The organism is Pseudoalteromonas sp. T1lg48 (assembly GCF_002964785.1).
In the GTDB taxonomy this organism is placed as follows: domain Bacteria; phylum Pseudomonadota; class Gammaproteobacteria; order Enterobacterales; family Alteromonadaceae; genus Pseudoalteromonas.
The window spans coordinates 154290-211960 of record NZ_PQCC01000022.1; the positions used below are offsets into that span (position 1 = coordinate 154290).

Sequence of the window (57671 nt, forward strand, 5' to 3'; positions counted from 1 at the left end):
GTGCTAAGCAGCAAGGCTTCGATGAAGTCATTAAGCTTAGCGCCGGAGCGCAATTCGATTGGCAGGAGCTAGACGCCCATTATCAAAGCATGTCGCTCTTTAGTGCCCGCACCCTGATTGAAGTGGATATGGCGGGCCAAAAACCGGGAAAAACCGGGGCCGAGCACCTGAAAAACTATGTACAATCGCCCAACCCGGATTGTGTTATCGTGCTTCACGGCATGAAGGCATCCCAGGAAATTCAGCGCAGCGCCTGGTTTAAAGCCTTAGATCAGCAGGGTCTGTTTATCCCCTGCTACCCCTTGACGGGCAACCATTTACGACGCTGGCTCGATGGCCATTGCCGCCGCCTGCAGTTAAACCTAGAAGGCGACGCGAAACAGGTCTTGCTCGACACCACAGAAGGCAACCTGCTGGCGTGCTACCAGGAGCTGGAAAAGCTTTCCCTGCTCTATGGGCAGCGCGCTATCAACGGCCGCACTCTGCTGGGCACCTTACTGAATCAAAACAAATTCGATATCTTCGATTTGGCCAATGCCATCTTGCTTGGCGATAGCAATAAAGCCATCCAGGTATTAACTCGATTGCAAAACGACAATACCGAGCCCACCGCCATCGCCTGGGCATTAACCAAAGAAGCGCAGCAGTTACAGAAGCTGCAGACATTGCAACAAACAGGACATGACTTTAACAACGCCTGCAAGCAATTGGCGATTTGGAAAAACCAGCAAGGCTTATACAGCCAGGCTCTGCAGCGCCTGCGCAGCGAGCACGTAAGTGAATTACTGGACCTGCTTGCGGATTTCGATAGCGCCTACAAAAGTGGCAAACTGGGCTCTCCGTATCCCATGCTGGCTCACATCAGCGTCAGCTTTTGCCGTTCACTGCCTTTTGCCGCACCTAGCTTTGTGGAGTAAGCATGTTGTTATTTGGCGGCACCTTTGATCCGGTGCATTTTGCCCATCTGAATATGGCCGAACAATGCCTTGAGCATTTCGGCGGTGACACCTTATTTTTTATGCCCAACCGGGTTCCCGCTCATAAACAGGCAAGCGGTATCGACAATGCCGATAAGCTGGCGATGCTGCAATTAGCCATCGCCGCCGAGCCCCGCTTTGCCATCGATGAGCGAGAGTTGCATCGCAGCGGCCCCTCTTATTCACTGTTGAGCCTGCAGGAATTACGCAGCGAACTTGATGCCAGCGGTCGCGAGCAGGAGCCAATCCTGTTTTTATTGGGCATGGACTCATTTAACGGCTTTGATTCCTGGTATCAATGGCGCGACATTCTTGAACTCTGTCACCTGGTGGTGTACCAACGCCCCGATGAGCGCCTTGATCCCTCACCTCAGTTGCAGGCCTATTTAAACCAGCACCAATGCAACCAAGGCGCTGCATTGGAGTCTAAACATGCGGGACTGGTATACTTTTTGGCCGGGCCGCAACGGGCGGTTTCTTCGACCCAAGTACGTGAGCGTTTGCAACGTGGGGAGCCCTGCGAAGATTTAATCCCCGCTGCCGTTAGCCAATATATCCGCGATAAGCGCCTGTATATGCCCGGTTAAAAATGGTAATATCACCCGCTTGAATGAATTAGATTAAACAGAGAGTGTATTTTGCAAACCAACGAACTCCTTGACTTTGCATTAGACAAAATTGACGACATGAAAGCCCGCGACGTGATCACTTTAGACGTGCGCGAAAGCTCAGACATTACCGACTACATGGTGGTGTGCTCTGGTAACTCCAAACGCCAGGTACAATCTATTGCTCACCATCTTGCCAAAGAAGCCAAAGAACATAATCTCGACGTGATCGGCCAAGAAGGTCAGGACGTTGGCGAGTGGGTCTTGGTCGACCTTGGCGATGTAATCGTCCATGTCATGCAAGATGAAACCCGTGACTTCTATCAGTTAGAAAAGCTCTGGGGTTAGGCGGTGAAAATCCAATTGGTCGCCGTGGGCACCAAGATGCCTGCTTGGGTTGAAGCGGGCTTTAGCGAATATCAGCGCCGCTTTCCTAAAGACATGGCGCTGGAGCTGATAGAGATCCCCGCCGGAAAACGCGGCAAGAATGCCGATATCAAACGTATCTTGCAGCAAGAAGGTGAACGCACCCTGGCCGCTATTCCAAAGGGCAATCGCATCGTCACCCTGGAGGTTACCGGTAAGGCCATGGACACCCATCAATTGGCTAAAGCGATGGAAAAATGGCAACTCGATGGCCGAGATGTCAGTTTATTGATCGGTGGTCCGGAAGGTCTGGCACCCGAGTGTATCGCCCGCTCGGAACAAAAATGGTCATTATCGAATTTGACCTTGCCACACCCCTTGGTCCGCATTATTGTAGCTGAAAGCCTGTACCGAGGCTGGAGCTTAAACAACAACCACCCTTATCATCGAGAATAATAACAAACCATGCTGCGCCAACGCACTCCGATCCGCGACCATTCCGCCGAGGCCAATTTGTTTGCGCGGCGGGCCTTTACCGCCTTTGTTTTTGTGTTGCTTCTGGTCGCGGTATTAATTTCAAATCTTTATAATTTACAAATAGTTGCTCACAAGAGTTATCAAACACGTTCCAACGATAACCGCATTAAGGTGATCCCTATCGCCCCTAACCGAGGTCTGATCTATGATCGTAACGGTAACCTGCTGGCGGAAAACAAGCCGGTGTATAACCTCGAGGTGATCCCCGAAGAAGTTGATGATCTCGATGCCGCACTCAATGACATTGGCAAGCTGATCGACATTAGTGAGCAACAACGTGAAGAATTTTTAGACGACATCCGTCATAACCGCCGCTTTAAGAGCCAGGTACTTAAAAGCCGCCTTGATGAAAAGGAAGTGGCACTCTTTTCCGTTAATCAGCATAAGTTTCCCGGTTTTAGCATAGAGGCCCGCCTAGCCCGCTCTTACCCCTATGGCGATACCCTCACCCATGCGCTCGGCTATGTGGCCAAACTCAATAAAAAAGAGCTGGCTCAGCTAGAGGCTGAAGATCTGGCCACAAACTACCGCGCCACGCGGGATTTCGGTAAATTGGGCTTAGAAAAGTTTTATGAAACCGAATTACACGGCGAAGTGGGTTCACAGTCGGTGGAGATTAACAACCGTGGTCGGGTGCTACGCAGTCTGGATGAAACCGCTCCGGTGCCGGGTAAAGATCTGGTGTTAACAATAGACATTGGTTTACAACAAATCGCCCAATTGAGTTTGGAGGATAAACGCGGCGCGGTGATTGCCCTTGATGCCAAAACCGGCGGCATCCTTGCCCTGTATTCCAACCCCAGCTACGACCCCAACCTGTTTGTCCATGGCATCAGCTCGGCGGATTATAAGGCCTTATTAAATCCCGATAGGCCACTGATCAACCGTGCCACCCAAGGACGTTATGCTCCGGCTTCAACCATCAAACCGCATATGGCAATTTTCGGCATGGAAGAAGGCTTAGTGACCGAGCAGACTAAGATGTACGATCCGGGATTTTTCCAAATTCCCAATGTCGAGCACAAATGGCGAGACTGGCGCCGCTGGGGCCACGGCCATGTTGACGTATACAAGGCCATTGAAGAGTCATGCGACACCTATTTTTACGATATCGCCTATCGCGCCGGCATCACCAAGATCAGTGATTTTATGGCACAATTTGGCTTTGGCGATCTCTCCGGCATTGATATCAAAGAAGAAACCACCGCCATTTTGCCCTCGCGGGAGTGGAAAGAAGGTCGTTTTCGCGAGCCCTGGTGGCGCGGCGACACCATATCTGTGGGCATAGGTCAGGGCTATTGGACCGCAACACCGATTCAAATCGCCAACTCCATCAATATATTGGTTAACAAGGGCAAACACCATCCGCCGCACCTGGTACAACAGTTACGCCGCGATGAGGAAGTGGAAGACATCAATAATGATGAAAAGCCACCGATTGAGTTGAACAACCCAAGGCATTGGCAAATAGCCCTAGACGCCATGCATAATACCGTGACCAAGGTCACAGGTACGGCGCATAAGGCCTTTAAAGGTGCCACCTACGATCCGGCCGGTAAGACCGGGACGGCGCAAGTAGTCAGTATTGCTCAGGGTGAACGCTACGAGGCCGATAAACTCAAAGAGCGCCACCGTGATAACGCCATCTATGTGGGCTTTGCTCCCTTTAACGACCCGCAAATCGTGGTCACCATTATCGTAGAGAATACCGGCGGCGGTGCCTCGGTGGCGGCCCCGATCGCCCGTCAGGTGATGGATTATTATTTCATCGCTAACCCTATTAGCCAAGGCAAGAAGGAGCCGCAGTCATGATGCCGGTAACCAGCAAGGTTTCAATTTGGCAGCGTGTGCATATTGACCTGCCACTCTTTTTAGCACTGCTGGCCATGATGATTGGCAGTCTGGCCATAGTGTACAGCGCCAGTGGTCAGGACACGGGTATGATGATGCGCCACAGTACCCGCATGGGCGGCGCCTTCATTGCCATGATGCTGTGTGCGCAGATCTCGCCGAGCACGCTAAAACGTGTGGTGATCCCCGTCTATCTTGTTGGCACCCTAATGCTGGTTGCCGTGCTCTTTGTCGGTGTCAGCTCCAAAGGCGCGCAACGCTGGCTTAACATAGGTATTCGCTTTCAGCCCTCGGAAATCATGAAATTAGCGGTACCCATGTGCGTCGCCTGGTATATAGGTCGCAACCATTTACCGCCGAAATTAAGCAACCTCTTTATCGGCCTAGTGATAGTCATGGTGCCAACCTTGCTCATTAAGGAGCAGCCGGATTTAGGGACCTCGATTCTAATCGCCAGCTCGGGCATCTTTGTGCTGTTTTTGGCCGGTGTCAGTTGGCGCCTGATCGGCTCTTTGGCGGTGTTGGTCGGTGCCGGTGCGCCGCTGTTTTGGCACTACGGCATGCACGCCTATCAAAAGCAGCGGGTGTTAACCTTCCTCAACCCAGAAAGCGATCCATTAGGGTCCGGTTACCATATTATCCAGTCGAAAATAGCCATAGGCTCCGGTGGTATTGAAGGCAAGGGCTGGCTACAGGGTACCCAGTCACAGCTGGAATTCCTCCCCGAGCGTCATACCGACTTTATTTTCTCGGTACTGAGCGAAGAGTTTGGCCTGATCGGCGTCTTATTCTTGCTCGGTGTCTACCTTTTTATAATCGCCCGCGGTCTCTATATCGCCGTAAACGCTCAAGAGGCCTTCGGAAAACTGCTGGCCGGCGCCCTCACCCTGACTTTCTTTGTCTATGTCTTTGTAAATATCGGCATGGTTTCGGGATTATTGCCCGTGGTAGGTGTACCCCTGCCGCTTATAAGCTACGGAGGCACATCTATGGTGACACTGCTCGCAGGCTTTGGCATCATAATGAGTATCGCCACCGAAAAACGGATGTTGAATAAATAATGGCTTTGCGCGCGCTTTTTCTCGTCTCACTAACTTTATTAATTACCGCCTGTAGTGCTCCTCAGGGAACATCAGGTAAAGGGCAGGCCGGCCGCTACCATATGGAGCATGATGCCGCACCGCTGCGCCACCCTACCGATTTGGAACTGCAAGATGCGGTGGTAACGGATGAAGCAAAAAGTGCCGCTGCCAATCGTCCCTACCAGGTCAGGGGCAAGCACTATGTGCCCATATTTGATGAAACCGGTTTCACTCAAACCGGTATTGCCTCTTGGTACGGACGCAAGTTTCACGGCTATCACACCTCCAACGGCGAGGTATACGATATGTTTGCCATGACCGCAGCCCATAAAACCTTGCCATTGCCCAGCTTTGTGCGCGTCACCAATATCGACAACGGCCAAAGCGTGGTGGTCAGAGTTAACGATCGCGGTCCCTTCCATGAAGACCGCATCATAGATTTATCCTACGCCGCCGCGTATAAACTGGGTTATCACTTAAAGGGTACAGCCAAGGTTAAGCTCGAAGCCGTTACCCTAGCGGACGCTAAGCCTCGCACTAAGTACATTCAGGTTGCTGCAGGGTCAAAATTGGCTAACATTCAGGCGCTGGCACTCCAGCTAGAGCAGGATTATCAGGTGCCGACCCATATTAAACAGCAAAAAGATGGAATTTTTCGCCTCCGCTTAGGTCCAATAAGCGACGAGCAACAGGCTAAAACGTTATTAGAGCAATTAAAAAGTAGTCGGTTCGCCCAAGCTTTCTTGCTTTATGACGACCAAGCCCTTTAAGATAACACCATAATCGCATTTTCACCCAAAACAGATTAAACAAGCATAATGAAATCAATTAAACATTCTCTTCTCAAAGGCTTAAGTGGACTGCTATGTGCTAGCGCCGTTTTTACTGCTAACGCCCAAATTATTCCCGCTCCTCCTGAGGTTAATGCCAAGGGTTATTTCCTGGTTGACTTCACCACCGGCAAGGTGATCGCCGAGGGCGAAGCCGACACTAAACTGGCGCCGGCCAGCTTGACTAAAATGATGACCAGCTATGTGATTGGCACAGAAATCGCCGCCGGTAACATCGCGCCCACCGACATGGTGACGGTAAGTGAAAATGCCTGGGCAAAGAACTTCCCCGAGTCATCGAAAATGTTTATCGAGGTCGGTAAGCAGGTCAGTGTTGAAGACCTAAACCGCGGCATCATTATTCAATCGGGCAACGATGCCTGTGTGGCCATGGCCGAGCACATCGCCGGCAGCGAGTCGGCGTTTGCCGATTTAATGAATGCGCACGCCCAAAAGCTGGGCATGAGCAACAGCCACTTTATCAACAGCCACGGCTTGGATACCAACGAGCACTATACTACCCCGCGCGATATGGCGACCCTGGGTGCCGCGTTAATTCGTGACGTACCAGACGAGTATGCGTTGTATAAAGAGAAAGACTTTACCTATAACGGTATTAAGCAGTTCAACCGTAACAGCTTGCTTTGGGATCAGGGCCTAGACGTTGACGGTATTAAAACCGGTCACACCGATGATGCCGGATACAGCCTGGTGTCTTCTGCGACCAAGGGCGATATGCGTTTGATCGCCGTGGTGATGGGCACCAGCTCTGAGCGTGCGCGTAAGGTAGAAAGCAAAAAGCTACTTAACTACGGCTTCCGCTTTTTTGAAACCATTACCCCGTATCAAGCCGGTGATAAATTTGCCGACCAGCGTATTTGGATGGGCGATAAGGAAACCGTTTCACTGGGTATTTTAGAAGATACACCAATCACTATTCCACGTGGTCAACAAAAGAATCTGGAAGCGAATTTTGAGCTTGATACCACATTGGAAGCACCACTGGCGAAAGGCACTAAGGTTGGTACCTTATACCTACAACTGGCCGGTGAAGACATTGCCAGCTACCCATTGGTAACCCTGGAAGGCGTTGAAGAAGGTGGTTTTTTCAGCAAGATCTACGATTACTTACGCTTGCAAATCATTGAGTAAGTAGAAATATACTTACAGCTGACACAATCCAGACTAAGCGCCCCTATTGAGGGGCGTTTTTTTTGCGCTAAAAAATGCTAGAATATGCCCCATTATGAACTAATGAACCCATTAGTTTGTCTGCGTCCTGTGCTGTAAATGAGGGTCAAGCATTATGGTCAAGCCGGTTAAAAACACCAAGTTTGATGAATTTCTAGAGTTTCCTTGTCCATTTACCTTTAAGGTGATGGGCCTTGCTAACGTAGAATTAACTGAGCAAGTACTTACAGTTATGCAAGAGCATGCTCCTGGCGACTATGCGCCAAGAACCAAGCCCAGTAGTAAGGGTAACTACGAATCGGTCACCTTGATTGCGACCGTAACGTCAAAAGAACACATCGAAATTATCTACACTGAGCTGGGCAGCCTTGAGCATGTCCGCTACGTGCTTTAATGGCACTACCGAGGACACCCAGATAGTGAGTAATCTAATTGTTCGCCAGCTAGGACGCCAAGAATACATGCCCATTTGGCATGCCATGCAGGAATATACCGACCAGCGCGATGAGCAAAGCGCCGATGAAATCTGGCTGGTCGAACACGATCCCGTTTTTACCCAAGGCCAAGCAGGTAAGGAAGAACACCTGCTGATGCCAGGCGACATTCCTGTGGTTCAGGTCGACCGCGGAGGTCAGGTAACCTATCACGGTCCGGGCCAGCAAATGCTTTATGTCCTGTTTAACTTACGTCGTCTAAAAATTGGCGTTCGTGAACTGGTAACCTGGCTGGAAGAAAGCATTATCGATTGCCTGAAAGAATATGGCGTCGAGGCCTACGCCAAAAAAGATGCCCCAGGTGTCTACGTGAATGAAGCAAAAGTTGCCTCGTTAGGCCTGCGCGTACGCCGTGGCTGTTCCTTCCACGGTCTAGCCTTAAATGTCGATATGGACTTAGGTCCATTTTTACGCATCAACCCCTGTGGTTACGCAGGCCTGCAGATGGTGCAATGTAAAGACTTAGGCGGTCCAGAAAACGTAGAGAGCGCCGGACAAGGGCTGGTGCAGCAATTAATTAAACGACTCAACCCGGCACAGGTTGAGTACCAACAAGGTTTAGCGAAATAATGACAAAATCATCTGTACGTATGGAGCCGGGCGTAAAGCTTCGTGACGCGGAAAAAATGGCATTGATCCCGGTAAAGGTCTTGCCGACCGAAAAAGAAGAAATGCTGCGCAAGCCTCAATGGCTAAAGATCCGTTTGCCTAAGTCAAACGAACGCATCGATGGTATTAAGCAAGCCATGCGTAAACATGGCCTTCATTCGGTGTGTGAAGAGGCGAGCTGCCCTAACCTATCCGAGTGCTTTAACCATGGTACGGCGACCTTTATGATCTTGGGTGCCATCTGTACCCGCCGCTGCCCATTTTGCGATGTGGCACACGGCCGCCCGCTTAAGCCCGATGCCGAAGAGCCGGAAAAACTTGCTCTGACCATCAAGGACATGAAACTAAGCTACGTGGTGATCACCTCGGTTGACCGCGACGACTTACGCGATGGCGGTGCACAGCACTTTGCCGATTGTATTCGTGAGATTCGCAAACATAACCCGGGGATTACCATTGAAATCTTGGTTCCCGACTTCCGTGGCCGTATGGAGCGTGCACTTGAGATCTTAAGTGAAACGCCGCCGGACGTATTTAACCACAACTTGGAAACCGCGCCACGCTTGTATAAGCTAGCGCGTCCGGGTGCCGATTATAAATGGTCGCTAGAGCTTCTGCGTCGCTTTAAAGAAGCACACCCAGAAGTACGTACCAAGTCCGGTTTGATGGTTGGCCTGGGCGAAGAAATGAGTGAAATCGAAGAAGTGTTACGTGATTTACGTGAACACAATGTCGATATGTTGACCGTGGGTCAGTATCTGCAGCCTTCGAAGCACCACCTTGCGGTTAAGCGCTACGTGCCACCCGAGGAATTTGATGCCCTGAAAGAATATGCCGACGAGATTGGCTTTTCTCATGCTGCCTGTGGACCGTTTGTTCGCTCCAGCTACCATGCCGACCAGCAAGCGGCGGGTAAAGAAGTTAAGTAATCTATTGCAGCACGGCCTTGTGCAATGCAAGTCCGTGCCTATTATAGATACACGGTTGTCACAATTCCCTCGACCTCCTACACTTATCTCGACTGTGCATTTTCGCACGGCTATATGCTTGTTTAATCTTTAAACATTGGTTCTATTTTGCTACATTGCGCCAGCATTTGCATCTTTTTGTTAACAGTCGTAATCGGTGCGCAGAGGATTATCCATGGAGTTTACGGATCAAGAAGTGGCTTTCTTTCAGCAGTTGTTCAGTGAAAAGCCATTAGATAATGACAACCTAGGCGGGGCCGGCCTGTCTTTGCGTTCCACGCTCCCCGACTACGTAGCGCCCTTATTTGATAATCCGGGCTTGTATATGCTCGCCGAGATCGGCCATTTTGAGCTGTGGTTTCCTCTAAGCCTCAGCCTTACCGAAAGTAACGATATTCAGCCCCAGCTCGGCGCCCCGGAAATCTTCGAGGCTCAAGGCATCCACCGTAGTTGGCGCTTTGACAACCCCGAAGGCATTTCCCTGCGCGACCAACAGGGGCGACTTTGGCCAGTGCGCTCTTTATCTTCAACCGGTGCCGTGATCGATATCACTTCAGTTAAAAATCCACCTCAAAGTGCGATGGCTAACCTTATTTTGCCCCAGTATGATGCTTTACCGCTAGAGCTTAAAAAGACTCGGCAGCAAGATAACTTTGTTGCCGTCACTTTTATCGCCAATGAGAATAAAAGAGAACTAAGGCGGTACCTTTTTGAGCAACACAAGCTGCATTTTCAGCATATTTATCAATCATTGACCAATGCTTGTTAAATGCCTGTTCAGGCAAGTTTGTTAAGCTCGAAGATACTGCAAACAAAGGGAATCAAAAACTATGAAAAAACTACTACTAGCTACGGCCATTTCCGCAACCTTACTAACCGGTTGTGGTGGTTCGAGTGACGATAACAATGAACCTATGACGGCCCAGTTCACCTTAGGTGTATCGGATGCGCCGGTTAGCAATGTAAAAGCAGTATGGGTTGCTTTCGATAGCATCATCATCAATGCCGCCGACGGCGAGCGCCCAACTTTCGAAACCCGTACCGCAGAAGGTGAACCTGTGATGGTTAACCTTATGGAATTCACTGGTAGCGATGTGTTCGGCCTTATCAACGACGAAGTAGTAGCGCCGGGTGAATACCAGTGGTTGCGTGCCAATATCGTTAACGGTGATGAAGCCAATATCGAAATGACTTCTCACGTTGTTTACAACGACGATACCGTAGCTCCTTTAGTCGTTAACCGTAAAAACAACGATGGCATCGGTGAGATCCAAATCAACGACTTTACCCTGGCAGTAGGCGAAAACGAATTCGTTCTTGAGTTCGACCTGAAAAAGTCACTGGTTGATCCTAGCAACAGCGAAGAGGTTAACCTTAAGCCTACCGGTATCCGTCTTGAAAACCTTGCCGAGGTTGAAGACATCGAAGGCACAGTATCAGAAACCTTGATGGCGAACTGTGAAACCGACAACCTAGACATCGCTCCAGAAACAGGTGCTTTTGGTCACGCGGTTTATCTGTACAGCGGTGACGTTGTTGAGCCTAAAGATCTTTACGTAGACGGTGAAGTTTCACCTGCCGACGCGCCTATTGCAACGGCTAACGTGGTAATGAACGAAGAAACCGGTATGAACGAGTTCGAAATCGGCTTCGTTGCTGCTGGCAGCTACAAGCTTGCCTACACTTGTGCGGCTCACATCGATGATGCGGAAGTACTTGATGAAGCAGTTACCTTGTACTCTATCCAAGACGTAACTGTAGTAGCGGGTGAAGACGCCAACGTTACTTTCGATATCGCTGAATAAGCGGCTGAAATAAAGCGATAAAATTTTTTAAAAATTAGCTTGCGTGGCGCAATAATTTGGCTATTATTGCGCCACTTTTTATTAGATAGCCAATCCTAGTACAGCATTCTTGCCAAGGCGAAAGAGTAACTATCCAAATTAACTTTTGGAGTTATGATGTCGGTTTCTACCTTTGCTCAGCCTTTTGCTACAAACAACGAGCACCTTTCTTTATGCACTGCGCTTGCTAAGCAACACGGCACCCCATTACTGGTGCTTGACCTAAGCCAGGTGCGTGAAAATTATTTACAGCTGGCCAATGCATTGCCCAATGTTGCCTTGCATTACGCACTTAAGCCCTTACCTCATCTTGATGTGGTACATACATTAAATGAGCTCGGTGGCTGTTTTGATTTGGCCACTAATGGCGAGGTGGACCTAGTAGCTCAGGCCGGTGTATCACCTGCACAGGTAATACATACGCATCCGATCAAACGTATTAGTGACATAGAGCATGCCCTTAATTTTGGCTGTACTACCTTCGTGTTTGACAGCGAGAATGAACTGTATAAGTTTGTGCCCTATCGCGACAAGGTTGAGCTATTGCTGCGCTTGAGCTTTCCCAATAAAGATGCGGCCGCCGACTTGTCGAAAAAATTCGGGGTCGCAACCTGTGACGCGTTACCGCTTCTGACACGTGCAAAAGAGTTAGGAATACGGGTACGCGGTTTGTCGTTTCACGTAGGCTCGCAAACCATGAATGCCGGCAAATATGTGCATGCTATTGAACAGTGCAAAATGGTCTTCGAGGCCGCCGTTTCAACAGGTTTAGGAGCCATGAATACCTTGGATATTGGTGGTGGTTTTCCGGTAAGCTACTCGGGACAGCCTGTTGATATTAATGAATTTTGCGCACCAATACGCGAGGCATTGGCAAGCTGGCCAGACACGGTACAGTTTATCGCCGAACCAGGACGTTTTATTGTTGCTTCGGCGATGACTCATGTCATGAGCGTGATGGGCCAAAGTCAACGTGGTGGCACCACCTGGTATTACATGGACGATGGCGTCTATGGCGCCTTTAGTGGTCGTGTTTACGGTGAGCCTGAGCAGCGCTTTTATAGTCTGGATAATGAAGATCTAAAACCTTGTGTGTTAACCGGACCGACCTGTGACAGCATTGATGTGATCAGCGATCACTGTCTGCTACCGGCATTGCAGGATGGGGATTTGGTGTTTACCGATAATATGGGTGCCTATACCTGGACCACCAGCACCGAGTTTAACTTCTTTGCTAAGGCCACCTTGATCAGCCTGCAGCCATCGCACATGGTTGCTCAGGTCGGTTAACCGCTCTCAGCTGAATCTCTGCCGAATTATCGGCAGAGATCCACATGCCATCCGCATACGTATCTATCGGCTCTAACACCTTGTCTGTGATCACTATGCGAATTGGCCTATACCTGTTTACTAACGACCTCCGAGTGGAGGACAATGCCTTATTGCGCTTATTAAGTGCCCGTTGTGGACAGATTATTTTTATCTATTGCCCACTAAGGGCGCTAGCATCATATCCACACACAGGCTACCCACCCCAGCAACAGGGGGAACCCGTGGGTATTTTCACTCAGGCGTCATTAACGGATTTAGCAAAACAACTGGCGGAGTATGATCATTCCCTTCACCGTATTACGCGCATAGAGCAACTCACTCAGCTAGTTAAGGCGTATCGGATCACTGATATAGGCATTGCTTTCCAGCATGGCTGGGAAGAAATAAGCACGGTAAAAACACTCAAACAACGCCTGCCATATATCTGCTTCTGGCATGCCAATAACCACACGTTGTTTACCGCCGAGCAGTTACCTTTTGCTAGATCGGCTACACCGGCGACGTTTAGTCAGTTTCGCAAAAAGACGGAAAAGTCAGTGGCTATCGAGCCAACTCTGCAAAAGCCCATTGCCCTGCCCAAATCTGTGCCCTGCGACTTGCCGAGTTACAGCCTGGAATCTACTGGCGAGTTATTGCCAGAGCCTTGGTTTAACAACAGCGCCATCCAAGCTCTTAAGGGCTATTTCAGCACCCGAGCTGCCAGCTCTTACAAGCAAACCCGCAACGCTCTGCATGGGGAAAAGTTCTCCACCGGGCTCTCTCCCTGGCTGGCAAATGGCTCTTTGAGTGCTCGCCAGGTATATAGCTCCCTACTTGCTTACGAGCGCCGGTGCGGTGCGAATGAATCAACCTACTGGATCTACTTCGAACTACTGTGGCGCGAATATTTTCAATGGTTGGCACTCAAGCAAGGCAAATCTTTGTTTACGTTTAAAGGGCTGAGCGACACGCCACCGCAAACTAGCTTTTACGCACAAAGATATCTAGCATGGTGTAATGGTAACACGTCCTATCCCCTGGTTAATGCACTTATGGCGCAACTCAATAGCAGCGGCTGGATGTCCAACCGGGGCCGCCAGATTGTCGCCAGTTGCTTTGTCAATGAATTGGAACTTGATTGGCGATACGGCGCCGCGTATTTCGAGCATCACTTGATTGATTATGATGTAGCCAGCAACTATGGCAATTGGCAATACATCGCGGGAGTGGGTGCCGATCCTCGAGGTGGCAGGCACTTCAATATATCCAAACAAACTGAGATGTTCGACCCAGACGGTGAGTTCATAAAACATTACAAAGCACGCAGTGTTGATCTCGCAGAATCCGACTACGTGGGCTGGCCAAAAGAATAACCAGGCGCATTTATGACACAGACTCAATACAAAGAATTACGGCTAATTTTGGGTGACCAACTTAACGCCAATCATTCCTGGTTTAAAACCAAGCGAGATGATGTGCTCTACATCATTGCTGAGCTGCATCAAGAAATGCACTACACCAGGCACCATATTCAAAAAATCATGTGCTTTTTTGCGGCGATGGAACGATTTTCCGCAGCCCTTAGCCAAGCTGGGCATCAGGTCCTACACCTGACTCTAGACGACACCCAGCAGTTTAATACACTCGACGCTCTAATAAAGCACTATGTATGTCACTTTCAGGCAGAGCGTTTCAGTTATCAGCTGGCGGATGAATTTAGGCTGCGCGAACAATTTACTGAGCTTGATTTGGGTGATGTTTTAATCACAGGCTACGACAGTGAACATTTTATGTTGGGCTTTGAGGAGTTAAGCGACTATTTCCTGGCGGATACTCACCACACCATGGAGCAGTTTTATCGTAAGATGCGCAAGCGCTTCAATGTGTTGATGGAAAACGGCAAGCCGCTGGGAGAGCAATGGAATTTCGATAAAGACAACCGCAATAAGCTCAAGCCCGAAGACATCGAGCATGTGCCGCCACCACTTTGTTTTCACAATGATGTAAGAGCCATTCGACAACGTATTGAACGCCACCAAATTGCCACCCTAGGTCACGGCGGGGACACCCTACTTTGGCCAGTGACGCGACACCAAGCAATGCAGCTGCTGGCGCACTTTTGCCACCATTTACTGCCTTTGTTTGGCACCTTTCAGGATGCAATGACCTGCCAAACTGATAACAAGTGGTCCCTTTACCATAGTCGGCTTTCTTTTGTACTCAATGCAAAAATCCTCCACCCACTGCAAGTCATCAACGCAGCAATAGAGGCATATCATGACTCTGAAGGAGGGATCACCCTTGCGCAAGTTGAAGGCTTCGTCAGGCAAATTTTAGGTTGGCGTGAATACGTCAGGGGCATCTATTGGCTGAATATGCCAAAGTACGCAAAACAAAATACCCTTGATGCCGATCATGCCCTGCCCGCGTTTTTTTGGACCGGCAAGACAAAAATGAAATGCCTCGAACAGGCCATTGGCCAAAGCTTGGACTATGGTTATGCCCATCATATTCAGCGACTGATGATCACTGGGAACTTCTGTCTGTTGCTGGGCGTTGATCCGGATCAGGTGGATGCCTGGTACCTGGGAATTTATGTCGATGCCATCGAATGGGTAGAAATGCCTAATACCCGGGGCATGAGCCAATTCGCTGACGGCGGTATTATTGCCACCAAGCCTTACTGCGCCGGCGGCAACTACGTCAATAAAATGAGTGATTACTGCCAAAACTGCCATTATAAGGTCAAGGAAAAAACCACTGACCTCGCCTGCCCACTCAATAGTCTCTACTGGCACTTTTTACACAGACACAGAGCGCGCTTTGGCAATAACCACCGCATTGGCATGATATACCGAAACTGGGATAAGCAAGCCGATGAAGCCCGTCAGGCCGTGCTTGATAGAGCGCAGTGGTGTATAGACAATGTTGATGATTTATGAAGACACAAAAAAAGAACCAAAAGTTAACAATTTAGTAACCAAACTGTAAGGCGCGACAATTTAAATACAGGCTGTTTTAACACTAAAATGGAAACAGAATGAAACAGCCCCTTCTTGTCGGCGCTCTTTTTATCGCCGCGCTTTCGACTGATGCGCAGGCATATAGCCAGCAAACCCATAAGCGCATTGTGCTTGATGCCATTGCCTATATGCAGCAAAACCAAAGCAGCACCGCCTATGCAAAATTGCAACAATACGCACAACAGCACAATATGTCGGTGGCTGCCTTGGCCGAACTGCTGGGCCAGGCGGCATACGATGTGGATGATTTCGAAGACACCTTCTTTTGCGGTGCCATGTCGGGTTCGTGTGTCCAGGCTCCAGTCTGGGGAGCCGCCGAAAGCATTGTAAAATATACCAGCTACTGGCACTTTCAAAATCACACCCAAGGTGCGGATGTGCACGGTAATGACTTTGGTGGCTATAACTATGAAAAGCTCACCGTCTGGGGTGATATAGACAACATGGCGGCCACCTGGTTACAAGGCGACTACCTGGATGACGGTCAGGGTGGCGCCAGCGGCTGGTTTGGCGACAGCAGTCAATACAACACCTATGGGGTCACCGAAGCCCACTATCGCATCGACAGCTACTCCACCTACAGCATGTATGATGACTTTGAGGAAATGCCCTTCCAGCCCATTGATAACCTGGGTCAGTACTGGTACCAAAGCTACCTGCAAAGCGGCAACCCTCAAGTATTAGGGTTTGTATTTCACACCACGGATTTACTGCAACCGCATCACACCTGGACCACCTCGGCATTGAATCACTCAAGTTGGGAAAGCTGGGTTAATGACTACTATGATCAAGAGCAACTCAATGACTTTACTTTGGTTTCCAACGCCATGGCCTCATTTTCTGCCCTCGACCCGCAAAGTCAGGATATCCGTCCACTGCTAACCCAGGGTGGGGCATTTAGTTACGCCCAGGGCGGCATAGTGTTGAACTCAGAAGACCATTATGATCGCGTGGCCATAGGTCGTCTGGTGATCCCTCATGCTATCGCCATGGTGGTGCACCTGCTAAATCATGCGATGGAGCAGCATTAATGGGTCTTCGTACCATTATTTTGATAGGCCTTTTAGGCCTATCTTCTTGGGCTTATGCGCAACTGCCCACGCCTGAAGAAATTTCTTTTATGCGTACTCTTTACCAGCAACAAAGCACGGAATTAGCTGTGCAAAGCTCAGAGCGCCTTGTGGAGAATGCATTTTTGTTAGCGCAAGCGCAGCAAACGTTTCCTCATTTGCTCTTGCGCCAGGCCGAGGTGGGGTTTGATAACCAATACCATGTCCGCCGTTATCTGCTTAACGCCTGGCAAGTTCATACCTGGCTTGACCCAAGCACCCTGCCGGAACTGCCCAGCTCCCCTTCTTGGAATGCCGACTGGCTACGCCAAACCCTTGGCAACTACCCTAGCAATGGCCAGCTAAACAATGACAGACTTGAGCAACTGAACGCCATTGAGCTATTACCTGAAAACGAACAATTAAAAGCGCTTAGTCTTGGTGACTTTTATCAAAGTATGTCGATGCAAATTAGATTTCGTCTGCATCGTGGAGATATAGAGGTACTTATGGGTGAACTGTCGCGTTGGCATAGTTATCGAGAGGCAAGCAAGCAACTTGCGGCTAAGTTGAGACAGCACAAGCTAAGCCTGTCACGACTGGAACAAATTGCCTTGGCGGATATTTTACGACCGACCATACAAGGCCAGCTTGGCGTCCAACAGACCTTGCATGGACAAAGCTCCGAGCTCGAACGCCTCAAGGGCGAGGTCAACGATACACAAATCGCCCGCTACTATGAGCGCCATCAGCAAAGCTTTCGCTACATTGAGCGCATGAGCGCGCAAGGCGTGCGTTTTAATGATGCACAAGCGGCACACGCATTCTACGAGCAAGCCAAGAAAGTCGGGTTTACCGCGGCATTGGCCAATCAAGAAGATATCTTTGCCCAACATCAGGGTGAGCTTAGCCGTGATGACAAGGCTAAGGGATTTGCCTATCAATTGGCTTTTACATTACCGGCAAACACAATTTCTCGACCGGTACGCACACCCAATGGCCAGTGGCTGGTTATTCACAGTCGGGATAAGGAATATGGCATTTATCCAGCAAACTCACAGACCGTTCGCTATCAGGCGATAAATGCCATCGCCAAAGAGCAGGCAAAGACACGGTATAAGCTCCAATTCCAAGCCTGGCGTAAGAGCATGGGGTTAAAGTAATGAATAGAACGTTAGTTACCACCTTAATAATTACGGCAGTTATGGCGCTCTATTGGCTGTATCCAGAGAGCCCTATGTCGGCTCCACAGGTTGAAGCTGCAATCGGCTCGCCATCTGATACATCCAAAGGCATACGACAAAACCCCAGCAAGGCAAGAGCACTTATGGAAAAGAAGCCGACAAGGCTGGACAGCAAAGTAGAAGAGGTTAGTGCTCAACACTCGGCGCCCGAGTACCTGCCGCCAATCGTAAAAAATAATACGCAGACACTGCGCTATCAGGGAGATCTTGACGATCATCAAGCCTACCTGCAGCATCAGGGCCAGCAGGAACAGGAGCTTAAACGTGCCTACGTTAGCGCCGCGAAGGACAAGGTGGCGGAATTAAAAAAACTTCTGGCCAGGGGCGAGCGTGAAGGCATCAATCAAGAGCAGCTTGAATTTGCACGAAATAAGATCAATGCCCTGAAGCAGATGCAGCGGCAACTCGAAGCGGAGCTGGCCAGCAACGATTAAGCTTATTAATCACCTCAACAATAAACTGGGATCAATGGCACGAAAATAACTTGCGGCATTTACTAACGATGCCGCCGTAAGCTTTTCGCAGCTATACACTTCTACACGTTTGTTTCTTTCATCACGTAGCTTTTTTGCTAATAGGTCAAAATCGCCATCGCCGGAGAGTAAAATGGTTGTGTCGGTTTGGCTACCATATTCAATGGCATCCAGGGTAATACCCACATCCCAGTCGCCTTTCGCCGAACCATCGGCACGTTGAATAAAAGGCTTAAGCTTCACCTCAAACCCTATGGCACGGAGGATATTTTGAAATTCCCGCTGCTTGTTGTCGCCCCTGTCGATAGCGTAGGCAATGGCCTTTTCAATGCGATATTGGCCGCTAACTTCACGCCAAAAGGCGTTGTAATCGAAGTTGCGCGCAAAGGTTTCGCGACAGGTATAGTAAATATTTTGCACATCGACAAAAATTGCGGCGCTGGGCAGTTCGGTGCTCATACTTTGAGTCCTTGTTATTTTAACCGTTTTGCCCAATTCCCCCGGTGGTGAATCTGGCACTGTTGTTCACTGTCGTATGCTAACTGTTTCGCCTTATTAATCGGGCTCAGCCCTATCGTTTTAAGGGCTCTAACTAGCTCGTCTTCAAGCGTTATGCGGGTCTCACTTGCTAAAAATGTCTCTAGCTCATCGTCCGTTGCAAAAACAAGGGTGAGTGTGAGGCTCTTTTGTGGGCTTTTCCAGTCTATTTTATGAGTTAACCAGCAAAAGCCGGTAATAGCTTTACAACGCCCATCACACATCTCGGTGAGCAGGTCGCGTAATTGTTTGTCACGCTTTTTATCTGTTTTAGTCACATTAGACCCTAACTGGAAATAATAAAAACGCCGCCCAAAAGGGCGGCGTACCAAAGGGAGAATGGCAAGTAATTATTTACTTTCTAGTAACTTACCTGTGCCGATTTCAATTTTTCGCGGTTTCAACGCCTCTGGAATTTCGCGCTGTAAGTCGATAACCAGCAGGCCATTTTCCAAACTTGCGCCCAACACCTTCACATGGTCGCCAAGTTGGAACTTGCGCTCGAAGTTACGCTCGGCAATACCCTGGTGGATAAACTTGCGCTCTTCTTTGGATTCTTTATCGGCCTTTGTCCCGGTTACCTTGAGCGTGTTATTCTCCGACTCAATGGTCAGCTCGCTGTCGCTGAAACCGGCTACGGCCATGGTAATTCTGTACTGATCTTTACCCAGTGCCTCAATGTTATAAGGCGGGTAACTTGGTTGTTTATCGGTGCGTGCCGCCGCATCCATAAGTGATGCCAGGTGATCGAAACCGATAAATGAACGATATAGTGGAGAAAGGTCTACTGTACGCATAATAATATCCTCAATTTAAGCAATATTTGGCGGTTGTTTTTCTGCTGAACAAACAACCTTTATGTATAAATATCAATAAGTTCTATTTGGTTGGGACCCTTTATGGCGTCCTCATAATCAGATGTATGGACCGCGCTTCTAATTTCAAGGTAATAATTTCACATTTTTTATAATAAATTCGGTCTAATATAAGTATCATTATGAAATTTAAGGACTTTAATGAAGAAGTTTTTTTCCCAACTTATCCTGATAGCAGTGGTTTTTTTTGCGGTCAGTGCTTATCAGGAGCGCCACCTTTTATCCGCCGATCACAGCCCGGCGCCTTATTTTTCACTGCCGCAACTTCACGACGATGCGCGCTTTAGTATTAGGGAGCTCCAGGGACAAAAAACCGTGGTTTATTTTTTCGCACCCTGGTGCTCGGTGTGTAAGTTGTCGATGCCGAATTTACAAAAAGCCATGGACAGGGGCGACGTTCATGCCATCGCTATTGCCCTGGATTATCAGTCCAAGGCGCAGGTGCGTGAATTTGTCGATGATTTACAGCTGACAATGCCTATACTTTTAGGTAGCGAATACACCGCACAGCAATATAAAATATCCGCCTTTCCAACCTATTCCGTGATTGATGAGTCTTTATCTATCAGTGCACGGGCAATGGGTTACTCCACCGAGTTGGGTATTAAATTAAGAGGTAAATCAGATGATTAAAATGCTTTGCGCCGCTATGGGTCTGGCCCTAAGTGGCTCCCTGTTCGCCGCAGAGTTACCGGCGCTCCCGGAGCCGGTCAGCAATAACGCGGTCGCCAAGGTGAGCACCGAGCAAGGCAATTACTTCCTCAGTTTTATGGGCCTAGGAGCGGGAAAAACGCACCTTGATGTTCATAACAAGGTATGGGCGTTAAAGCTAGGCAGCCATGCCTGGCAAGCCAAGGCACCCGTTCCGGCGTCGGCTCAGCTATCAGGCCGTCTTGCCGCTACCGCCGTGGGCGTAGGTAAGTATGCCTATGTGTTTGGTGGCTATACCGTGGCCGCCGATCACACCGAGGTCTCGGTGCCGGACGCCTACCGCTATGACGTCGAAAAAGATCAGTATCACCAGTTGGCCAGCATGCCGGTGCCGGTGGATGACAGTGTCGCCTTAAATTACAACGACCAATACATCTATCTGATCAGCGGCTGGCACAACGACGGCAACGTCAACCTGGTACAGGTTTATGATATCGCTGAAGACAGCTGGTCACAGGCCTCCCCCTTTCTTGGTGATGCGGTGTTTGGCCATGCCGGCGCCATTGAAGATAACCTGATGATTGTTTGTGACGGCGTTAAAACCGTCGCCTTTGCCGACAAACGACGTGGTTTTTCCGCCAAGGCACAGTGCCTTAAAGGGATTATCGACCCACAAGACCCCCGCAAGGTTTCCTGGCACAGCATTGCCCACCCCACGGGTAAGGCGCACTATCGCATGGCGGCGGGCACCATCAATGGCAACCTGGTGTTTATCGGCGGTTCGCCGAATCCCTACAACTACAACGGGATAGGGTATAATGGCAAACCTAGCTCGCCCTCAAGCCAGGTCTGGCGCTTTGACGTTCCCAGTAATCGCTGGCAACGGATGGAACATGCTGAAAAAGCGACCATGGATCACAGGGGCCTGCTCGCCCATGAAGGCACCGCGTATCGTATCGGCGGAATTGGCGAGAAACAAAAGGTGTTAGACCAAGTCACACCGTATCGATTTAAATTTTAGGAGTAATATCATGGCCAAAGCTTGTGCCTACCACATTCTGGTGAAGAGCAAAGAAGAGTGCTTAGCAATTAAAGCCAAGCTCGATAAAGGCGGCGACTTCAATAAGCTTGCCAAGCAATACTCAACTTGTCCATCGAAAAAGCGCGGCGGCGATCTCGGAGAATTTGAACGCGGCACCATGGTCAAAGCCTTTGACGATGTGGTTTTTAAAAAACCGTTGTTCGAAGTGCATGGTCCGGTAAAAACCAAGTTTGGCTACCACCTGATTAAAACCGTTTATCGCAGTTAATCGTTTTTAGCGAACGGGTAAATCGGTTTTTGGCATTTTACCCGGGCCCTTAAGCTCGCTACACTGCTCCCTGTACCCTAAAAAAAGCACTGGAGAGATTATGTTAACTGTTATTTTTGGTCGTGATGGTTGTCCTTTTTGCGTACGTGCTAAAGACGTAGCAACTCAACTCGCCGAGCAGCGTGAAGATTTTAAATTCCGCTATGTGGATATCATCAAAGAGGGGATCAGCAAAGCAGATTTGGAGAAATCGGCTGGCAAACCCTGTGAAACGGTGCCACAAATCTTTATCGACCAAAAACACGTTGGCGGCTTTACCGAGTTTGAAGCCTATGCCAAAGCAAATCTGGGGCTATACCAGGAGTAAGTTTCTAGAAAACGCCGCTCACCTGAGTGGCGTTTTTGTTTGCTCACGAAATGAGCTAAAAATTCAAAAAACACGCGTAGCGCAAAACAAACCAATAAAAGCCTTATTTTCATCATTTTTATCCTGCTCTCAAGGCTTCTACAGCGCGCTTAAAAAACCCTTTATTGGCTGGCAGAAAACCCTTTATTTATGCCGTTTACACCGGATCCGGAAAATACCACTGATTAAATTTCATACAAAACCAAACACATAGGAAATAGTTTCAATTTATACAAGCAATTACTGCTTCATTCCTGTACAATGCGCGCTCTTTGAATTCCCGAGGCGTTTTAATGTCAGAACAAGTCACCTTTGAGTCGTTACACCTTTCTCCTGCTATCTTAAAAGCAGTGGAACAGTTGGGTTATGAGACTCCTTCCGAGATCCAAACTCAATGTATTCCCCTTTTACTCGACAAAAAGGATGTCTTGGGAATGGCGCAAACAGGTACAGGTAAAACTGCTGCCTTTGCATTGCCTTTATTGAACAACATTGATGCCGATGCTAAGTATCCACAGATCCTTGTACTTACCCCTACTCGTGAGCTTGCTATCCAGGTAGCGGAAGCGTTCGAGCAATATGCAAAATTTACTAAGGGCGTAGAAGTCCTGGCGCTTTACGGTGGCCAGAGCTACGGTATCCAGCTAAGTGCCTTGCGTCGAGGCGCACAAATCATTGTCGCGACTCCTGGTCGTTTGTTGGATCACATCAGCCGCAAGTCTATCGACCTATCTCGCCTTAGCGCACTAGTGCTAGACGAAGCAGATGAAATGTTGCGCATGGGCTTTATCGACGACGTAGAAAGCATCATGGCGCAAACGCCAGAAGACAAGCAAACCTGTTTGTTCTCTGCGACCATGCCAAAGCAAATTCAGTCAATTTGTAAAACCTATTTGCAAGACGCCGAGCAAGTGCGCATTACGCCACGTAACAGCACGGTATCAACCATTGAGCAGGTTTACTGGCAAGCCCGCGTACACAAGAACAAAGCCATCGTGCGCTTCTTGGAAGCGGAAACGTTTGACGCCGCTATCGTGTTCGTACGTACTCGTAACGACACGGTACAGCTGGCTGAATTGCTAGAGCGCGAAGGTTTCTCTGCGGCACCGCTTAACGGTGACATGAATCAGCAAGCCCGTGAGCGCACCGTAGACCGTCTGAAGAATGGCTTACTCGATATCGTTATCGCTACCGACGTAGCGGCTCGTGGTCTTGATGTTGAACGTATCAGCCTGGTTGTGAACTACGACATTCCACAAGACAGCGAAGCCTATGTACACCGTATCGGCCGTACCGGTCGTGCTGGTCGTCAGGGTAAGGCCATCTTGTTCGTTAAAGGTAACGAGCGTTACCTGCTTAAGAACATTATACGCCACACCAAGAGCGACATCGCTGAAGTACAACTACCAAGTGCTAAAGTGGTTGAGCAAAAGCGTATCGATGCTCTTGAAACCAAGATTGCCGCGGCCCTTGAGCACAAAGACAGCGAGTTCTTTGCCCAGGTAGCCACTTCTATCGGTAACAAGCTGCAACTTAGCCAAGGCGACCTTGCCGCTGCCCTGCTTTGCCTAGCGCAACAGCAGACGCCACTGAAAGTGGAAGAGATCAACACGAAGGAACGTCCTGAGCGCGGTGAGCGTAACGACCGTAATGAGCGCCGTAACGAACGCGGTGACCGCCGTCGCGATGACAACCGCCGTGATGGCGATAAGCCACGCCGTGAGCGTCGTGACTCAAACACGCCTATGGATACCTACCGTATCGAAGTCGGTCGCGAGCACGGTGTTCAGGTGAAGAACATTGTTGGTGCCATTGCTAACGAGGCGGATATCTCGAGCAAGTTCATTGGCGACATTCGCTTATTTGATGCCCACAGTACCGTTGAGCTGCCACAGGGCATGCCGGCTGAAAAAGTGGCTCACTTCCAGAAGGTGTACATCTGTAAGCGCCCAATGAAGCTGACACTAAGCCCATCTGAAGCAAATGCGCCGCGTGAACAACGCGATTCACGTCCACCACGTGAGCGTTCAGAACGCAGTGAAGGCAAAAAGCGCAGCTTCCGTGATCCGAATGCGAAAAGCCGAGCACCACGCAAAGAGCGTCGCGCCGTAAGCTTCCAATAATAAAAAAAACCGCCTAAGGGCGGTTTTTTTATGTCTCGTAATTACGTATCCAGCCGACACTGAATACATATCGCGTGCCTTCTTCCACTCTTGTGACAGCATGAGCGCTAATATCCGGCCTAAAGAGCTTAATACGCCTACTTGCGTAAATAGGTTGCTCACATTCGAACTCTCCGCCTCTATTAGCCGCTTTTAACACAATATTAAGGCGGTAGTGGCGACCAGATTCAACGGTGTCTGTATGGCGTTTGATAAAGCTTCCTTGTTTAAAGCGCAGCAGATAGCAATCAAACTTAATAGGCCACAATGCCCCAGCCAAAAACATCTTATCGTATCCAGACAATTGGCGGCCTACTTGCCACCTTAACCATTGCATAATGCGCCCCCTTCAGCATGTTATGAATAACGGTATCTTCTACCTGTGAGCCGGTTTTGGCAAATCTGCAGGCACAAAAAAACCGCGCGTGAGCGCGGTTTTTTAAACGAGGGTAAGACCTTATAGGTCGCCTTCGTTGTCAGATAGGAACTTAGCAACACCTTCAGGGCTTGCGTCCATACCTTTTTTACCTTCAGTCCAACCAGCAGGACATACTTCGCCGTGCTCGCTGTGGAACGCTAGTGCGTCAACCATACGTAGCATTTCGTCGATGTTACGGCCTAGAGGTAGGTCGTTAACTACCTGGTGACGTACTGTGCCTTCTTCGTCAATTAGGAATGAACCACGGAAAGCAACGCCCGCTTCTGGGTGCTCAACGTCGTATGCTTGACAGATTTCGTGTTTAACATCAGCTACTAGAGCGTATTTAACTTGGCCGATACCACCGTCTGCAACGGCAGTGTTACGCCATGCGTTGTGTGAGAATTGTGAATCGATAGAAACACCGATTACTTCAACGCCACGCTTTTGGAACTCTTCATAACGCTTGTCGAATGCGATTAGCTCAGAAGGACAAACGAAAGTGAAATCGAGTGGGTAGAAAAAGATAACCGCTTTCTTGCCTTTGATTGTCTCGTGTAGGTTGTAGCTATCTACGATTTCGCCATTACCTAGCACTGCTGCAGCTGTAAAGTCTGGTGCCTTGCGGCCTACTAATACACCCATTTTATTCTCCAAAATAGTTTGAGTTTATCGTACTGTGCGGCTTAGACGGCAAGGCCATCTAGCCTGTATTAATTCCTGCACATAGATATAGTGGCGGGCCTATGAAAAACAACCCCGACAACTAAAATACATACATATATTCTTGGACGCTATGTTACTGAGCTAATGCGCAAAAGAACAATCGCATTTAACGATAGCAGTTATCGAAAAAAGTGATTGTTTAATTTTTAACTGCCCAGGCACAAAAAAGCCTGCTTTCGCAGGCTCTTTAATTAATCCATAATGCCTTCGGGCATATCGCCGCGAATTTCCTGCCAGATTTGACCGCTTTGATGACCGTAGCGACGCATCAGGGTGATGGCACCGTCGTGATCCTGCTTCTCGGCCAGCTCAGCCAAATCGGAATAGAATTGACGTGCCAGCTCTCGAGTACGAGGGTCAGAGAAATAGTGACAACCGATCTTAGAGTAGAAGCCTTTAAAGCCGTTGAGGATCAACACATAAATTTTGTTGTTTCCGGCGCTGGCAAGGTGGTGGTGCACTAAATAGTCATAGTCGGCATAGGCTTGGGCCGTGTCTTCAACGCTTTCGCGGTCGGCAACAATTTCCTTTACGCGCTCTGGATCAATTTTAATCGCCGCACGCATATAGATGGCACTGATGTTGGTGCGCGCGGAAAGCAGCTGATCGGTCAGCTCCGGCATTTTATCTTCGTCAAGACGTGCTAACGTCTCCAGAATGTTCAGGCCCGAGGTTTCCCAAAAGTTATTTACCCGTGTTGGCTTACCATGTTGAATAGTTAACCAACCATCACGAGCCAGGCGTTGTAATACTTCACGCAGTGTCGTGCGAGTCACGCCAATGAGTTCCGATAGCTCGCGCTCGGCAGGGAGAATAGAGCCTGGTGGAAACTCACCATTCCAGATGGACTCAACTATGTATTCCTCAGCAAATCCAGCTGGGCTTTTCGCTTTAAAAATTCTCATCTAACGTCCACTTCACTACGGTTTAATATAATTTTAATTATTCCACTGATTGTACCAGATGATTAGCAACTAACAAGAAAACTTCACTGTAAAGCGCACCGAGTAAAACTGGCAATTGCACAAGACAATAATAAAGTATCAGCTTTTCCCGGCGTTTGGCTGGTGCTTGCATAGACCCAGGTGCAGGTACAGAAAACTCGTTTATCTATTCGGCGCTAATATATTTAGTCAAAAACAAAATAGATAACTCATATTGCACCTACCCGTTAACCCTTCTTTAGTGGTGTTTTCTGCTGACGCAGCCAACGAGCTCCCATCAACATGAACACGATTAGATAACCCAAACTACCACCTGAGCTGCTTAAGTCGTCTGAGTCGGCATTTTCCACTTTAATATAAAACTGAACTTGGGCCGTTAGCCCTAAAGGATCAGTTGCCGTAACAGTAACCAGATAATCACCTGCTTTGGTTGGCACACCTGAAATGTAACTGCCGTCAAGCACTAAGCCAGCTGGCAAACCTTCTGTAGTAAAGATAAGATTATCGCCGTCGGGATCACTAACGATATCCCATAACGCTCCCTCATATTCAGTGCCAACAGTCATTCGTTGGTCATATACTTTTTGAAACACAGGCGCCTCGTTTAAATTAAGCAACTGAGTTTTTAGTGGAAATGTGGCTCGCCATGACCCTTGTTCAGTCACTAATTTAAAGGGAAAACTACCGTCATGGGCTAGGGAGTAAGCTTTTTCAATTGTAAAGCGAATATAGTTATCTTTCGGCACCGCATTTTTATTATCTTCGCTACTATAGCCTATCGCCAGCATCCAAGTTTCTTGAAACTCAGGTTCAGAAGTAAACAGCTCATAAATAGGAAGTGTTAACTCCTCGTAGGAATAAATGGTGTCAGGCTCGTTGAAATCCACTGCCACGTTAACAAGAAATGGCGCCTTGATTACTTCAATACCGTTTTTCACATAGGGGTTGTCAAACACCAGTAGGTCAGAACCCAAGTACGCTCTTAAGGAACCCTCTGAGACTTGGGGATACAGGTGATTCATAAACTCAACTTGATAGTAGCTGTCCGTGTTGATGTCATAACCAAATGATCCACTGGTGCTGTAACCCGAACCAAAAGCAAGTTTGGTTGTTTTATTATAAAAATAAGGACGTCTGGCCTGCACGTTCAACTTCTCCACACTACCGTCAGGCAATAATTCCATGTCATCTACAAACAAGCGGTCTGTAACAGGGTTATAAAATACCGTTTCAACACAGCAGCCGTCTTCAAATTTTCCAGCCCACTTATCTTCTACAAGTAACTCGTCGTTATTGTGAGATATGCTGATAAATTTATGCCTGTGAGTTCCCCAATAAACGATTCCGTCCTTGTAAGCACTGATGCGCGGAAAGGTAAGCTTTTCAACATAGATCTGAGCACAGTTATTGAGCGTTGTTAGCTCCTCAATGTCACAGTAGTAAACCTCCTCATTCACCTCAAAATAAACGTGTGCTTTGTCAGGAGAGATCACTGGACGACTGTCAGCTCCATGAATTGGTTGCCCAAAAAAATGCCCGTATTGAAATACTGGATACTCAGACAATAGCTGCTCATCTTTATAAATCTGAGCATAAACAAAGGTATCATTTGGGTTTAAGACAAGGGCAAATACTTTGTTTGATAGCGGCTCTGCCATAATCAACTGTGCCCAACTACCTTGACTTTGCCCCTCAAGTACAGTTTTCGATTGAATCTCCCCTGTTTCATTCAGTGTATATCGAGACAACCCCAAGGATATTTCAGAGCTTATTTGTTGAAAGTCGTTTCCCCATGCTGGTGAGCCTTGGTTGTCTCGTCTATTCACTAGCAGATCATTATTCGATAGGTGAAGAGTACTAAAATAGTCAAACTGATACGTTTCTCCTACCGGTTCAATTTTTAGGGGGCCCAACCAGAGGACATTGTTAATTTGTACAGGGCGGTCTTCAAACCCTTCCTTGTTACCGTATGACCTTTGCCCAGTTATAACTTGATAGCTCTTCAACCAATGTGGGTAGGTGAAGTTACTATTTATCCTTGCCAATGGATCAGTAGGATCAAATAACCATGGGCTAAATGCATTCGGCTTAACTCTTACCCAGTCAGTATGAGAACCAACACCAAGGAATTTGCTCCCATCCCAATTGTTGGCTATTAATTGTGGACTCGAGTCTTCGCTTAGTGGCCAGTTAAAGCGCACCACATTACTGGTATATGATTTTAATACAATAAGTCCATCGTTTTGATCTAAAACCAAAACATCGGGGATCATAAATTCAGCCAATTTAGGAACACTAAATGGAGCAGAATAATTAGAGCCATCCCAAGGATAAACATTGCCTATAAAGTCCAACAAGGTTCCATCAGGGTGAATATGGGTGCTGTAATGGTTAGGTAGTTCGAAATCTTCGTGGGTGTAACGTTGTACTTCCACCGCCTGCTGACCAACGATTTGATACTGCACCATAGCTGTATCTCCGAGTATCAGCACCAAATCTTGGTCTGGCAACAGCTTTATAGAGTAATTACCAATTCCACTTGGCACATCTAACACATGCTGAAACTCACCTGTAGATACACCTTGGTCATCAAATGGTAGGAAATACACATCAAATACGGTGGCAGCTAGTGCTCCCCTGCCATCACTGTATAAAGCCACTTGATTGTCAGCTTCGTAGCGACCCAAATATGTATGGTCCAGCATTTGCCAACCATTCTCATCTGCTTGTAACGTATAAAAATGCCCCTCATTAAAACTATACGCTACCCCCTCTTTACTGGGGTGATTCACCATGTTCGTGAACACATTCGCAAAAACCACTGTTGATGCAGTTGAAAGAGTTAGCAACCATATTAACAACCCGATTCTTATCATCTTATATCCTTATTTTTGTTATTTTTACTTTCAGCTACCCTGTCACAGATACGGTAATAATCTAATTAAGTATTAACATTTAGCTTCTTTTTAAAACCCTGCTCTAGGATGATTTCGACCGAGCCTTTAGCAAAGCATTAAGTTGCTCATACAAAACCCAGGAGAGCACAGAAGAAGAGGTAAGCAGAAAATATAGGATAAGTATTCGTCTGAGTTGCATCGATTAACATCCTTTTTCGCTGCTTATAAATTGTGCCAATTAAAGTACCACTCTAACAAGCCATTTAATAAAAATGAAATTTCCGCTTCGCTTTGTTCTTAAAGCTGCCCTGAGAGGGTTTATGTTAACAAGCTTTGCGGCAGAATTGGATTGGTTTAATGTCAACTTTATAGACTTTAATAGGTGGTCCAAAAATATTGTTAATGTTTCAGATTTGCCTGTAGTAGACATTTATACTAATTGATTGTGTCGTAAAAAAAGCCAATTCACTGTAAAGCGCACCGAGTAAAACTGGCAATTGCACAAGACAATAATAAAGTATCAGCTTTTCGCGGCTTTTGGCTGGTGCTTGCATAGACCCAGGTGCAGGGGCATAATCCTCGCATAGACAATTAGTTGAGTAAGCTATGAGCTGGTTAAGTAAGATTTCGCGCCAACGTGCGCCTTGGTTACTATTAGCGTTAATCGCAACCCTGTTTGAGGCAACGGCGCTGTATTTCCAATACGCCATGGATTTAGCTCCGTGCATCATGTGTATCTACCAACGTACCGCCGTGTTAGGCGTGTTATTGGCTGGCCTTATTGGCGCCATCAACCCTGCCAATCTTTGGCTGCGCCTGAGCGGCTTGGCCACCTGGCTGGTTGCCAGCATTTGGGGTCTGTTATTGGCCCGTGAGCACATTATGATGCAAACCACCACGGATCCCTTTGCCTTCGTCTGTGAATTCGAACCTAACTTCCCCGTGCCCTTGCATGAGTGGATGCCGGGCTTTTTCGCCGCCACCGGTGATTGCGGCAACATCGACTGGCAATTTCTAGGTCTGTCTATGCCGGGTTGGATGCAGGTGATTTTTGCGGCCCTTGCAGCGGCCGCAGTTATCGTAACCTGTGCTAGCTTGTTCTTTAAGCCTGGCAAGTCATGATTTATTTTTTAGCCAGTCACATTCCTAAGTTGCAATCATTCAGCCACCGCCAGCGCTTGCAACTGGTGGCTGAGGCGTTGGAATTATTGAATGCCCAAGAACGTATCACCCTCAATATCATCAAGCTGTTGCTGATCACGCCGCTGTTTTTATTGTTGGTGCGCTTTGAGGGGTGGAGCATGCTGCCCTGGTTATTGCTTGCCGGTCTTGCCTACCCCATTTTGGTGCTGCCGGTGCGCCACTACTTTGCCTGTCGTCATCTGGACCAGGCGATTACAGAGCATAATAAAGGCAGCTAACGCTGCCTTTAGATTATTTCCAATTACAACGACACCTTATCCTTGAGCTCGGCCATTAGCCGCTCACCTATCCCTGGCACATCATCCAGTTGCTCAATACTCTTAAAGCCGCCGTTTTTATCGCGATAGTCGATAATTGCCTTGGCTTTGGCCGGACCTATACCGGGCAAGGCCTGCAATTGCTCGGCCGAGGCCTGGTTCAAGCTGACCTTGGCATGGCTTGAGGCTTCGCTTTTACTGGGTTCGGCTGGTGCCGCAACAACCGGGTCAGTGGTGGCAAGTAAGAGTATTGTGGCAAGGGCGCCTGCAAAGGCACTTGCAGAGGTGTTCAGTAGTTTCATACTTCTCTCCTTAAAGTTATGAATCATCCTTAGGTACTACCGTTATTAAATAAAGAAGACGAGACAAAACTTGTCAACCCAAAGACTCAATCGAGCAGGCTCCGGCTCACCAATTCAGTCCCATCTTCCGACACAAGCTGTGGAAAAATAATAAAAACACCTTGACCTTAGCTCCTTGCCACCCTAATCTAACTGTATAAAAAAACAGTATAGTTAGGAGATCCCATGGCTGTTGTCGTTAAGTACGTAGTTGAAAGAGATGGAGTCGAGCGCATGACCTTTACCAGTAAAAAAGAAGCCGATGCTTATGACAAAATGCTCGATATTGCCGAAAACCTAGAAGGCCTATTGGCAAACGCCGATGTCCCCTTAAGCGAACAACAGGTCGAGGGCCTGGCGCTGCAAATAGCTAAACAAAAAGAAGATTTCATGCAGGTGCTAAAGGGTGTCAAACCGAGCGATAAAAAAGCCGAAAAAAAGCCCAAAGCACAGGACAGCAATGACAAGGTGACCGAGCTGAAGGCCAAAGAAGCCTAACCAACAGCCAGAATTAAAAAAGCCAGCTATTGCTGGCTTTTTTGTTGATAACCTTTAGTTTGGTTATTTAGTAACCTCGGCCACGGCATCGGCAAAGTAATCGATGTTTGCATGGCTGATACCGGCTACATTCACACGGCTCGAACCAACGATGTAAATCGAGTACTCTTTTTGCAAGCGCTCGATCTGCTCTTTATTAATGCCTAAGAAAGAGAACATACCGTGCTGACGCTCGATAAATGAGAAGTCCATGCCGTGACATTTGGCATTTAGCTTCTCTTTTAATAGTGAACGGAACTCGTTAATGCGTGAGCGCATTTCATCCAGCTCATCGTGCCACATGGTGGTCAGCTCTGAGCTAGCTAAAATAGTGCTGACGATATCCGCACCGTGTGCCGGCGGCATAGAGTAAATGCTACGCACCACGCTCAGCAATACCGAGTTAGATACATCGGCGCCGCTGGCATCTTTAGAGATGATAGAGCATGCACCGATACGGTCACGGTATAAGCCGAAGTTCTTCGAACATGAAGAACAGATGATCAACTCTTCAACCTGAGAAGCAAGCAAACGCAGGCCGGCAGCATCTTCGTCCAGGCTAGTACCAAAACCCTGGTACGCGATATCGATAAGCACGGTAAAACCTTGTGCTTTGGCGATGTCGGTTACGGTTTGCCATTGCTCGGCATTTAAGTCCATACCACTTGGGTTATGACAACAAGCGTGGAGCAAGACCACATCGCCAGCCGGGATCTGGCTTAGAGCGTTTACCATTTCATCGAACAATAGACCCTTATTTTCATAGTCGTAGTAAGGGTATTCTTTCACCGTAAGACCAGCCGCTTCGAACAGACTGATATGGTTAGCCCAAGTCGGTGTGGTCACCCACACGGTAGCATCATCGTTACAACGCTTAATAAACTCGGCGGCTACGCGCAATGAGCCGGTACCACCTGGAGTTTGCGCCGTACGAACACGGTCTGCCAGCAAGGCTGGGTGGGCATCGCCTAACAGCAGTTGTTCCATTTTCTGACAATAATCCAAGTTACCGGCCAATCCGATATAAGACTTGGTGGCTTCATTTGCTAAGCGAAACTCTTCAGCTTTTTTTACGGCTCTTAACACAGGGGTGTTGCCCTGCTCGTCTTTGTATACGCCGACACCTAAATCGATTTTATTGGCATTGGTGTCAGCCTTGAACGCAGCCATCAACCCAAGAATGGGATCCGTCGGTAATGGTTTTAACTGTGAGAACATGGGACTCTCTTTTTAATTATCTCAGGGGTTAGCAGTACCCGGCCACATTAAGCTGGCAGATGCGCGACAATTTCTTTGCTTGCGGCAACTAACAGAGCTAAGCGTTCGGGGGTAAAAAAGTCTGTGCTGAATGCTTCCGCATCGACGATACCCACTACTTTACCTTCCTGCGAATAAAGCGGCAAGCAGCTTTCCGCCTTCACTTTTGGGTCACATGTATAGTATTCGCCACCGCTGGCAACATAGTCTTCCACATTGTTGATAATTCTGGCCTTTCCTGAGCTTGCGACCTGTACATTGTTACTGGTGGCGGCAAACTCAGCGGTTATAGGGAATAAGGGCCGGCTAGGCGCACCATAATAGGCCAGTTTTAGCAGTTGCCACTGGCCGTCAATATCACGAGCTTGATAGATACCAAACCAGTCGACACCACTTTGCTCCACGACAAAATCAACGATCGCCTGCAAGGTAGCAAGCCGCTCCTCGGCACCGGTATCAAGGTGCTCACGCAAGCTAAAGGGCTCTTCCTGTAAATGGCCAAACAGGCTACATGCGCCGCCCTCGCCCAATTCTGGAATTAAATATTGCCACTGCACCTGAGCATTGGCTGTCGCCACATATTCTTTTAGTAAAGCCTGATACTGCTCGATAAGCGCCACATCCGCCTCGATGTGCGCCAGTTGGTTATATGAATTCATTTAGCCATCCAAACATCTAAACTTTTAAACGGATGCTAACACAGAGGCAAAAGCACAGGCAATCATTAAATAAGGCGGGCGACCAACCCTCTAGAGCGTATAGGTGATGAGCACCTGGTTACCCTTGTCGTTATAGCTCACCGTCGTCGCGAGTTCATGTAACAAGGCAATTCCACAGCCATAACCTTGATACTGCTTTGGCGGTCGATGGCAGCGGTGATTAAAGCCGGGGCCGGAGTCGGTCACCGTCAGTTGCAATTGACGCTGCGTTGGCCGGTACGCTATGTCCAAGCGAATATGCCCACTTTCAAGCTGGGCCAATGCCCGCTCACGCCGCGCATAATATTCGATAAAGCCGGCGTCGCTGCGTTTAAGCCCCGAGTCCAAGGCCAGTAATCCATGTTCCAGGGCATTGTTATAGGCCTCTGATAACAAAATAAAAAGCGCCGATTTATGGGCCCGAAATCCCGGTATACTGGCCACCTGATCGATAAGCTCGGGCACGGGATCCAAGCTTTTTAATTGTTGCGCATCCAAAGCAAGGCAAAGGCTCAGCGGTAACTGGCTAAGGCGCTCAATGGTGGGCTCTATTGGCCGCTGTGGCTGTGGATCAATCAACACCAGACTGTAATCATCGGTTTGCTTATGACCACCGCTAAAGGCCTGCACCGCAGCTAAAATATCGGCACTGTTGCGCTTGGCGCTGGCGGCCATGGCATTGAGCAAGCCTTGCTCACCAAATTGCTGGTCCTGTTCGTTAACCGCCTCAATAATGCCATCGGTATAAAGCAGCAAACGGGCATTATCCTCCAAGGTGATATGCACCAAATTCCGTTCAAATTCGTCATCTTCGAGTATGCCAAGGGCCATATGCCGAGACTGTAAACGCTGTAATACCCGCCCCTGCTGATCAAGCAAAAAAGCATCGGGCAAGCCGCCCATCCAGAGGGTGGCACTTTGCGCACTGGCGTTAAGCTCACACAGTGTCGCGGCACAAAACATATGTGCCGGCAATAAGTGTTCAAGGGCTTGGTTAATCTCTCGGGCAATGTCGGCCACGGCAAAATTTTTCTCCACCATGGTGTAAAAAATGCGTGCCACCGGCAGAGCGCCGACCGCTGCCACTAGGCCATGACCGGTAAAATCGCCGAGCAAAAAATACTGGATCCCATTGGGGCTTAAGGCACTGAGAAAGACATCGCCGTTAAACATCGCTGCCGCCGACAAATGCCAGTCGACGCCCGTCGGCACCTTCATCTTGCGCTGCAGGGCATTGGCAAAGATATGCTCCACCAGCTCGTATTCACGCTCCGTTTGACGCTGGTAGTAACTAAGCGCTCGCGTCTGCTCCATAGACTGTGCCATCAGCTGACGAATACGCAGGTGTGCGCGCAGTTTGGCTCTAAGAATGTGAGCATCAAAAGGCTTAGGCATAAAGTCATCGCCGCCAACATCCAAACAGCGAGCCAGAGCCTGCTGCTCCTCTAAGGCGGTAATAAAAATGATGGGTAGATAGGCCCCACCGGCCTGGCGCTTTATTTGCGGCGCCGCTTGGTAGCCATCCAGGGTGGGCATCATAATATCGAGCAGCACCACATCCACCGCCATACTGGTCACCAAGGCCACTGCGTCGGCGCCGTTTTCTGCCTCCAGCACACAATAATGCTCGCGCTCCAACAGGGAGCGTAGCAATTGCCGGTTGAGAGGCTGATCATCCACTACCAGCACCACGGGAGGAGGCTGGGTTACGCCAGATGGGCCACCAAGGCGGCCAGCCTCAGTCAATGGCAAACTTCTTATCAAAGCGGGATATCTGGAAGATTTTCTTTAGTTGCGCATTGGCATTGCAAATGGCAAAACGCTCAATCTGTCCCTTCAACGCCTTTTGCATGTTCAACAACATGCCAAGGGCCGAGCTGTCCATGTAACTGGTGGCACGTAAATCTACCTCCACGGTGCGCGCGTCGGGATCAATGCTGGTATAGGCGTTACGGAAGTCCTGTACTAAGTTAAAATCAAATTTATCCTTAATCACTATTACCAACGTATTCTTTTCCTTGTCGTAATGCTGATTCAAACTCATGTTAGCTCCTAAGCCACTGATAATTTGCTTGTTTAAAATATAGGACCTAGCACTAATTTGGCAATAAGCAGCACGCAATTATGATAAACTAGCGACCTGTTTAGGTCGGAGGTAGTGATGAGCGACAATAACCTAGTGTATTCAACTGAAACGGGACGCATCAAAGCGCCTGTTGAGAAAGAACAAGCTGACGTTAAGTTGTTTAAAGATGGGGCGCTGCGCATCGAGCGGCAAACCAAGGGCCGCAAAGGCAAAGGGGTGATGTTGGTTGTTGGTATTGACCCACAAGAACATGATCTGAAGAAACTGGCCAAGCTGTTAAAGTCAAAAATGGGGCAAGGTGGCGCCGTAAAAGAAGGCGTTATCGAGATCCAGGGAGATGACCGCGACAAGCTTAAAGGCCTGCTTGAGGGTCAAGGCTTTAAGGTCAAAATTGCCGGTGGCTAAACGTTACTGCGGGCTATAAAGCGCCCGCCAGTGCCCCCGTAAGGTCTGTGGATCATAATCTATATGAGCCACGCCACAGGTCGGGAAGATAGGCATCTTATCCGGGCACAACTCAGCCACCATGTAGCTGACGATGGGCATGTGGGCGACCACCAGCCAGCAGTCGATGTCGTTATGCACCGCTATCAGGGCGCTTAGGTAATCAACGGCGCGTTTGGCATCGGCGGAGGGGATCACTTCCTCGCTGTCTTCGGTATAAATAAAGTTGCGACAATGGCTCTTCACCTGCATTGCAGTCTGCTGCGCCCGCACATACGGGCTGACAACTAACCCTTGCGGATCAAAGCGCTGGGCTAGCCATTGACCAACATGATCGGCCTGCGCCAAGCCCTTGTCGGTTAACTCACGCAAATTATCTTCTGCTTGCAATGGCTGCGCATCGCCATGACGCATGATTAAAACTGTTTTCATTTCTGTTAAATCAACTAATTAGAGAAAAAGTTTTGCCGCAAAAGCTAGCCATTAAGGCGCGATATTCGCTATAGTTTAGCTTTACCACCCGATATTCAGGTAGGCACTTCGCCGTAACCGCTGGCCCTGAACATCTTGTAACTTTTTTTAGTTTCAGGAGCAATCATTGAATATCAGCCGCAATGATAACAGACTCTATCAAGCGCTAACACTGCCCAATGGTCTTAGGGTGTTGTTAGTTGCCGACAGCGATAGTCAAAAAGCGGCCGCCGCGCTCACGGTAAACGCCGGGCACTTTGATGATCCCTGGCATCGTCAGGGCCTTGCTCATTTTGTCGAACACCTGCTTTTTCTCGGCACCGAAAAATACCCCGAAGCCGGTGAGTTTCATGACTTTATCAGCCGCCATGGCGGCAGCAGCAATGCCTGGACCGGCACCGAACACAGCTGCTATTACTTTGATATCACTAAACAATATTTTCAACCGGCCCTGGAGCGTTTTAGTCAGCTGTTTATTGCGCCGCTGTTCAATGACGCGGAAATAGACAAAGAACGTAACGCCATCGACGCCGAATTTAAACTGAAAATTAAGGACGATGGCCGTCGCATCTACCAGGCGCATAAGGAAACGGTGAATCCCAAGCATCCCTTTGCCAAGTTCTCGGTGGGCAGCCTGGATACCCTGAGCGATGAACAGGGCCCGATAAAAAAGGAGCTGGAGGCGTTTTTTTCCGCACACTACCAGGCCCAATGGATGACCCTGGTGCTGTGTGGTCCCTACTCGCTGGCACAATTACAGCGCTGGGCCGAACATCTATTCACGGAGCTCAACAGCAGCACGTCCAGCAAACCCGAAATTGCCGAGCCTTTGTATCGGGCGCAAGACCTTGGGCTGGAGCTGCATATAGAGCCCCATAAGCATTTGCAAAAGCTGATCATCAGCTTTGCCATGCCGAGCATAGATGAATTTTATCAGCATAAAACGGTTAGCTTTCTTGCCCATTTACTCGGCTATGAGGGCGAGGGCTCACTGCATTCTCTGCTTAAAAGCCAGGGCTGGATCAATGCCTTATCCGCCGGCGGCGGCATTAACGGCAGCAACTTTAAAGACTTTAATATCAGCCTGGCGCTCACCGATGACGGCATTGAATATTATCAGGATATCGTCGAGATGGTGTTTGCCTATATCGCCCTTATCCGCGAAAACACCGGGCAACTGCACGCTCTGTATCGTGATAAGCAAACGCTGTTGCAAATCGCCTTCGATAACCAGGAAAAGGCGCGCTTACTGGATTGGGTCAGTGGCCTGAGCGTGAATATGCACCACTACCCCAGCGAACATTATCTGTATGGCGACTATCTGATGGCCGGTTATGAGCCACAGCAGTTTGCCCAGGTGCTCGACTGGCTGAGCCCCAAGAATATGCGTTTGGTGTTGATCCACCCGGGCGTTAGCGGCGATAAAACCACACAATGGTACAACACCCCCTATTACACCAGGGCCTTGGAACCCCAGTGGCTGGATGCCCTGGCGGCCATAGATACACCGCTGAGCACCATGTCTCTGCCCGAGGTGAACCCTTACTTGCAACGCCCCTGCATACTGCATGAACTGGAGTCGCCCGGTGCCACGCCAGAAAAGCTGGCCTCACACCCGGGCTTTAACTTTTGGTTTAAACAAGACGCCACCTATCGCGTCGCCAAGGGTCACTTTTATCTGGCCATCGACTCCCAGTTGGCAGTCAAAGATGTGCAGCATATGGCCCTCACTCGCTTGTTTGCCGATCTCTTTATCGACTGTGTGGCCGAGCAGTTTTATCCCGCCGAGCTGGCAGGCCTCAACTACCACCTGTCTTCACACCAGGGTGGTTTAACCCTGCACACAGCGGGTCTGTCTTCCAGCCAGCTGGAGCTGGCGCAGGGATTGTTAGACGCCCTCTTTAACGCGGATATTTGCGCCAAACGCTACGCCGAATACAAGAAGCAATTGGTACGCCACTGGCAATCGAGCAACCAAAACAAACCGGTGAGTGAGATTTTCAGCCGCATCGGCGCCGAGATCATGCCCTGGAATCCCACCCCGGAGGCGCTGGCGCAGGCACTTAAAAGCACCAGCTACTTGCAGTTTAAGCAGTTCCGCGAAGAGTTTTTTGCCGCCGTGCATATCGAGGCATTTTTACACGGTAACTGGCGCCCAGCCGACGCCTATGACTTTTTGCGACTGATCCAGTCCCATCTGGAACAAAGAGCCAATATCGAAGCCATCAGCCGTCCGCTTGAGGAAATAACCTCCATAGTACAGCAGCAGCTTAGCCTGCCCTGTAACGACCATGCCATGGTTATCTACTATCAGGCCACCAGCGGCGATATTGAAGAGAAGGTATTGATGATGATGGTCAATCACCTCCTCAATCAGCCCTACTTTAATGCCCTGCGCACCGAGCAGCAGCTTGGCTATTTGGTGGGTGCCGGTTATGCGCCTTTTAATTCCCGCGCAGGCCTGGCATTTTACGTGCAATCGCCCAATGTCTCGGGTAAGGAGCTATTGGCGCATCATAATCACTTTATTAGCCAGTACTGCCAACAAGTGACGCAAATGGATGAGCAAACCTGGCAGCACAGCAAACAAAGCCTGTATCGCCAGATTGCCGAGAAAGACAAAAACCTGCGCCTGCGCTCACAACGCTTTTGGCTAGCCATCAGCAATCCAGGTGTCGATTTTTCCCTGCAGGCAAATTTACTGAGTACGCTGGAAAACATCGAGTTTGAGCAGGTGCTGCAGTATTTAAACGAGTTGTTTGCACCGCAACGACCGCGAATGGAGTGGTTGAGTGATCCGCTCACTGAGCAAGGTCAAAACGAGCAAAGCCAGCCCTTATAAAATGTTGAGCTCTGCCTGGGCTCAGGTCCCGACGCGTTGGGCTGTCTGGATATAAAAGACTAATAATGCTTTGATTATAATTGTTTTATTCTTTTGTAAAGGATGCTAGTTTGAATTAACTAACACGTTTATATAAAGGGATTTATGGTGAGTCTTCTAAAACCGACCAGCGCTTTAATTTTGGCTTTTCTTGTAGCCACAATGGCCTCAACCACGACTTTAGCTCAAGAACAGCCAGATAACATCTACAGTCAACACACCGAAATCATACAGTCAAAAGTGCTTGGTGAAGAGCGCGGCATCCTGGTGCAATTACCTAAAAGCTACCACACCAACCCTGACAAGGTGTACCCGGTAATTTACCGCCTAGATGGTGCCAGTAATGTCCCCCTGCTTACGGCGGTTATAGAGCGCTTACAGCATGCCCAATCAGCTCCCGAGGTTATTATTGTCGCCATAGAAAATACCAACCGCCTCAGAGATCTTTATCCCACGGTAAACCAAGACCCAAGGGGGCCGGTCGGACTCGGTGGCGGTGGCGCCAAGTTTTTGGATTTTTTCGAACGTGAATTGATCCCTTTGGTCGATAATAAATACCGTACCCATGACTTTAGAGTCATTGCCGGCGCTTCCGCAGCCGGAGTCTTTGCCCTTTATGCGCTACAAACCAAGCCCGAACTTTTTCAGGCCCATATCGCCTATAGCCCTGCGGTGTGGTGGAACCATGGCGCGTCGGCAAAGAGTACCAAGGAGTTCATTGCCAAAGCAAAAACGCTTAATAGCTATGTGTATATGAACATAGGTGAAGAAGGTGGCGATATGCGCGCTGTGTATGATGACCTGCATCAGTTTATGAGGGCCAATAAACCCAAAAATCTGACCCTGGTCACCAACGCCTTCGATAACGTAGCGCACGCACTGACATCCAGCGCCGGCATATTCAATGCGTACCATCATTTATTTATGCCCAGGGCCATGCCGGTACAGGCATTCACCGGCGAGCTGGACTCTATTACCGACTACTACGCTCGCCTTTCACAGCAATACGGCGAACAGATAGCGCCGCCGGAACAGGTAATAAGAGAACTGGGTTACCACTTTGTCTTTGAAGAAGATGACTTTACAACGGCAATAAAACTATTCAAGTTTAATATCGAATTGCACCCTAAGTCCGCCGATGCATACAACGGACTGGCCTTCGCTTATGAGCGCAACGGACAATATAAGGACTCACTGCAACAGGTTAATATGGCCTTAGAGCTCTCCAAAGAAGGGGATGCGGGTTATGACTTCTTTATCCAACGCCGCGATAGATTGCTTCCCTTGGTGAAGGACACGCAGAGTTAACTGGCTTACAAGGCCTTGATAATAAGTAGATATACGAGTAGTTAAATTGAAATTTTTATTTACGCTTTTGGTATTTCTTAGCTTGATAGCATGTACAGAACCTATGAAGCCTGGCACCAACCTAAACGGCCAGCCTAGAGCCCTTCTACTAAAAAAATTTGAAGCTGAAAATATTCAGTACGAGATTGCTAATGATGGAACAATCAGGTGGTCTGAAAAGGATCATAAAAGAGCGCAAGACCTTGTCCTAGAAGTGCTCAACAAATCCAAAGATTGAAGTGCAAAATTCATATAACAAACGTATAAAGTAAATGGACCCATAAAACTAGGCTGGCGCTCATTCCCAGCTGATTTTAGCCAAGCTGAATCTGCCCATCATGCGGATGTTATATCTCTAAGGAAGGAGTTACCTCATGGAAGAAGAATCGACGTTTATTACCTTTGCATTGTTTACGCTCTTGGCTGCCATTAGTCCCATTATTTTGGCCATTATTGCAAGCGTGAAACTACACAGAACCTTTGGCAAGGGAGCCATCTTTTTTCTTAGCATTGGAACCATCCTAATAGGGTTGCTGCCGCTCGACACGCTCGCGACGGTTGCACTATCAAGGTTGGATACCGACCTACTTGCTAAAGCTATGCTCTATAAAAGCTATGTTGTCATGGCGTTGACTTATCTGGGCTCGGTCTCTATCTCGGTGGGCATTCTAATGCTGTGCCACCAGTATCAAACCAAAGCCTAACCACACCAGTTAAAAAAGTATTCACTCTCTTCAGCCTTTTTCAGACACGGCAGATTATGCCCCCTGCTCTGCATGCTGGTGTTAGCACAGCCAACAAGGTAAGCTAACTTCAAGGATTGAATAATAACCTATTATAAAGAAAGGAAAAATTGTGCATCCAAATAGAAATGCAATCGCTTTTGGTGGTCTCGTGGCCACAGTTTTATTCTTTGTGATACTAATCATACTGGCCTTATGGGCTTGGCCTAAATACAAAGTATATAAATTAGAAATGAATGGTATTGCCGCATTAAAAGAGGCGGAATGGAGCAAGCAAATCCTCATTGAAGAGGCCAAGGCAAGAGAGCAAGCGGCACTCATGCAAGCAAAGGCGCGGGTCACGTTAGCCCAAGCCGAAGGTGAAGCCAAGATTGTTCAAGCAAAAGCCGAAGGCCAAGCAGACATTGAAAGAGCAAAAGCAGCCGCAGAGGCAAACAGAATCATAGGCGAGTCTCTAAAAGGGAATGAAGCTTACCTGCGTTATGTCTGGATTAAAGGCCTGCAAGAAGGCAATGGCGAGCGCATATACATCCCCACCGAGGCTGGCCTACCCATACTCGAAGCGGGCAAAGCAGGAAAGTAATCTGCTTTTGGGTGAATTGCTAAAACTAGCTAGCTGTCCAAACAGCGGGATCTTGTCGCGGTGACGACGACACCCAACTGAGAAAACCGTTGCCGATGAGTTGCAACTCACTTACACAAAAAAGGATGCTCGGCGGCATCCTTCCCGGCACCAAGAAATATCAGGGACGCCAAATAATCCCACAATGGGCTATGGTGCGCATCAAAGCGCGGCGGTAATGCACATTAAACAGCGCCAGGGCGAAGGGGCCACATAATCCGCCTAACAGGGCCCAGCGCTTGGCTGGCATGCCTTTGGCGGTGGCTACTACAAATAACAAACTGGCAAACACGACACTTAATAATAAAATCATAATCCCCCCTCATTCTCGGGCGGCGACTTTACCATAAAGCTGCTGCTTAATTAACCACCTAGCCCACCCTGCCTCTTTAATTCACAGCTAGGTTATTGGTTATTAAGTAAACTTTTTCAGTTGATTTTATTTCATCTAAAGCCGACAGAAAGTACATAACGGGCATAAAAAAGCGCAGCATATTGCTGCGCTTATCAATGATGTGCTTATGACGGGATTAACTGCGAGCCTGTTCCTTGTCTTGATCCGCAGCGTCCTCGGCAACGTCCTTGGCCGGCTCTTCAGAATCAACTGATTCGGACTCGTCGTTGCTTTCAGCATCGGCTTTGTCGCTAGCCTCTGCCTTGTGCTCAGCTTCAACCTGCTCCTTTGTCTCAACCTCTTCCTCAGCTTCAACCTTGCTTTTAGCCTCGGCAACCGCCTGCTCCTGCGGGTAATAACTTTCGCCCTGCTCGGCCATGGCCAGTAGGGCCGATGCCGGGCTAAAGCCGTCATTCAACTGCGCATAGGTTGCCAGAATCGAGCACACTTTGCCGGCGCCCAGTTTATCCATATAGCTAAACGGACCGCCCAGGAAGGGCGGGAAGCCAATGCCGAAGATGGCACCTATGTCGCCGTCGCGGGCATTGCTGACGATACCTTCTTCCAAACAACGTGCCGCTTCGTTCAGCATCTGCATGACGCAACGCTCGGCAATCTCTTCCTTGTTTAGTTTAGGGCTGAGCGTCACGCCCAGGAATTCGTAAACCGACTCGTCCACCTTCTTCTTTTTCTTGCTGTAATCGTAGAAGCCACGGCCCGACTTACGACCTAGGCGCTTGTCGTCGATTAAGCGATTAAACACCGCTGGTGCCTTAAAGCGCTCACCCAGCTCGGCCTCAAGAATAGGGGCAATCTTAGAGCCGATATCAATTCCTACTTCATCGAGCAGCGCCAGAGGGCCAACCGGGAAACCAAACTCCACTAAGGCCTGGTCGATTTTCTCGATAGGTTCACCCGCGAGCAATAGGTTTGCCGCCTCGTTCACATAGGGAGCCAAGATACGGTTTACAAAGAAACCGGCCTTGTCTTTAACCACGATCGGCGTTTTGCCTTGCTTGCGGGCAAAGCTCACGGTGCGGGCGATGGTTTGCTCACTGGTCTTCTCGTGGGGAATAATTTCCACCAGCGGCATTTTTTCTACCGGCGAAAAATAGTGTAAGCCAATAACATTTTCAGGACGCTGCGCCTGCGCGGCAATTTGTGCTATCGGCAACGAACTGGTGTTGCTGGCAAAAATGGTGTGCGCTTGGGCATATTGCTCAACATCGGCAACCATGGCCTGCTTTAGGGAAAGGTCTTCAAATACCGCTTCGATCACCATGTCCACATGCTTAAAGCCGCTGTAATCCGTGGTGCCGGTAATGCGACTCATCTGCTCCTGCAACTCGGCCAGAGACAAGATGCGACGCTGACGCTTTTTCTCAAGAATTTTATAGCTGTAGTTCATAGCCCCGGCAATGCCTTGTTGCGCCACGTCTTTTACTCGGGTGCGCACACCCGCCTTGATGGCACTCACATGAGTGATACCCGCACCCATCAGGCCGCCGCCCAACACGGCAACCTTGTCGGTGCTTGGGGCGTCATCGGCGCGCCATTCTTTCTTCATCTCTGTAGTGGCAAAGAAAATACCGCGCAGTTTTTTAGAGACATCGCTCATCACCAGCTCGGCAAAACCTTCGGCCTCTGTTTTATAGGCCTTAAGTTGGTCCAGCTCGACGCTGGCACGCACCGCCTTGATAATCAGCTCAGGCGCCGGGTAATGACCGCCGGTCTTCTTGGCCACATTTTCGGCGGCTTTTTTGAAGATCAGATTGCGGCCAAAGGGGTTAGACTCCAGCAGCGCCGACATTTTATCGAGCCGAGGTTTCGCCGCTTTCGCTTTACCTTTTTGCGCAAACTGCACCGCCACATCCAATAGAATCGAGTGCGGCACACAGTCGTTCACCAGGCCGGCTTTTTTCGCCTGCTTGGCGCGCACCTGCTTGCCGGTTAGCATCCATTCCAGAGCCTTTTGAATGCCCACCAGCTTGGGCAGACGCTGGGTTCCGCCGCCGCCAGGCAAGAGGCCTAACTGCACCTCGGGCAGACCCATTTTGGTGATGTCGCTGTCGCTACAAACGCGGTAATCACAGGCCAGAGCAAACTCTAAACCGCCACCTAAGGCAGCGCCGTGAATGGCGGCCACCGTGGGATAAGGCAGTTTAGCCAAGTCAAAAAAGGCGTCGTGACAGGTACTCGACAGGGCCAACGCTTCTTCACGGGTATTGGCCTCGTCCAGCATGTTGATGTCGGCACCGGCAATAAAGTTATCCGGCTTGGCGCTGATAAATACCAGGCCTTTAACGTTATTTTCGTTGGCTGTGGTGATCACATCCTGCAACTGCTCGGCAAAGCTGGCGCGCAAGGTGTTCATCTTCTCGCCGGGCACGTCTATGGTGACGATACCCACGCGCTCATCATTGAGCTCGAATGTAAATACTGATTCAGTCATTATGCGCTCTCCAATACAAAGGCAGCACCCAGGCCACCGGCGGCACAGGCCGTGGTTAAGGCCAAACCACCACCGCGACGATTGAGTTCATGAATACTTTGGGTGATCAAACGCGCGCCGGTGGCGGCGAATGGGTGACCATAGGCCAGTGAGCCACCATTGACGTTGAATTTATCCATGTCGATTTCACCAATGGCCTTATCGCGACCAAGCTGCTCTTTGGCAAATTTATTCGAAGCAAACATCTTCATATTTGCCAGGGTTTGTGCCGCAAAGGCCTCGTGCATTTCAATCAGGTCAAGATCGCCTAACGTAATACCGGCACGATCAAGCGCCACCGGCGTTGAATGCGCCGGGCCCATCAGCATGTCTTCATGCACACCGATGGCGGTGAAAGCATAGCTGCGAATATAGCCCAGGATTTCGTAACCCATGGCCTTGGCCTTGCTCTCATTCATCAGCAGTACCGCCGCCGCCCCATCGGTCAATGGCGTCGCATTGGCGGCGGTGACGCTGCCGTATTGGCGATCGAACACCGGCTTTAATTTAGCGTAACTGGCAAGCTCTGAGTTGGCGCGAATATTGTTATCCTGCTCGATAAACGACTTATAAGGCGGCACATGAGCGGTCATGACTTCTTGCGCCAGCTTGCCCTCGGCCCAAGCCTGGCTTGCCAAGGTGTGTGAACGGTGCGCCAAAGCATCCTGATCGGCGCGGCTGATATTATGGGTTTTTGCCATCTGCTCAGCGGTTTGACCCATGGACAAGCCGGTCGAGTATTCGGCCACCGCCGGCGGCACCGGCAGCAAGTCTTTTAGGCGCAGTTTTGAGAAAATCTTTAAGCGCTGTGACAGGGTGCGGGCTTTATTTAAATCCACCAGACTGCCGGCCAGCTTTTTGCTCACGCCAATAGGCAAGACAGAGGATGAGTCGGCACCACCGGCGATCCCTACCTGTGTGTGCCCGGCCATAATCGACTCGGCGACGTTGGCGATGGCCTGAAAGCTGGTTGCGCAGGCACGGGAGACCGAATAGGCATCGATATTTACCGGCATGCCGGTTCCGAGCACAATTTCACGAGCAATATTGGGCGCTTCAGGCATTTGTACCACCTGACCGAACACCAGTTGGTCGATTTCCTTGCGGTCGAAATCAAGACGCTCTAGCATCTCGTTGACCACCAGCTTGCCTAGGTCTAATGCGGGTACATGATGAAAAGCGGTCGCTTGCTTTGCAAAAGGTGTACGCAGGCCACTGACAATGGCAATGCGCTCCCCGTTTCGTGTTGTTAGTTTTGTTTGCTCAGACATATAAATGCTTCTCCTGCTGACAGGTCTGACCTGTTAATATTTCCCCGATTCTAAAACAACCCTGGGCGCATTGCCAATAGGCATATCAAAATTTACCACCCAGCTACAACAATAGTTAACAAACTGAAGCAATCAAAATAAAAAACAAGACTTTAAAACTGAACAATTGTAAGTAAAATCGATCGAACTATTTGGCTTACGCAATGCCTAAAGGGCGTTGTTAGGCGTAACCAGGTTATGACACGCGCCCTATTTTTTCACAGCATTTATATATGCCGGCAAGGACAAGTACACTTATGGCAGTTTCTAAGTTTGCACAATTAAAAACCTATTTAGATACCCAAATCATCGGTCAACACCAGCTCACTCAGTCCCTACTCATTGCCGTATTGGCGGACGGTCACCTGCTCGTTGAAGGCCCTCCCGGGCTGGCCAAGACCCGCGCGGTAAACGCTTTGGCCAAGGGCCTAGAAGGGAGCTTCCAACGCATTCAGTTTACTCCGGATTTATTGCCGTCGGATGTCACCGGCACCGATATTTACCGCCAACAAACCAGCGAGTTTGTATTTGAGCCGGGCCCGCTGTTTCATAACCTGGTGCTGGCGGATGAAATAAACCGCGCCCCGGCCAAGGTGCAGTCGGCCCTGCTGGAGGCCATGGCCGAGCGGCAAATCACCGTGGGCAAGAACACCTACCCACTTGAGCAGCTGTTTATGGTGATGGCGACACAGAACCCGCTGGAACAAGAAGGGACCTACCCGCTGCCCGAAGCGCAGCTTGACCGCTTTTTACTGCATCTCAATATCGATTACCCGAATGCCGAGGCGGAGCTGGCCATTTTGCGCCTGACCCGTGGCGAGGCGCTGGCCGGTGAGCAGCAAAATATTGAGCCTATTTCTCAGGCGGATCTATTCGATGCCCGCCAACAGGTGCTGGCGTTGCATTTGGCCGAGCCCCTAGAGCAATACCTGGTGCAGCTGGTGATCGCTACCCGTGATGGTTTACGCGTCGATGACGACCTGGCCAACTGGATTGAATACGGTGCCAGCCCCAGGGCCACCATAGCGCTCGATAGAGCGGCGCGCGCCAATGCCTGGTTAAATGGTCGCGATTTTGTCAGCCCGGAAGACATTCAGGCGGTGTTTCATAATGTGCTGCGCCATCGCATTATCCTCAGCTACGAAGCTCAGGCCGAAGGCGTCAGTAAAGATCAAGTGTTAACGCGCATTTTAGAGCGCGTGGCAGTGCCTTAATGGCTAAGTTGCAGTCAGCCATGGGTGTGCAGCAATGGCTAGAGCAGTTGCATAGCAATGGCCATAGCCTGGCTTTAAAAGAGCTCACCTATTACAAAACAAAAACCCAGCTGCTGGATTTAGCGGTACGCAAGCGCATACGCAGCCCCCATAGCGGTCAGTATCTGGCACCGCATAAGGGCCGCGGCATGGAGTTTGCGGAGGTGCGCCATTATCAAAGCGGCGATGATGTACGCAGCATCGACTGGCGCGTAACCGCCCGTACCGGCGAGGCCCATACCAAGCTGTTTCAGGAAGAAAAGGAACGCCCGGTACTAATGCTGGTCGACTTTAGCGCCAGCATGCACTTTGGCTCTCAGCTGCTATTTAAATCGGTGCAAGCGGCGCATCTGGCCGCCTTGATCGCCTGGTCGGCCTGTGCCCGTGGCGATAAACTCGGTGCCCTGGTTTTTAACGATCAGCAGCACCATGAATTTCGCCCACAAAGCCGCGATAAGGCGGTGTTACGGGTATTCCACGGCCTGCTCGACAGCCACAAACAGCAGCAAACCCTCAGCAGTAGCGCCACTGGCACAGATCTGCTGCGCCAGTTGCAACGCTTAAACCAGCTTGCCAAGCCCGGCAGCACCGTCTACCTGCTGAGCGACTTTGCCATATTGCAGCACGATGATAACCCGGCCATAGAGCGCGAATTACAACGTCTGGCGCGCCATTGCGAAGTGGTCGCCTGCGTGATCAGCGACCCCTTTGAGCAGCACCTGCCGCACTACCCGGAAGCGGTGAATGTGCGTAGCCATCAGGGGCATTTTAGCCTGCCCTTACAGGATGCCGGTTTTCGTCGCCGCTTTAATCAGCAGGCGCAGCAACTCGACGCTTTGCGCCAACAAAAACTATCCCGATATTGCCACTCCTTGGTGGAAATTAGCGCCGCCAAGGCGCTGGAACAACAGTTTTATGAAGGGAGTTTGTAAATGCAGTCAGCCCCTACAATGCCATTGGCCGATGTGATTGTCCCCACTGAGGTATCAAGTTGGCCGCCGGGTCCGGCCTGGTGGCTCTTGGCCGCCACGCTGTTAGTGTTAATTATCGCCGCCGTACTGGTTTATCGTCGCCGCCAGCAACACTTGCGCGCCAAACGCCATGCCTTGCAATTAGCGCAGCAACAAACGGCGTTAGGCCTGCATCAGCTGTTAAAGCGCCTGTGCAAACATTATTACGGTGCCCAGGTAAGCGCCCTGAGTGGCCAGCGCTGGGCCTTGACCCTCTCTCAGTTGAGCGGCCTGGCCTTTAGCGCCGAAGAGCTTACTGCCTTATATAAGGGTGATGCAGTGCAGAATGCCGAGCAGGATAAGCTGGCGCACAAGCTAAAGCAGGCCCTGGTACAGTTTAAGACCAAGGAGACCCTGGATGTTTGAGTTCGCCTGGCCCTGGCTGTTTATTCTTCTCCCCCTGCCCTGGCTACTAGCCTGGGTGCAAAATAGCAAAAAAACACACAGCACCTTGTTACTGCGTATCGACTCGCTGGCCTATCAGGCCAAGGCAAAAACCCAGACCCGCGTTAACAAGCGCTGGCCACATTGGTTGCTGGCGCTGGCCTGGCTGACATTGGTGAGCGCCTTGGCTAACCCAGTGTATCGCGGCGAGCCTATTACCCTGGCCAATGAAGGGCGCGATATTATGTTGGCGGTGGACTTATCCGGTTCCATGCGCGAGCAAGACATGGCTTATCAGGGACGTTTTGTCGACCGCTTAAGCGTGGTCAAAAATGTGCTCAGCGACTTTATTACCGAGCGTCAGGGCGATCAGCTGGGGCTTATTCTCTTTGCCGATACCGCCTTTTTACAAACCCCGCTAACCAGGGATCTGGATACCGTAGCGCAAATGCTCAAAGAAGCGCAGATTGGCCTGGTGGGTCGCGCCACCGCCATCGGCGATGCCCTGGGTTTGGCGGTAAAACGTTTTAACGATAAATCCGCGTCCAACAAGGTGGTGATCCTACTCACCGACGGTCAAAATACCGCCGGCAACCTCACTCCGGAGGAAGCCCTGATCCTGGCGAAGGATGCAGAGGTGAAGGTGTATACCATAGGCGTCGGCTCCGATGGTAATTTTGGCGGTGGCCTGTTCTCCATGACCGGCGGCACGGCCTTGGATGAGCGTCTGCTTACGCACCTGGCCAAGGAAACCGGCGGCCGCTATTTTCGCGCCACCGACACCCGTAGCCTGGCCAATATTTACCAGGAGTTGGACGCCCTTGAGCCGTTAGCGGAAGAAGAGCAAACGGTGCGTCCCGAAGAAGCACTCTTCTATCTTCCATTATTCTTGAGTTTCTTAATACTCTTGTTGGCCACCGTTTGGCACCGCTTTGCGGCTGCCATGCAGCGTGTTGCAGGAGAGCGATTATGACCGAATTTATTTTCTTACGACCCGATCTCTTATGGCTACTGCTACTGCCGGGCTTCTACCTGATTTGGCGCCTGGTTGCCAGTAAAGACGAACAACAGCAACAACCCCTTATCGCCCCCCATTTGGCGGCGCAGGTAATGCAAGGCGGTGCCGAGCGGCGACAAAACAATGGTTTGCTCAACACCCTGCTGCTGGCACTCATGGTGGTCGCCATGGCTGGCCCCAGCTTTAGCAAACAAGAGCTGCCAGTGTATGAGGCAAAAATGGCGCGCGTCATGGTAATGGACATGTCCCGCTCCATGTTTAGCACGGATATCGGTCCAAGTCGCCTGCAACAGGCCCGCTTTAAGGCCTTGGATATGGTGGAGCTGTTTAAAGAAGGGGAAACCGCGCTTATCGCCTATGCCGGCGATGCCTTTACCATTTCGCCGCTGACCTCTGACAGCCAAACCCTGACCAACCTGATCCCCAGCCTAAGCCCGGATATTATGCCCGAGCAAGGCAGTAATGTGCTGGCGGCATTAACCCTGGCACAGGAACTGCTGGAGCAGGCGGACTACCCGCAAGGGGACATTATTTTAATTAGCGACGGCATAGACAGGGAAGAAGAAGACGATATCCGCACCTGGCTTGGCAACAACGACTACCGACTGCATATCTATGCCCTTGGCAGCGAACAAGGCGCCCCCATTAGCCTGCCCGAAGGCGGCTTCTTAAAAGACAATCAGGGACAAATCGTTATTCCTAAAACTAATTTTTCCCGGCTACAACGCCTGGCGCAGCTCGGTGGTGGCAAACTTATTCGTTATCAGCCGAGCAGCGACAACCTTAACGTTCTCGCGGTTTCCAAAGGTGAACAAACAACGCAGCAGGCGCAAAACCAACAGACTTTATGGCGAATCGATGCCGGCATCTATCTGGCCTTATTGGTTCTTCCCTTGCTGCTATGGCAACTGCAACGCCGCGCTATTATGCTGGGCGCCGCCCTTGTACTGGTGCCGCAATTATGGACCCCGGCCTATGCCGCCAGCGGCCAGTCCTGGTTTAATAATGCAGAACAAAATGCCCTCAACGCCTACCATGACAAGGCCTATGAGCAGGCGGCACAGGCGCGAAACCCTTTGCTCAGTGGCGCCGCCAAATACCAGCAACAGGACTATCAGGGAGCCCTGGCTGATTTTAACAAGGATAACTCGGCCACCGGCCTGTATAACCAGGGTAATGCCCTGGCGCAATTGGGCAAGTTTGACGAGGCCCTGGAGCGCTATCAGCAGGCCCTGGATAAAGACCCAAACCTCGAGGCCGCCAAGGCCAATAAGTCCACCCTGGAGCAGTTGAAAAAGCAGCAAGAGCAGCAACAAAATCAACAAGGTGATTCAGGGCAGGAGCAAGACTCCCAAGGCCAGGACTCACAACAACAAGAAGATGGTCAACAACAGCAGCAAGATGGCCAGCAGCAAGGCTCTGAGCAACAAGGTGAGTCGCAACAACAAGACGACTCCGAGCAACAAAACGGTGGCAGTAGCGCGCAAAACGAGCGTAACAGCAATGAGCGCAACCGCCCGCAAAACAGCGCCCAGGCCGACGATAAGTCGGACCAAGACGAACAGCAAGAGTCTGGCGAGTCTTCGACCGAGTCCTCGACCGAGTCCTCGAATGAGTCATCGAACGAGCAGTCGTCGCAACAAAATGCAAAGCAACAAAATGACGCAGCGGCTTCGCCCGAGACTTCGTCCGAGACTTCGCCCGAGGACTCACAAGAACAAGCTAAAGCACAACAGCAAGCGCTCGGCGAACAACAAGCCGGGCAGCAAGATGGCGAGCAACAAGCCGCTGCCATGGCTGAGCTCAGTCCCGAAGAGCGTGAAAAAGCGCAACAGCTCAATCAACTGCTACGAAAAATTCCCGACAACCCGGAGATCCTGCTGCGCAACAAAATGCAACTAGAAGCCCAGCAACGTCAACGATATCGCCGCCGCTTACCACAAGGAGTAGAGAAGTCATGGTAAGAAGTTTTTTATATGTTTGCTTAATCTGCTTGAGCCTGCCGACCTTAGCCTTATCGCAGCTTGAAGCCAGCGTCGATAAAAACCCGGTGGTCGCCGGTGAATACTTTATGTTGACCCTGAGCGCCGATGACACCATAAAAACCACTCAACCGGACACAGACGCCTTGTTACGGCACTTTGTGGTCGGCCCTACTTATCGCAGCACCAATACCCAGATGGTCAACGGCGTAGTCAGCCGCCAAACCAGCTGGCGGGTGGAATTGATGGCCCGCGAGCCAGGCCAATACGAGATCCCGGCCTTTAACCTCAAAGGCGTGAGCTCCGAGCCTTTTACCCTCAATGTGGTCGCCAATAAGGAGGCCCAGGGCGATGGCAATAACGCCTTTATCAAAACCGAGCTGACTCCGACGTCTCTGTACGTGCAACAGGCCGCCATTTATACCGTAAAGCTTTATGTCGGCGTCGACCTAATCGAGGCGGCCATGACCGCACCGGCAATGAGTGAAGCAAATTTGGCGCAATTGGGTCGTGACAGCGAAAGCCAGGAAGTGGTCGATGGTCGCCGCTATCGCGTGATCCAGCGTGAGTATCTGATCCAACCGCAAAAAAGCGGCACCTTTGAACTAGAGGCCCCCGTTTTCAACGGCAAAGCGCGTGTGAACTATCGCCCGGTGGCCGTCAGTGCCCGCGGCACGGATCAGTTAGTGGATGTAAAACCCACCCCGGCGCAGTACAGCGGCTCCTGGTTGCCCAGCGAGTTGGTGGATTTAAGCGAGCAATGGCAGGGACTGGAGCAAGAGGTAAAGGTCGGCACGCCCATCACTCGTACGCTTACGCTCACCGCACTCAACGTCACAAAGGAGCAATTGCCGGATGTAACCAGCGCTGATATCGAGGCGGTGCGCAGCTATGCGGACCAGTCCGAGCGCACTCATGTGGTTCGCAATGGCCGCATTATTGCCCAGAGCAAGACCTCCATCGCCTATGTGCCACAAAAGCCGGGCACATACACCCTGCCGGCTGTTTCGATCAACTGGTTTAATACCGTCACCGGACGTGAGCAGGTGGCGAGTGTCCCCGAGCAACAAATCACCGTGGTTGCCGCCGACGGCACTAAAGTGGCGCCAAACGAGCCACCTAAAACTGAGCAAATCGCCACGCCGGATGTAAATACTGGTAAGGACGAAAATACCGGCGTGGTCCAAGGTGAGCCGAGCTCGCTATCCTGGTGGCTGGCCCTGCCCGGCTACGCCTTATGGCTATTGACACTGCTGCTGTGGTGGTTCAGCCACACTCGTAATAAGGCACAAACTATCGCCCGGCCCAGCGCCCCCGGCCAAGAGACGGCAACGATTGCGCAAGTAAGCTTGCGAGACATCCAGGATGCCGCAGCCAAGGAAGATGGTAAGACCTTGTATCTGGCCCTAGACACCTACGCCAAAGTCCATTACGGCAACCTTGACGCCTGGTTGACGCAATGGCCACAGCAGGCACAGCAGGAATTCGCCAAGCTGCGTCAGTCCCTATACAGCCCAAGCGCGCCTGTGGTCGACTACAGCTGTATTGCCAAGGCTGCGGCCAACACCTCGGCCCCCAGCCGCAAACCTCAACCTGAGCTAGACTCATTGTACTAAGGCTTTTACCAGCTTTTTGCACCTGGTTTTCGGTTTGCCGTAAACCAGGTGCAAAATTTTCTCCTTTTACGAAATCATTTTTCGCTATTACAGGTCTTTATGGGCATGGCAGATAAACAAAAGCGCTATGAAGCGCTGGTGCAGGTGTACCACAAAGAGCTCTATCGCTTTGCCTTTTGGCTTTGCAAGGATGCCACTGTGGCGGAAGACCTGGTCCAAGAAACATTTTTAAGAGCGTGGCGATCGTTGGATTCCTTGCAGGATCAGGGCGCGGCAAAGTCGTGGCTGCTGACCATATTGCGTCGAGAAAACGCCCGCCGTTTTGAACGTAAACAATTTGATTACAGCGATGTAGAGCAGGACACCCTGGTTGATGAACACAATACCGCCCTGGATGACGATATGGAGCTGACCGTTCTGCAACGGCATATCATGGCCTTACCGGATGAATATAGGGAGCCACTGGTATTACAGGTGATGGCCGGCTGCAGCGGCGAGGAAATAGCCAACATCCTTAATCTCAACAAAAACACGGTAATGACGCGCTTATATCGGGCTCGAAACCAGCTAAAAGACGCATTAACTCGTAACGATGATAAATTTACAGAGGCCCCCAATGGATGAACTCGAATTTCGCCGGCGCCTTTTAGCTCAGCCGCACGATAAAGACAAAACGCTACTAGAGTATGCACAGCAAAGTCCCGAGCGCATGGGCTTGGCCAACGAGCTCAAGAGCTTTGACAAAGAGCTGCGCCAAGCGATGAATGTGCAGGTACCTGAAAACCTTGCCGATAAGATAATTCTTAAGCAAAGCATGAGCGATGACTTGGCCGCCAATGATGGGCCAACCAGCCACTCAGCCAAGCGGCCCTGGTATCTGGCTTTGGTTGCCAGCGTTGCCATGGTGTTTACCGTCGCCCTGTATCAACTGAATAGTCCCACGCTCACCATAGGTGAGCATGCCCTGGCTCATGTGTATCATGAAATCGACTCCCTGGAGTCGCAAGAGCGCCTGGATATCGCCACGGTTAACGCCCGTCTTGCCGAGCTTGGAGGACAGTTGAACGCACTGCCCGGTGAAGTTACCTATGCCCGTTTTTGCCGCTTTAAAGGGCAAAAAAGCCTGCACCTGGTGTTTGAGTCCGACTTTGGCCCCATGACGGTATTTATCGTTCCCACCAATAATGAATATCTGGGCGATAGCTACTTCTCCGATCAGCGCTTTGCCGGGCGGGTTTCCCACTTCCCGCAGGGTGATGCCATTTTAGTGGCCGCCGCCAAGGCGCCCATCGATGAATATCAAAGTCGTATAAACCAATCGCTGCATTGGTTATAAAGCGGCACTCTCCCGGATAGCAAAAAGCCACCCTTAGCAAACTAAGGGTGGCTTTTTTGTGTCTCTAAGCGAGCTATAAACTAGCTCTTAGCTTGGGCTTAGTTAAGTTCGGCCTCTACCTGCTCAAAGGTAGCAATAAGCTCGTCGCTTGGCTCTTTGGTTGCCAGTGACACCACCACAATGGCGATACACGACAGGATAAAGCCAGGGACGATTTCATAAATAATGCTGCTCAGGCTTTGACCGTTAATGCTGATAGGTGCATAAATCCAGAACAACACGGTCGCGGCACCCACCACCATACCGGCAATCGCGCCTTGCAGGTTCATGCGTTTCCAGTACAGGCTAAACAGAACCAATGGACCAAAGGCGGCACCGAAACCAGCCCAGGCATTACTTACCAGATCCAGAATCGAACTGTTACGGTCATACGCAAGGTAAATGGCACACAGGGCCACTAACAGCACGCTGATACGGCCTATCAATACCAATTCTTTTTGAGACGCTTCTCGGCGCACATAAATGCGATAGAAGTCCTCGGTTAGCGAGCTAGAGCACACCAACAGCTGAGATGAAATAGTACTCATGATGGCCGCCAAAATCGCCGCCAGCAGGAAACCGGCCACCAAGGGGTGGAACAGCAGCTCGGAAAGAACCAGGAAGATGGTTTCTTTGTCGTCGATGGGCATTTGATTTTCCAGCATGTAGGCGGCACCAAATAAACCGGTTAATACCGCACCTATGGCCGACAAGGTCATCCACGACATACCGATACGACGCATGGTCGGCATTACCTTCACCGAGCGCACCGACATAAAGCGCACAATAATATGCGGCTGACCAAAATAACCTAGACCCCAGGCCATGGCGGAAATAATGGCAATGGTTGAGCCACCGGCAAACCAATCCATCATATTCATGGCATGCACTTCGCTCTCTTTAGGCGAGGCCAACAGCAAATCATAACTGGCATTGCCAAGCGTTTCGAACACAGGTTGATCAAGCATCATATAGGTGGCCACCGGCACAGCCAGTAACGACACAAACATGATACAACCCTGGACGAAGTCGGTCATGCTCACGGCTAAAAAGCCACCAAACAGGGTGTATAGCACCACCACGCCGGTGGTCACATACAAGCCGGTTTCGTAACTCATACCAAAGGAATTCTCGAACAGCTTACCGCCGGCAACCACACCGGATGAGGTGTACAGGGTGAAGAAGACGATGATGACGATGGCGGAAATAACGCGAAGAATGTTTTTGTTATCGGCAAAGCGATTGGCAAAGTAATCCGGGATGGTAATGGCGTCATTGGCTCTTTCCGTGTACACACGCAAACGCGGTGCAACCAGGAAGTAGTTAGCCCAGGCACCGAGTACCAGACCTATGGCTATCCATACCTTGCTTAAGCCAAATAAATACATGGCTCCAGGCAAGCCCATAAGTAACCAACCACTCATATCCGAAGCCCCGGCTGACAGGGCGGCAACACTTGGCGATAGGTTTCGACCACCGAGCATATAGCCAGATACATCATCGGTCGATTTTTTATAGGCATACAAGCCTATGCCAAGCATGGCAATAAAATAAATGGCGAGTGATATTATCGTACCTAATTCCAAACTAGCCTCCAACTTTAGCGCTAAATAGTGCGTGCCTTGGCCTCAAGAGGGCTCAAAGCTATTTGTTATTGTCTTATACGGCCGTCAAATACGACCGAGTCGCTTACTATAGCATGGCGACGGGGCGCAACTCCAATTAGTGCGCTTGTCGCAAAAATGACAAAGTCGTCTCTATAATAAATACACCAGAGGCAAGTATGTTGTTTTAAAGTAAAAAGTACTTTTTAATCGTGACAAAAGTATATAATACTGGGTGAAAGCCATTTCTATTTCTCATATATTGTTAGTGAGTCAGATTAATTGGCACCCGTAACGGACTATGGCTCTAACTAATAAGCAACCAGTTTGGATGTGACAAATGAATTTCTATGCTGCGCGACAACCCATTCTCGATAGAGAAAAATCCCTGGTAGGCTACGAACTCCTCTTTCGCGATGGTCTTGATAACGTATTCCCCCAGATCAATGGCGATGAAGCCACTTCGCGACTTATTGAAGGCAGTCAGTTTACCTTTGGCCTTGAAGAGCTAACCGGAAACAAGCCCGCCTATATTAATTTCACCTTGGAAACACTGGCCAAGGGCTATGCCACCACCATGGGCAGCGACGAAATCGTCGTTGAGATCCTTGAGACGGTGCAACCGGGAAAACGCCTGTTAGCCCTTACCAAGGAGCTCAAAGAGCGCGGTTATACCCTGGCGCTCGATGACTACAAACACCAAAATGTTTGGCGCCACTTCTACCCCTATATCGACATTATCAAAATCGACTATTTGCAAACTCCGGTAGCCCAAATAGAAGAAGTGCTCGAAGCCATCAAGCCGTTCCCCCATATTAAACTGCTGGCGGAAAAGGTCGAAACCCATGAGCAGTATCAACAGGCGATGGATCTTGGCTTTAGCTTTTTCCAGGGCTTCTTCTTCTCCAAGCCGGAAATGGTACAAAGTAAAGCACTGCCGCCTTCTGAGCTGACCCTGGCGGAG

General features: G+C 49.8%; 58 protein-coding genes (2 of these 58 cut by a window edge). 41 read left to right on the plus strand and 17 right to left on the minus strand.

Features of this window, described 5'->3' with window-relative positions:
* From holA to C2M29_RS14430, 19 genes are all read left to right on the plus strand, one after another.
* On the plus strand, nucleotides 1-917 hold the 3' portion of the coding sequence (holA, locus tag C2M29_RS14340) for a DNA polymerase III subunit delta (RefSeq protein WP_105190436.1). 118 nt of this gene lie to the left of the window's left edge; 917 of the gene's 1035 nt are visible here — the last part of the coding sequence; the start codon falls outside the window, past its left edge; its stop codon occupies nucleotides 915-917.
* A gap of 2 nt (nucleotides 918-919) precedes the next feature.
* Entirely contained in the window at nucleotides 920-1564 is a 645-nt protein-coding gene (gene nadD, locus C2M29_RS14345) for a nicotinate-nucleotide adenylyltransferase (RefSeq protein WP_105190437.1), read from the plus strand.
* Nucleotides 1565-1615: 51 nt separating this feature from the next.
* Nucleotides 1616-1933 carry a ribosome silencing factor gene (gene rsfS / locus C2M29_RS14350; protein ID WP_105190438.1) on the plus strand — a complete coding sequence of 106 codons (318 nt, stop codon included), beginning with the start codon at nucleotides 1616-1618 and terminating at the stop codon, nucleotides 1931-1933.
* A gap of 3 nt (nucleotides 1934-1936) precedes the next feature.
* Nucleotides 1937-2407, plus strand: a complete 471-nt coding sequence (rlmH, locus tag C2M29_RS14355) for a 23S rRNA (pseudouridine(1915)-N(3))-methyltransferase RlmH (RefSeq protein WP_105190439.1) — start codon at nucleotides 1937-1939, stop codon at nucleotides 2405-2407.
* Between the two features lie 9 nt (nucleotides 2408-2416).
* Complete coding sequence (mrdA, locus tag C2M29_RS14360; RefSeq protein ID WP_105190440.1) at nucleotides 2417-4300, plus strand: penicillin-binding protein 2; 1884 nt, start codon at nucleotides 2417-2419, stop codon at nucleotides 4298-4300.
* Nucleotides 4297-5400, plus strand: a complete 1104-nt coding sequence (rodA, locus tag C2M29_RS14365; protein WP_105190441.1) for a rod shape-determining protein RodA — start codon at nucleotides 4297-4299, stop codon at nucleotides 5398-5400. Before mrdA ends, rodA begins: the two co-directional genes overlap by 4 nt.
* Complete coding sequence (locus C2M29_RS14370; protein ID WP_105190442.1) at nucleotides 5400-6191, plus strand: septal ring lytic transglycosylase RlpA family protein; 792 nt, start codon at nucleotides 5400-5402, stop codon at nucleotides 6189-6191. Before rodA ends, C2M29_RS14370 begins: the two co-directional genes overlap by 1 nt.
* Before the next feature lie 48 nt (nucleotides 6192-6239).
* On the plus strand, nucleotides 6240-7403 hold the full coding sequence (locus C2M29_RS14375; RefSeq protein ID WP_105190443.1) for a serine hydrolase: 1164 nt from the start codon (nucleotides 6240-6242) through the stop codon (nucleotides 7401-7403).
* A 154-nt stretch (nucleotides 7404-7557) separates the two neighbouring features.
* Nucleotides 7558-7836 carry a DUF493 family protein YbeD gene (ybeD, locus tag C2M29_RS14380; protein ID WP_105190444.1) on the plus strand — a complete coding sequence of 93 codons (279 nt, stop codon included), beginning with the start codon at nucleotides 7558-7560 and terminating at the stop codon, nucleotides 7834-7836.
* A complete protein-coding gene (lipB, locus tag C2M29_RS14385) occupies nucleotides 7817-8506 on the plus strand; it encodes a lipoyl(octanoyl) transferase LipB (RefSeq protein WP_105190445.1) in 690 nt (229 codons plus the stop codon). Before ybeD ends, lipB begins: the two co-directional genes overlap by 20 nt.
* On the plus strand, nucleotides 8506-9474 hold the full coding sequence (lipA, locus tag C2M29_RS14390; RefSeq protein WP_105190446.1) for a lipoyl synthase: 969 nt from the start codon (nucleotides 8506-8508) through the stop codon (nucleotides 9472-9474). The genes lipB and lipA overlap by 1 nt, the downstream gene beginning before the upstream one ends.
* A 214-nt stretch (nucleotides 9475-9688) precedes the next feature.
* The gene (locus tag C2M29_RS14395; RefSeq protein ID WP_105190447.1) at nucleotides 9689-10282 is read left to right on the plus strand and encodes a hypothetical protein; all 594 of its coding nucleotides are present in this window, start codon (nucleotides 9689-9691) and stop codon (nucleotides 10280-10282) included.
* A gap of 61 nt (nucleotides 10283-10343) precedes the next feature.
* On the plus strand, nucleotides 10344-11318 hold the full coding sequence (locus tag C2M29_RS14400; protein WP_105190448.1) for a DUF4382 domain-containing protein: 975 nt from the start codon (nucleotides 10344-10346) through the stop codon (nucleotides 11316-11318).
* 153 nt (nucleotides 11319-11471) lie between these two features.
* Entirely contained in the window at nucleotides 11472-12647 is a 1176-nt protein-coding gene (locus C2M29_RS14405; RefSeq protein WP_233998438.1) for a type III PLP-dependent enzyme, read from the plus strand.
* 44 nt (nucleotides 12648-12691) lie between these two features.
* On the plus strand, nucleotides 12692-14041 hold the full coding sequence (locus tag C2M29_RS14410; protein WP_105190450.1) for a DASH family cryptochrome: 1350 nt from the start codon (nucleotides 12692-12694) through the stop codon (nucleotides 14039-14041).
* A 12-nt stretch (nucleotides 14042-14053) separates the two neighbouring features.
* On the plus strand, nucleotides 14054-15610 hold the full coding sequence (locus C2M29_RS14415) for a cryptochrome/photolyase family protein (protein ID WP_105190451.1): 1557 nt from the start codon (nucleotides 14054-14056) through the stop codon (nucleotides 15608-15610).
* 98 nt (nucleotides 15611-15708) lie between these two features.
* The gene (locus C2M29_RS14420) at nucleotides 15709-16722 is read left to right on the plus strand and encodes a phospholipase (protein ID WP_105190452.1); all 1014 of its coding nucleotides are present in this window, start codon (nucleotides 15709-15711) and stop codon (nucleotides 16720-16722) included.
* Nucleotides 16722-17903 (plus strand): peptidyl-prolyl cis-trans isomerase, encoded by a 1182-nt coding sequence (locus C2M29_RS14425; RefSeq protein ID WP_105190453.1) that lies wholly within the window; start codon nucleotides 16722-16724, stop codon nucleotides 17901-17903. The genes C2M29_RS14420 and C2M29_RS14425 overlap by 1 nt, the downstream gene beginning before the upstream one ends.
* A 164-nt stretch (nucleotides 17904-18067) precedes the next feature.
* Nucleotides 18068-18418, plus strand: coding sequence for a hypothetical protein (locus tag C2M29_RS14430; RefSeq protein ID WP_105190454.1), 351 nt, complete (start codon nucleotides 18068-18070; stop codon nucleotides 18416-18418).
* Nucleotides 18419-18427: 9 nt separating this feature from the next.
* Here the strand turns inward: C2M29_RS14430 and C2M29_RS14435 are convergent, their stop codons facing one another.
* The 3 genes from C2M29_RS14435 to C2M29_RS14445 form a co-directional block, all read right to left on the minus strand.
* On the minus strand, nucleotides 18428-18916 hold the full coding sequence (locus C2M29_RS14435; RefSeq protein WP_199774888.1) for a LabA-like NYN domain-containing protein: 489 nt from the start codon (nucleotides 18914-18916) through the stop codon (nucleotides 18428-18430).
* Between the two features lie 14 nt (nucleotides 18917-18930).
* The gene (locus C2M29_RS14440; RefSeq protein ID WP_105190455.1) at nucleotides 18931-19272 is read right to left on the minus strand and encodes a Fis family transcriptional regulator; all 342 of its coding nucleotides are present in this window, start codon (nucleotides 19270-19272) and stop codon (nucleotides 18931-18933) included.
* 72 nt (nucleotides 19273-19344) lie between these two features.
* Nucleotides 19345-19791, minus strand: a complete 447-nt coding sequence (locus C2M29_RS14445) for an Hsp20 family protein (RefSeq protein WP_105190456.1) — start codon at nucleotides 19789-19791, stop codon at nucleotides 19345-19347.
* 219 nt (nucleotides 19792-20010) lie between these two features.
* Between C2M29_RS14445 and C2M29_RS14450 the strand changes: the two genes are divergently transcribed.
* The 5 genes from C2M29_RS14450 to C2M29_RS14470 all read left to right on the plus strand — a co-directional run bounded on the left by C2M29_RS14450 (nucleotide 20011) and on the right by C2M29_RS14470 (nucleotide 24359).
* Nucleotides 20011-20502, plus strand: a complete 492-nt coding sequence (locus tag C2M29_RS14450) for a TlpA family protein disulfide reductase (RefSeq protein ID WP_105190457.1) — start codon at nucleotides 20011-20013, stop codon at nucleotides 20500-20502.
* A gap of 22 nt (nucleotides 20503-20524) precedes the next feature.
* Complete coding sequence (locus C2M29_RS14455) at nucleotides 20525-21541, plus strand: Kelch repeat-containing protein (protein ID WP_442792571.1); 1017 nt, start codon at nucleotides 20525-20527, stop codon at nucleotides 21539-21541.
* A 10-nt stretch (nucleotides 21542-21551) separates the two neighbouring features.
* Nucleotides 21552-21830: a peptidylprolyl isomerase gene (locus tag C2M29_RS14460; RefSeq protein ID WP_105190458.1), complete on the plus strand. Its 279-nt coding sequence runs from the start codon at nucleotides 21552-21554 to the stop codon at nucleotides 21828-21830.
* A 100-nt stretch (nucleotides 21831-21930) separates the two neighbouring features.
* Nucleotides 21931-22197, plus strand: coding sequence for a GrxA family glutaredoxin (locus C2M29_RS14465; RefSeq protein WP_105190459.1), 267 nt, complete (start codon nucleotides 21931-21933; stop codon nucleotides 22195-22197).
* 332 nt (nucleotides 22198-22529) lie between these two features.
* Nucleotides 22530-24359 (plus strand): DEAD/DEAH box helicase, encoded by a 1830-nt coding sequence (locus C2M29_RS14470; RefSeq protein ID WP_105190460.1) that lies wholly within the window; start codon nucleotides 22530-22532, stop codon nucleotides 24357-24359.
* A gap of 28 nt (nucleotides 24360-24387) precedes the next feature.
* Here the strand turns inward: C2M29_RS14470 and C2M29_RS14475 are convergent, their stop codons facing one another.
* The 4 genes from C2M29_RS14475 to C2M29_RS14490 all read right to left on the minus strand — a co-directional run bounded on the left by C2M29_RS14475 (nucleotide 24388) and on the right by C2M29_RS14490 (nucleotide 29362).
* Entirely contained in the window at nucleotides 24388-24735 is a 348-nt protein-coding gene (locus C2M29_RS14475; protein ID WP_105190461.1) for a 2OG-Fe(II) oxygenase, read from the minus strand.
* A gap of 120 nt (nucleotides 24736-24855) precedes the next feature.
* Nucleotides 24856-25461 (minus strand): peroxiredoxin, encoded by a 606-nt coding sequence (locus tag C2M29_RS14480; protein ID WP_105190462.1) that lies wholly within the window; start codon nucleotides 25459-25461, stop codon nucleotides 24856-24858.
* A gap of 272 nt (nucleotides 25462-25733) precedes the next feature.
* Entirely contained in the window at nucleotides 25734-26447 is a 714-nt protein-coding gene (gene fadR, locus C2M29_RS14485; protein ID WP_105190463.1) for a fatty acid metabolism transcriptional regulator FadR, read from the minus strand.
* Nucleotides 26448-26713: 266 nt separating this feature from the next.
* The gene (locus C2M29_RS14490; protein ID WP_105190464.1) at nucleotides 26714-29362 is read right to left on the minus strand and encodes an Ig domain-containing protein; all 2649 of its coding nucleotides are present in this window, start codon (nucleotides 29360-29362) and stop codon (nucleotides 26714-26716) included.
* A 627-nt stretch (nucleotides 29363-29989) separates the two neighbouring features.
* Between C2M29_RS14490 and dsbB the strand changes: the two genes are divergently transcribed.
* Nucleotides 29990-30505: a disulfide bond formation protein DsbB gene (gene dsbB / locus C2M29_RS14495; RefSeq protein ID WP_105190465.1), complete on the plus strand. Its 516-nt coding sequence runs from the start codon at nucleotides 29990-29992 to the stop codon at nucleotides 30503-30505.
* Nucleotides 30502-30804: a DUF6170 family protein gene (locus tag C2M29_RS14500; RefSeq protein WP_105190466.1), complete on the plus strand. Its 303-nt coding sequence runs from the start codon at nucleotides 30502-30504 to the stop codon at nucleotides 30802-30804. Before dsbB ends, C2M29_RS14500 begins: the two co-directional genes overlap by 4 nt.
* 23 nt (nucleotides 30805-30827) lie before the next feature.
* Here the strand turns inward: C2M29_RS14500 and C2M29_RS14505 are convergent, their stop codons facing one another.
* Nucleotides 30828-31145: a ComEA family DNA-binding protein gene (locus tag C2M29_RS14505; protein ID WP_105190467.1), complete on the minus strand. Its 318-nt coding sequence runs from the start codon at nucleotides 31143-31145 to the stop codon at nucleotides 30828-30830.
* Between the two features lie 225 nt (nucleotides 31146-31370).
* Between C2M29_RS14505 and C2M29_RS14510 the strand changes: the two genes are divergently transcribed.
* Nucleotides 31371-31682: a YebG family protein gene (locus C2M29_RS14510; RefSeq protein WP_105190468.1), complete on the plus strand. Its 312-nt coding sequence runs from the start codon at nucleotides 31371-31373 to the stop codon at nucleotides 31680-31682.
* A 63-nt stretch (nucleotides 31683-31745) separates the two neighbouring features.
* Here the strand turns inward: C2M29_RS14510 and C2M29_RS14515 are convergent, their stop codons facing one another.
* From C2M29_RS14515 to C2M29_RS14530, 4 genes are all read right to left on the minus strand, one after another.
* Entirely contained in the window at nucleotides 31746-32939 is a 1194-nt protein-coding gene (locus C2M29_RS14515) for an amino acid aminotransferase (protein ID WP_105190469.1), read from the minus strand.
* A 47-nt stretch (nucleotides 32940-32986) separates the two neighbouring features.
* Nucleotides 32987-33637, minus strand: a complete 651-nt coding sequence (locus C2M29_RS14520) for a GAF domain-containing protein (RefSeq protein WP_105190470.1) — start codon at nucleotides 33635-33637, stop codon at nucleotides 32987-32989.
* Nucleotides 33638-33727: 90 nt separating this feature from the next.
* Nucleotides 33728-35422 (minus strand): fused response regulator/phosphatase, encoded by a 1695-nt coding sequence (locus C2M29_RS14525; RefSeq protein ID WP_233998440.1) that lies wholly within the window; start codon nucleotides 35420-35422, stop codon nucleotides 33728-33730.
* Nucleotides 35415-35720: an STAS domain-containing protein gene (locus tag C2M29_RS14530; RefSeq protein WP_105190471.1), complete on the minus strand. Its 306-nt coding sequence runs from the start codon at nucleotides 35718-35720 to the stop codon at nucleotides 35415-35417. Before C2M29_RS14530 ends, C2M29_RS14525 begins: the two co-directional genes overlap by 8 nt.
* 117 nt (nucleotides 35721-35837) lie before the next feature.
* Between C2M29_RS14530 and C2M29_RS14535 the strand changes: the two genes are divergently transcribed.
* Nucleotides 35838-36167: a stress response translation initiation inhibitor YciH gene (locus tag C2M29_RS14535; protein WP_105190472.1), complete on the plus strand. Its 330-nt coding sequence runs from the start codon at nucleotides 35838-35840 to the stop codon at nucleotides 36165-36167.
* A gap of 3 nt (nucleotides 36168-36170) precedes the next feature.
* Here C2M29_RS14535 and sixA read toward each other — a convergent pair whose 3' ends face one another.
* Nucleotides 36171-36638, minus strand: coding sequence for a phosphohistidine phosphatase SixA (gene sixA, locus C2M29_RS14540; protein ID WP_105190473.1), 468 nt, complete (start codon nucleotides 36636-36638; stop codon nucleotides 36171-36173).
* Nucleotides 36639-36804: 166 nt separating this feature from the next.
* On the opposite strand from sixA, the gene C2M29_RS14545 reads away from it, so the two are divergent.
* From C2M29_RS14545 to C2M29_RS14560, 4 genes are all read left to right on the plus strand, one after another.
* Nucleotides 36805-39519 carry an insulinase family protein gene (locus C2M29_RS14545; protein WP_105190474.1) on the plus strand — a complete coding sequence of 905 codons (2715 nt, stop codon included), beginning with the start codon at nucleotides 36805-36807 and terminating at the stop codon, nucleotides 39517-39519.
* A 201-nt stretch (nucleotides 39520-39720) separates the two neighbouring features.
* Nucleotides 39721-40866, plus strand: coding sequence for an alpha/beta hydrolase-fold protein (locus C2M29_RS14550; protein WP_233998441.1), 1146 nt, complete (start codon nucleotides 39721-39723; stop codon nucleotides 40864-40866).
* 413 nt (nucleotides 40867-41279) lie between these two features.
* Nucleotides 41280-41609 carry a hypothetical protein gene (locus C2M29_RS14555; protein WP_105190476.1) on the plus strand — a complete coding sequence of 110 codons (330 nt, stop codon included), beginning with the start codon at nucleotides 41280-41282 and terminating at the stop codon, nucleotides 41607-41609.
* Between the two features lie 151 nt (nucleotides 41610-41760).
* Nucleotides 41761-42231: a hypothetical protein gene (locus tag C2M29_RS14560; protein WP_105190477.1), complete on the plus strand. Its 471-nt coding sequence runs from the start codon at nucleotides 41761-41763 to the stop codon at nucleotides 42229-42231.
* A 160-nt stretch (nucleotides 42232-42391) separates the two neighbouring features.
* Here the strand turns inward: C2M29_RS14560 and C2M29_RS14565 are convergent, their stop codons facing one another.
* From C2M29_RS14565 to fadI, 3 genes are all read right to left on the minus strand, one after another.
* Nucleotides 42392-42583, minus strand: coding sequence for a hypothetical protein (locus C2M29_RS14565; protein WP_105190478.1), 192 nt, complete (start codon nucleotides 42581-42583; stop codon nucleotides 42392-42394).
* A gap of 217 nt (nucleotides 42584-42800) precedes the next feature.
* Nucleotides 42801-45116, minus strand: coding sequence for a fatty acid oxidation complex subunit alpha FadJ (fadJ, locus tag C2M29_RS14570; RefSeq protein ID WP_105190479.1), 2316 nt, complete (start codon nucleotides 45114-45116; stop codon nucleotides 42801-42803).
* Nucleotides 45116-46426 carry an acetyl-CoA C-acyltransferase FadI gene (fadI, locus tag C2M29_RS14575; RefSeq protein WP_105190480.1) on the minus strand — a complete coding sequence of 437 codons (1311 nt, stop codon included), beginning with the start codon at nucleotides 46424-46426 and terminating at the stop codon, nucleotides 45116-45118. Before fadI ends, fadJ begins: the two co-directional genes overlap by 1 nt.
* Nucleotides 46427-46722: 296 nt before the next feature.
* On the opposite strand from fadI, the gene C2M29_RS14580 reads away from it, so the two are divergent.
* From C2M29_RS14580 to C2M29_RS14615, 8 genes are read left to right on the plus strand one after another with little or no spacing between them, the layout of a single operon-like run.
* The gene (locus C2M29_RS14580) at nucleotides 46723-47679 is read left to right on the plus strand and encodes an AAA family ATPase (RefSeq protein WP_105190481.1); all 957 of its coding nucleotides are present in this window, start codon (nucleotides 46723-46725) and stop codon (nucleotides 47677-47679) included.
* A gap of 8 nt (nucleotides 47680-47687) precedes the next feature.
* A complete protein-coding gene (locus C2M29_RS14585) occupies nucleotides 47688-48650 on the plus strand; it encodes a DUF58 domain-containing protein (protein ID WP_442792572.1) in 963 nt (320 codons plus the stop codon).
* On the plus strand, nucleotides 48651-49094 hold the full coding sequence (locus C2M29_RS14590) for a DUF4381 domain-containing protein (RefSeq protein ID WP_105190482.1): 444 nt from the start codon (nucleotides 48651-48653) through the stop codon (nucleotides 49092-49094).
* A complete protein-coding gene (locus C2M29_RS14595; protein ID WP_105190483.1) occupies nucleotides 49087-50085 on the plus strand; it encodes a vWA domain-containing protein in 999 nt (332 codons plus the stop codon). Before C2M29_RS14590 ends, C2M29_RS14595 begins: the two co-directional genes overlap by 8 nt.
* On the plus strand, nucleotides 50082-52094 hold the full coding sequence (locus C2M29_RS14600) for a VWA domain-containing protein (protein WP_105190484.1): 2013 nt from the start codon (nucleotides 50082-50084) through the stop codon (nucleotides 52092-52094). The genes C2M29_RS14595 and C2M29_RS14600 overlap by 4 nt, the downstream gene beginning before the upstream one ends.
* Nucleotides 52088-53728: a BatD family protein gene (locus tag C2M29_RS14605; RefSeq protein ID WP_105190485.1), complete on the plus strand. Its 1641-nt coding sequence runs from the start codon at nucleotides 52088-52090 to the stop codon at nucleotides 53726-53728. Before C2M29_RS14600 ends, C2M29_RS14605 begins: the two co-directional genes overlap by 7 nt.
* 48 nt (nucleotides 53729-53776) lie before the next feature.
* Nucleotides 53777-54352 (plus strand): sigma-70 family RNA polymerase sigma factor, encoded by a 576-nt coding sequence (locus tag C2M29_RS14610; protein WP_267894159.1) that lies wholly within the window; start codon nucleotides 53777-53779, stop codon nucleotides 54350-54352.
* Nucleotides 54345-55064 (plus strand): DUF3379 family protein, encoded by a 720-nt coding sequence (locus C2M29_RS14615; protein WP_158684742.1) that lies wholly within the window; start codon nucleotides 54345-54347, stop codon nucleotides 55062-55064. Before C2M29_RS14610 ends, C2M29_RS14615 begins: the two co-directional genes overlap by 8 nt.
* A 98-nt stretch (nucleotides 55065-55162) precedes the next feature.
* Here the strand turns inward: C2M29_RS14615 and putP are convergent, their stop codons facing one another.
* A complete protein-coding gene (putP, locus tag C2M29_RS14620; protein WP_442792573.1) occupies nucleotides 55163-56644 on the minus strand; it encodes a sodium/proline symporter PutP in 1482 nt (493 codons plus the stop codon).
* A 403-nt stretch (nucleotides 56645-57047) separates the two neighbouring features.
* Here putP and C2M29_RS14625 point away from each other — a divergent pair, with 403 nt between their 5' ends.
* Nucleotides 57048-57671: the 5' portion of an EAL and HDOD domain-containing protein gene (locus C2M29_RS14625; RefSeq protein ID WP_105190489.1), read on the plus strand. The gene runs 597 nt beyond the window's last position; only the first 624 of its 1221 coding nucleotides appear in the window; its start codon is at nucleotides 57048-57050; the stop codon falls past the right edge of the window.

Coding starts and splice junctions, on each gene's coding strand:
- fadJ (WP_105190479.1), bottom strand. CDS start 45,116: ATGACTGAATCAGTATTTACATTCGAGCTCAATGATGAGCGCGTGGGT.
- C2M29_RS14605 (WP_105190485.1), top strand. CDS start 52,088: ATGGTAAGAAGTTTTTTATATGTTTGCTTAATCTGCTTGAGCCTGCCG.
- C2M29_RS14400 (WP_105190448.1), top strand. CDS start 10,344: ATGAAAAAACTACTACTAGCTACGGCCATTTCCGCAACCTTACTAACC.
- C2M29_RS14415 (WP_105190451.1), top strand. CDS start 14,054: ATGACACAGACTCAATACAAAGAATTACGGCTAATTTTGGGTGACCAA.
- C2M29_RS14450 (WP_105190457.1), top strand. CDS start 20,011: ATGAAGAAGTTTTTTTCCCAACTTATCCTGATAGCAGTGGTTTTTTTT.
- lipA (WP_105190446.1), top strand. CDS start 8,506: ATGACAAAATCATCTGTACGTATGGAGCCGGGCGTAAAGCTTCGTGAC.
- ybeD (WP_105190444.1), top strand. CDS start 7,558: ATGGTCAAGCCGGTTAAAAACACCAAGTTTGATGAATTTCTAGAGTTT.
- fadR (WP_105190463.1), bottom strand. CDS start 26,447: ATGAGAATTTTTAAAGCGAAAAGCCCAGCTGGATTTGCTGAGGAATAC.
- C2M29_RS14490 (WP_105190464.1), bottom strand. CDS start 29,362: ATGATAAGAATCGGGTTGTTAATATGGTTGCTAACTCTTTCAACTGCA.
- C2M29_RS14475 (WP_105190461.1), bottom strand. CDS start 24,735: ATGCAATGGTTAAGGTGGCAAGTAGGCCGCCAATTGTCTGGATACGAT.
- C2M29_RS14520 (WP_105190470.1), bottom strand. CDS start 33,637: ATGAATTCATATAACCAACTGGCGCACATCGAGGCGGATGTGGCGCTT.
- C2M29_RS14590 (WP_105190482.1), top strand. CDS start 48,651: ATGCAGTCAGCCCCTACAATGCCATTGGCCGATGTGATTGTCCCCACT.
- dsbB (WP_105190465.1), top strand. CDS start 29,990: ATGAGCTGGTTAAGTAAGATTTCGCGCCAACGTGCGCCTTGGTTACTA.
- C2M29_RS14505 (WP_105190467.1), bottom strand. CDS start 31,145: ATGAAACTACTGAACACCTCTGCAAGTGCCTTTGCAGGCGCCCTTGCC.
- C2M29_RS14600 (WP_105190484.1), top strand. CDS start 50,082: ATGACCGAATTTATTTTCTTACGACCCGATCTCTTATGGCTACTGCTA.
- C2M29_RS14420 (WP_105190452.1), top strand. CDS start 15,709: ATGAAACAGCCCCTTCTTGTCGGCGCTCTTTTTATCGCCGCGCTTTCG.
- C2M29_RS14500 (WP_105190466.1), top strand. CDS start 30,502: ATGATTTATTTTTTAGCCAGTCACATTCCTAAGTTGCAATCATTCAGC.
- C2M29_RS14465 (WP_105190459.1), top strand. CDS start 21,931: ATGTTAACTGTTATTTTTGGTCGTGATGGTTGTCCTTTTTGCGTACGT.
- mrdA (WP_105190440.1), top strand. CDS start 2,417: ATGCTGCGCCAACGCACTCCGATCCGCGACCATTCCGCCGAGGCCAAT.
- C2M29_RS14615 (WP_158684742.1), top strand. CDS start 54,345: ATGGATGAACTCGAATTTCGCCGGCGCCTTTTAGCTCAGCCGCACGAT.
- C2M29_RS14435 (WP_199774888.1), bottom strand. CDS start 18,916: ATGAGCACCGAACTGCCCAGCGCCGCAATTTTTGTCGATGTGCAAAAT.
- C2M29_RS14580 (WP_105190481.1), top strand. CDS start 46,723: ATGGCAGTTTCTAAGTTTGCACAATTAAAAACCTATTTAGATACCCAA.
- C2M29_RS14430 (WP_105190454.1), top strand. CDS start 18,068: ATGGAAAAGAAGCCGACAAGGCTGGACAGCAAAGTAGAAGAGGTTAGT.
- C2M29_RS14460 (WP_105190458.1), top strand. CDS start 21,552: ATGGCCAAAGCTTGTGCCTACCACATTCTGGTGAAGAGCAAAGAAGAG.
- fadI (WP_105190480.1), bottom strand. CDS start 46,426: ATGTCTGAGCAAACAAAACTAACAACACGAAACGGGGAGCGCATTGCC.
- sixA (WP_105190473.1), bottom strand. CDS start 36,638: ATGAAAACAGTTTTAATCATGCGTCATGGCGATGCGCAGCCATTGCAA.
- C2M29_RS14445 (WP_105190456.1), bottom strand. CDS start 19,791: ATGCGTACAGTAGACCTTTCTCCACTATATCGTTCATTTATCGGTTTC.
- rodA (WP_105190441.1), top strand. CDS start 4,297: ATGATGCCGGTAACCAGCAAGGTTTCAATTTGGCAGCGTGTGCATATT.
- C2M29_RS14405 (WP_233998438.1), top strand. CDS start 11,472: ATGATGTCGGTTTCTACCTTTGCTCAGCCTTTTGCTACAAACAACGAG.
- lipB (WP_105190445.1), top strand. CDS start 7,817: ATGTCCGCTACGTGCTTTAATGGCACTACCGAGGACACCCAGATAGTG.
- C2M29_RS14515 (WP_105190469.1), bottom strand. CDS start 32,939: ATGTTCTCACAGTTAAAACCATTACCGACGGATCCCATTCTTGGGTTG.
- C2M29_RS14510 (WP_105190468.1), top strand. CDS start 31,371: ATGGCTGTTGTCGTTAAGTACGTAGTTGAAAGAGATGGAGTCGAGCGC.
- C2M29_RS14370 (WP_105190442.1), top strand. CDS start 5,400: ATGGCTTTGCGCGCGCTTTTTCTCGTCTCACTAACTTTATTAATTACC.
- C2M29_RS14410 (WP_105190450.1), top strand. CDS start 12,692: ATGCCATCCGCATACGTATCTATCGGCTCTAACACCTTGTCTGTGATC.
- nadD (WP_105190437.1), top strand. CDS start 920: ATGTTGTTATTTGGCGGCACCTTTGATCCGGTGCATTTTGCCCATCTG.
- C2M29_RS14470 (WP_105190460.1), top strand. CDS start 22,530: ATGTCAGAACAAGTCACCTTTGAGTCGTTACACCTTTCTCCTGCTATC.
- C2M29_RS14565 (WP_105190478.1), bottom strand. CDS start 42,583: ATGATTTTATTATTAAGTGTCGTGTTTGCCAGTTTGTTATTTGTAGTA.
- C2M29_RS14530 (WP_105190471.1), bottom strand. CDS start 35,720: ATGAGTTTGAATCAGCATTACGACAAGGAAAAGAATACGTTGGTAATA.
- C2M29_RS14425 (WP_105190453.1), top strand. CDS start 16,722: ATGGGTCTTCGTACCATTATTTTGATAGGCCTTTTAGGCCTATCTTCT.
- C2M29_RS14550 (WP_233998441.1), top strand. CDS start 39,721: ATGGCCTCAACCACGACTTTAGCTCAAGAACAGCCAGATAACATCTAC.
- C2M29_RS14480 (WP_105190462.1), bottom strand. CDS start 25,461: ATGGGTGTATTAGTAGGCCGCAAGGCACCAGACTTTACAGCTGCAGCA.
- C2M29_RS14555 (WP_105190476.1), top strand. CDS start 41,280: ATGGAAGAAGAATCGACGTTTATTACCTTTGCATTGTTTACGCTCTTG.
- C2M29_RS14595 (WP_105190483.1), top strand. CDS start 49,087: ATGTTTGAGTTCGCCTGGCCCTGGCTGTTTATTCTTCTCCCCCTGCCC.
- C2M29_RS14535 (WP_105190472.1), top strand. CDS start 35,838: ATGAGCGACAATAACCTAGTGTATTCAACTGAAACGGGACGCATCAAA.
- C2M29_RS14375 (WP_105190443.1), top strand. CDS start 6,240: ATGAAATCAATTAAACATTCTCTTCTCAAAGGCTTAAGTGGACTGCTA.
- C2M29_RS14395 (WP_105190447.1), top strand. CDS start 9,689: ATGGAGTTTACGGATCAAGAAGTGGCTTTCTTTCAGCAGTTGTTCAGT.
- putP (WP_442792573.1), bottom strand. CDS start 56,644: ATGCTTGGCATAGGCTTGTATGCCTATAAAAAATCGACCGATGATGTA.